Source organism: Streptomyces sp. SA15 (assembly GCF_002291145.1).
In the GTDB taxonomy this organism is placed as follows: Bacteria; Actinomycetota; Actinomycetes; order Streptomycetales; family Streptomycetaceae; genus Streptomyces.
Genome location: NZ_NTGE01000215.1, coordinates 57,672 through 101,081 on the forward strand (window position 1 = coordinate 57,672; position 43,410 = coordinate 101,081).

Sequence of the window (43,410 nt, forward strand, 5' to 3'; positions counted from 1 at the left end):
TCCACAGCCCGCGCCGGGCACCCGGGGAGCGTTCGCACACCACGGCGGACCACGACCGACGGAGGTGGACCCGTGCCCGGACGACAGGAGCTGCCGTCGACCCTGGAGCGCTCCGCCAAGGACGCCCAGCGCACCTGGATCAAGGCGCACGACTCGGCGGTGGAGCAGTACGGCGAGGGCGAGCGCGCCCACCGGGTGGCTTACGGCGCGCTGAAGCACAAGTACGAGAAGGTCGGCGACCACTGGGAGCGCAAGGAAGGCGGGCGCAAGGGCCCCTCGGACCCGCAGTCGGCCCGGCCCCGGGGCCGCGGCGGGCGCAGTGGCGAGGGCGTCGACGAGAGCGCCTCGAAGGAGCATCTGTACGACGTCGCGAAGCGCCTGGGTATCGACGGCCGGTCGCGGATGAGCAAGGCGGAGCTGCTCGACTCGATCCGCAAGGCCAACCGATCGAAGACGCGGGCGGCGCGCTGAGTCGGTTCACCGGCACAGCCACGGGTACTCGCGTGCCATGAATACCGCATGGATGGACATCGCCGCAGGCCGGGGCGCCCTCGGCGTCGGCCTGATCGTGGCGGGGGTGGTGGTCGTGGCGGTGCTGATCGGCGCCTTCTGGCTGGGCGTCCGGGTCAAGCGCCGGGAGCTGCCACCGCCATCCCCCGAGGAGCAGCCGCGGCCGCCGGACGGTGGTCCGGTCCGCGAGGTGCGGGAGAACCGGGAACCCCACGACGTGCCGCGCAGCGATCACCGTCTGACCCCGCACGAGCTGCCCGGCCACGGCAACGTCCCGACCCGGACCAGTCCGTCGAAGGAACGGCCCCGCTGGAACGAGGGCAGCAGCGGTTCGTTCGGCAGCGGCGGGCCGGGCGCCCGCTGAAACACCTCGCGACGGAGCCGTCGCCCAGAGCGAAGAGCGCACAGAGGAAGTGAGATCCATGGCCGACCCCGGTCGCGACACCCTGCCGCTGCCCGATTACGACCACCTGCCGATCGGCGGCCTGGAGAGCCGCATCCGGTCACTGAACACGGAGGAGGTCGAGGAGCTGCTGGCGTACGAGCGGACGCACGCCGACCGGCTCCCGGTGACCGAGCTGCTGACGGCACGCCTGGAGCAGCTGGAGGCGGGCGCCGAGCCGACGTCCGGCGACCCGGGCGCCCTGCGCCCCGAGCAGCAGGCCGAGGGCCGCACCGGCTCCCCGGTGTCCCCCGCGACCTCGCCGCAGCCCTCCAGCCCGCCCCCGCACGGTACGCCCGACCAGCGGGGCAAGCCGAAGGGTGATCGTACGTAACGGTTTCCGGCACGGCCGCTCGGGCACCCGTCGGCCGTGCTGTCGAGGAAGAGAAGGGCCCGTGACGCGGGGAAGCGCGCCGCCGACTGGACGGACGGACGGCTGCCCGTCAGTGAGGGCGGCGGCCTGCTACGGAAGGCCTTTCCCGACCACTGGTCGTTCCTGCTGGGCGAGATCGCCCTCTACAGTTTCGTCGTCCTGCTGCTGACGGGCGTGTGGCTGACGCTGTTCTTCCACCCGTCCATGACGCAGGTCGTCTACGACGGCTCCCACCGGCCGCTGGACGGCGTACGCATGTCGGAGGCCTACCGCTCGACGCTGCACATCAGCTTCGACATACGCGGCGGTCTGCTGATCCGCCAACTCCACCATTGGGCAGCGCTGGTGTTCCTCGCGGCGATCGGCGTACACCTGCTGCGGGTCTTCTTCACGGGCGCGTTCCGCCGCCCCCGTGAGGTCAACTGGATGATCGGCGTGACGCTGTTCCTGCTGGCGCTCGCCGAGGGCTTCGCCGGCTACTCCCTGCCGGACGACCTGCTCTCCGGCACGGGCCTGAGGATCGCGCAGGGCATCATGCTGTCGATCCCGGTGGTGGGGACGTACATCAGCATGTTCGCGTTCGGCGCCGAGTTCCCCGGGCACGACATGATCCCCCGGCTGTACTCCCTGCACATCCTGCTGATCCCCGGCCTGCTCCTCGCCCTCGTGACCGTCCATCTGATCCTGGTCTTCCACCTGAAGCACACGCACTGGGCCGGTCGCGGCCGCACCAACCGCAACGCCGTCGGCAAGCCCATGTTCCCTCAGTTCGTGGCGAGTTCGAGCGGCCTGTTCCTCATCGTCTTCGGTGTGCTGACGCTGCTCGCGGGTGTGGCGCAGATCAACCCGGTCTGGGCGTACGGCCCCTACCGCTCGGACGTCGTGTCGACGGGTTCCCAACCGGACTGGTACGTCGGCTTCCTGGAGGGCTCGCTCAGACTGGTGCCGCCCTGGGAGACGGCCGTCGCCGGGCACACGGTGATGTGGAACGTGCTGCTGCCCGCCGTGGTGCTCCCCCTCGCGCTCTTCGCGGTGCTGTACGCGTACCCGTTCCTGGAGCGGCGGTTCACCGGGGCCGCCGAGAACGACGAGGAGCACCACCTCTGCGACCGACCGCGCGACAGGCCCGTGCGCACGGGCCTCGGCGTCGCCGCCGTCTGCTTCTACGGAGTCCTGCTCGCTGCGGGCGGCAACGACATCCTCGCGCACACCTTCAAGGTCTCGCTGAACACGCTGACCTGGGTGTTCCGGATCGCCCTCGTGGTGCTGCCGCCGCTCGCCCTCCTGGTGACCAGGGCCGTGTGCCACGCGCTCCAGGAGGCCGACCGTGAGCGGCTGGCCGAGGGCGAGGAGACCGGCGAGGTGCGGCAGACGATCGCGGGCGGATACGTCGAGAGCCATGAGCCGCTCGACGAGGAACGGCGGTACGTGCTCAGGTCCTACGGCCACTCCTACGACGATGGGGTGGACGAACCACCGCCCCGCGAGGGCGAGTTGGAGCCCTGACCGTCGCGTCCCGCGTACTGGAAGACCATGCCGAACACCCCGTGCCCGAGGACGCCCAGACCGAGGAGGGCGAGCCACAGGCCGTAGACCACGCCGAGGGCGAGGAGGACGGAGCCCAGCGCGGTGGTGATCGGCCAGGGGCTGTGTGGTGAGAAGAAGTCCAACGGGCCTGCGGTGTCGACGACTTCGGCGTCCTTCCGGTCCTGGGCCCGCTTGCCGCGCCGGCGGTACTGGACGTGCAGGAAGAAGGCGACAAGCGCGGCCATCAGGAAGGCGAGGGTCAGGACCGCCGTGCCGGCGGGCTCCCGCGAGCGCCAGCCGTAGCCGAGGGCGGTGACCACGAAGAAGGTCGCCACGCCGGTGAACAGGCGGGCCTCGGTGCGCATCACGTCTCCTTCGGTACGTCCGGGTGGTGCAGGTCGAACGCCGGTGACTCGGATCGGATCCGGGGCAGCGCCGTGAAGTTGTGGCGCGGGGGCGGGCAGGTGGTGGCCCACTCCAGGGAGCGGCCGTAGCCCCAGGGGTCGTCGGTGTCGACTTGCCGGCCGTAGTGGGTGGTGTGCCACACGTTGTAGAGGAACGGCAGCGTGGACAGGCCGAGCAGGAACGCGCCGGTGCTGCTGATCGTGTTGAGGAGCGTGAAGCCGTCCGCGGCCAGGTAGTCGGCGTAGCGGCGGGGCATGCCCTCCTCGCCGAGCCAGTGCTGGACGAGGAAGGTGGTCTGGAAGCCGGTGAACAGCGTCCAGAAGTGGATCTTCCCGAGGCGTTCGTCGAGCGTCTTGCCGGTGAACTTCGGCCACCAGAAGTAGAAGCCGGCGAACATCGCGAACACCACCGTGCCGAACAGCACGTAGTGCAGGTGGGCGACGATGAAGTACGAGTCGGTGAGGTGGAAGTCCAGCGGCGGGGAGGCGATCAGGACGCCGCTCATGCCGCCGAGCAGGAACGTGACAAGGAAGCCGCACGCCCACAGCATGGGTGTCTCGAAGGACAGCGATCCCTTCACCATCGTGCCGATCCAGTTGAAGAACTTCACCCCGGTCGGCACGGCGATGAGGAAGGACATCAGGGAGAAGAACGGCAGCAGGACGGCACCGGTGGCGAACATGTGGTGGGCCCACACCACCGCGGACAACATCGTGATGGCGATGGTGGCGCCGACGAGACTGACGTAACCGAAGATCGGTTTGCGGCTGAACACCGGGATGATCTCGGAGACGATGCCGAAGAACGGCAGGGCGACGATGTAGACCTCGGGGTGCCCGAAGAACCAGAACAGGTGCTGCCACAGCAGCGGTCCTCCGCTCGCCGCGTCGTAGATGTGCGCGCCGAACTTCCGGTCCGCCTCCAGGGCGAGCAGGGCGGCGGTCAGCACGGGGAACGCGGGCAGCACGAGGATCGAGGTGAACAGCACGTTCCAGGTGAAGATCGGCATCCGGAACATGGTCATGCCGGGGGCGCGCAGGCACAGGATCGTGGTGATGAAGTTGACCGCGCCGAGCGTGGTGCTGACGCCGGTCACCACCAGGCCCATCACCCACAGGTCACCGCCCGCGCCGGGGCTGCGGACCGCGCTGTTGAGCGGGGCGTAGGCGAACCAGCCGAAGCCGGCCGCTCCCCCGGGCACGAGGAAGCCGGAGACCACCATCAGGCCGCCGAACAGGTACAGCCAGTACGACAGCGCGTTGAGTCTCGGGAACGCGACGTCCGGGGCGCCGATCTGCAACGGCATGACCGCGTTGGCGAAGCCCGCGAACAGCGGGGTGGCGAACAGCAGCATCATGACGGTGCCGTGGACGGTGAACAGCTGGTTGTACTGGTGGGGACTGAACAACTGCAGCCCCGGCCGGGCGAGTTCGGCTCGCATCAGCAGGGCGAGGATGCCGCCGAAGAGGAAGAAGGAGAAGGCGGTGGCCATGTAGAGGTTGCCGATGACCTTGTGGTCGGTGGTCGTCGCCCAGCGCAGCAGGGCCCGCCCCAGTCTCCTGCTCGTACGCGGCCGCGGCGGCGCCTGACGCGGCCGGTGCGTCCTGTCGTCCACCGCCATGCGTGGGCGGGTACCCGGGCACGAAGGGGTCACTCACCGAGGCGGACGGCCGACTCCAGCAGCAGGGCGTGGACGAAGGCCTGCGGGAGATTGCCGCGCAGTTGGCGCTGGGCGACATCGAACTCCTCCGCGTACAGGCCCGCTCCGCCGCAGGCACCCCGGTTGCGCTCGAACCAGCGGTACGCCTCCATATTCCGGCCCTGCTGGTGTTCGGCGAGCGCCATCACGAATCCGCACAGCAGGAAGGCGCCCTCGGCGTCCTCCAGCGGGCGGTCGTCGTGGCGGAAGCGGTAGATGAAGTAGTCCTGCGCCAGTTCGCGGCGGCAGGTGGCGAGGGTGGCGCCGGTGCGTACGTCACTGGCGGACAGCGCGCCGCGTACGGCTGGCAGCAGCAAGGCTGCGTCCACCGCCGGGTCGTCGGGGGTGCGCTGCCAGTGTCCGTCGGGGTGCACGCTGCTGCGCGCGGTGGCGCCGAGGATCATGTCGGCCAGGCGGGTGCAGGTCACCGCGACCGGGTGGCGGGGCACCGCGTCGGCCACGGCCCGCAGGCCGGCGACGCAGATGAGCCTGCTGTGGGTCCACAGCCGGGCGCTCAACTCCCAGATGCCGGCGTCCGGTTCCCGCCACCGTTCGCCGATCGCGCGCACGGCGAGGTCGACCGCCTGCCAGTCGTGGTCGTCGAGCCGGTCGAGGCGTGCGGCGGCGGCGAACAGCAGCAGGGCCTCGCCGAAGCAGTCGAGCTGGAACTGTTCGCTCACCCGGTTGCCCACGCGGTCGAAGCCGCCCGGGTAGCCGGGCAGTTCGAGGTCGCGCTGGTCGGGGACGGGGCTGCCGTGCACGGTGTAGGCGGGGGCCAGTCGGGGTCCGTCCGCGTGCAGCCGTGCGGCGACGAAGCGGACGGCGGCGTCCAGGAGGTCGTACGCGCCGGCGGCGGCCGCGGCCTGCCCGGCGAGGCTCTGGTCGCGGATCCACACGTACCGGTAGTCGTAGTTGCGGCCTTCCTCGGCGCGCTCGGGCAGGCTGGTGGTGGCGGACGCGACCATGCCCCCGCCGCGCGTGGTCAGCCCGCGCAGCACGGCGTAGGCCCGGCGTGCGCCCCCCACGGCGACGGTGTCCTCCAGCGCGGGCACGGCCTGCCGCCAGGCGGCCTCGGTGGCGGCCCAGGTCCGTTCGGCCCGCGGGAGGTCGGCGGGCAGCTCGGAGACGGCGCACTCCAGGACCAGATCGTGCCGCTCGCCAGGCTTGAGCGCGATGTCGGCCCGCAGGCCCTGTTCGCCGGCGACGGCGTGCGGGGCGCCCTGCCAGCGGAGGCGGTGATCGCCGGTACGCAGCTCCCACACGCCGTCGTCGCCGCGCCGGAGGGAGTCGATCGGATCGCCGCCGTATCCCCCGTGCGGGTCGAGGACGACGGAGAACCGGGCGGGCCCGTCCACGGCCCTCAGCTGCCGCAGCAGGACGAGGCGGCCGGGGTCGCCGGGGTAGGCGAGTGCCTCCCGGCACTCCACGATGCCGTCGTCGGTGACCCAGCGGCTGCGCCAGATCATCGTGCCCTCTTCGTAGTAGCCGCCGAAGACGTGGCGGCCTTCCGGGGTGACGGCGTAGACACCCGCGCCGCCGACGAGGGCGGCGAAGACCGCCGCGTCGTGCCAGGTGGGCGAGCAGAGCCAGCCGATCGCCCCGTCCGGCCCGATCAGCGCGCCGCGCTCCCCGTCGGCCAGCAACGCGTAGTCGTGCAGCGCGTGGGGCGGGAAGGCTGTGCGCATGGATGCCGACCTCCTGTCCGGCCCACCCGGCGTGCCGGCCGCGGTGACGGGCCTCAGGACGTACGAGTACCCAGAGATTGCGGACGATGGGCCTGGGTCCTGTGGGGGTACGGAGACGGTCGGCGCCCGGCACGGCGGCGCGGCCGAGCTCACCGACCGCGCCGCGCTCACCGTGCCCAACCTGTACACCGTCGTCTCCGCGGTCACCGCCGGCGCCGGCTACAGCGTGCTGCCGCGCTCCCTGTGCGAGGACCACCTCGCCACCGGCCGACTGGTCCTGCTGCACGACCCGGCCGAGCCCCCGCTCAACACCCTCTGCCTCGTCCAACGCCCGGGCGCCGACGCCAACCCCGACGTCATCCGCGTACGCGACACCCTGCGGCGCACGGCCCGCACTTGGTAGACCCGCGCCCTCCTGACCTTCAGTAACGCGTACTCCGTGCCGCCGCCCGCCGCCGACGCCCAGTGCTCTCGATTCCGGACTATGCGGAGGCCCCTGAATCTCGGGCGTCGAGCGCGTGGTGGCAGTGCTGTAGGGCTTCCAGCGCGGCTGAGGTTGGCCGAATCGCCGGTGCTTGTGGCGGGTGTGACTCAGGAGGTGTCGACCGCGGCTGTCACAGACCTGGCTGCTGCCCTGTCTCGTAGATGTGCGCCTCGACGCACCGGGGCCGGCGGGGCATCGCCGGTATCCGTCGGGAAGCGAATCAGCGAACGGAGACAGTGATGAAGATCGTGGTCGTCGGCGGTACAGGGCTCATCGGCTCGCAGGTGGTCGCGCTGGTGCGCGACAGTGGTCACGAGGTCGTGGCGGCCGCTCCCTCGACGGGCGTCGACACCCTCACCGGCCAGGGCCTGGCAGAGACTCTCGAGGGCGCGGACGTGGTCGTGGACGTGTCGAACTCCCCGTCCTTCGAGACCGAGGCGGCGCTGGACTTCTTCACCCGCTCGGCGCGGCATCTGATCGAGGCCGAGAGGGAGACAGGGGTCCGCCATCACGTCACGCTCTCCATCGTCGGCGTCGACCAGGTACCCGACTACGGTTACTACCGGGCCAAGGTCGCCCAGGAGGAAGCTGTGCGCGGCGGCGGCGTCCCCTACAGCATCGTGCGTGCCACCCAGTTCTTCGAGTTCATCGCTCCGGTGATGGACATGTCCACCCAAGGTGCCAAGGTGCGCCTGCCTTCCACGCGGCTGCGGCCGATCGCCTCCGCCGATGTCGCCGCCGCCGTCGCCGAGGCGGCTCAGGGGGAACCGTCGTACGGTGTGCGCAACATCGCGGGTCCCGAGGTCCACGGGCTCGACCGACTCGGTGAGATCACCCTGGCGGCGAAGCCGGACGGCCGCACCGTCGTCACCGACGAGGCCGCCGGCCTGTTCGCAGGCATGCCCGACGGGGTTCTCGTCGGCGACGACACCGCGCACATCGCTTCCACCCGCTACGAGGACTGGCTGAAGCAGAACTGACAGGTGGCGTTCCTGCGCCAGGAGCGCCACAGGTGCTACCAGCGCTACCAGTGCTACCAGTGCTACCAGTGCTACCAGTGCTACGAGCGGCCGGCGAGCCTGCGTGCCGACCGCTCGTACGCCCTCAGCTTGTCGGGCGCCAGAACCCAGTAGAGCCCGTCTATACCGTCCGGTCCCACGGTGACGCTCACCAAGGCAACCGTGACCCCGTCCTTGACGAGCAGCAGGCTGGGCCGGCCGTTGGCCTCGCCCACGCGGTACTCGGCCCCGGGGAAGTACTTCTTGGCGAAGGCGCTGATCCTGGCCACGCGCTCGGCCCCCACGACCTCCAGCCGTGCCACGCCGCGCATGCCGTTCCCGTCCGCGTAGGCGACGACGTCGGCCGAGAGCACGTTCTCGAGCGCGGCGACGTCACCGTGCTGCGCCGCCGCGACGAAGGCTTCGAGCAGCCGCCGGTGCTGCGCCGTGTCGACGGGATCACGGCGCTCGGCGGACAGCCGTTTGCGGGCCCGGCTGACGATCTGCCGCGTATTGGCCTGGCTCAGCCGGAGCATGCCCGCGATGTCGTCGTACGGATAGTCGAACGCCTCCCGCAGCACGTACGCCGCCCGCTCCACGGGATTCAGCTTCTCGAGGACCAGCAGCACGGCCAGCTCCAGCGCCTCGCCGCGCTCCGCGCCGACCTGCGGATCCACACTGGTGTCCACGGGCTCCGGCAGCCACGGCCCCACGTACGCCTCACGGCGAACCCGCGCCGACTGAGCGACGTTGATCGCCAGACGTGTGGTGATCTTCGCCAGGAACGCCCCGGGATCCAGCACCGCGCTCCGGTCGGCGCCCTGCCATCGCACCCACACGTCCTGCACCACGTCCTCGGCCTCGGACACGCTGCCCAGGATGCGGTAGGCGATACCGAACAGCCGTGGACGCAGCCGCTGGAACGCGTCTGCCGCTTCGTTCAGCGAGTCGTCGGTGAGCGGCTGTCGCTCGTCCATGATGCCGATGCCTCCGCAGGTCGACCGCCGTGCCCCGGACAGGCGTACCTCCCGGCGCGAGGACGGCCCGCTCGCTGGATCCTACGGCGGCCGCGCCGGGATAACCGGCATCAAGTCACTGTTCGCCGACCGGTTCCTGCCCGCTGTCCTGCCGAGAGCCGGCGCTGTCGCGACGAGCACGGCTCATGGACAGCAGCGTCGCGACGATCCCTCCGAAGCACAGCGCCACTCCGACGATGCAGATGATCAACTCGCCGAACATGGCCCCGGGGCGGGAACGCAGGACGACTCCTCGCCGTGATCCGCCGGCGAGGACCCGCGCGACCCGCACACGCCCGTCGGCGTCCGCACACGTGACCCACGCCCGGTCAGCATCGATACTTCCGAGAGCAGGCGTCCAGAACCAAACGATCCGCACGTCAGGCTCACCGGCCAGTCTTACCAGGAGGTACCCATGAAGATGCTGATCAACGTTCCCGAGACCGTCGTCGCGGACGCGCTGCGTGGTCTGGCGGCCGCTCATCCCGAGTTGACCGTCGACGTGGAGAACCGCGTGATCGTACGGCGGGACGCTCCCGTCGCCGGGAAGGTCGGCCTGATCTCCGGTGGCGGCTCGGGGCACGAGCCGCTGCACGGGGGGTTCGTGGGGCCCGGGATGCTCTCGGCGGCCTGCCCCGGCGAGGTGTTCACGTCACCCGTGCCCGACCAGATGGTGCGGGCGGCGGCCGCCGTGGACAGCGGGGCCGGTGTGCTGTTCATCGTGAAGAACTACACGGGTGACGTGCTCAACTTCGACATGGCGGCCGAACTCGCCGAGGACGAGGGCGTCCAGGTCGCCAAGGTGCTGGTCGACGACGACGTGGCGGTCACCGACAGCCTCTACACGGCCGGGCGGCGCGGCACGGGCGCGACGCTGTTCGTGGAGAAGATCGCGGGAGCCGCGGCCGAGGAGGGGCAGCCGCTGGAGCAGGTGCAGGCGGTGGCCCGGCAGGTGAATGAGAACGCGCGCAGCTTCGGCGTCGCGCTCAGCGCGTGCACCACCCCGGCCAAGGGCAGCCCCACCTTCGATCTGCCGCCCGGCGAGCTGGAGTTGGGCATCGGCATCCACGGCGAGCCCGGCCGGGAACGCCGGGCGATGATGACCTCGCGGGAGATCGCCGACTTCGCGGTCGGCGCGATCCTGGACGACATGACCCCGCGCAATCCCGTCCTCGTCCTGGTCAACGGCATGGGCGGCACACCCCTGTTGGAGCTGTACGGCTTCAACGCCGAGGTGCAGCGAGTGCTCGCCGAGCGCGGTGTCGCCGTCGCCCGCACCCTCGTCGGCAACTACGTCACCTCGCTCGACATGGCCGGCGCCTCGGTCACCCTGTGCCAGATCGACGAGGAGCTACTGCGCCTGTGGGACGCGCCGGTGAAGACGCCGGGATTGCGTTGGGGAATGTGAACGGGCGGGCAGCGATCACAACGTACCGACCACGCAAGGAGATCCAGTGCTCGACGCCGACTTCTTCCGCCGTTGGATGGCGGCGACCGCCGCGTCCGTCGACCGCGAGGCGGAACGCCTCACCGCCCTCGACTCGCCCATCGGGGACGCCGATCACGGCAGCAATCTGCAGCGCGGGTTCACCGCGGTGACCGCGACGCTGGAGAAGGAGGCGCCCGACACCCCCGGCACGGTCCTCACGCTCGCCGGGCGACAGCTCATCTCGACGGTCGGCGGTGCGTCGGGGCCGCTGTACGGGACGTTGCTGCGCCGCACGGGCAAGGCGCTCGGGGACGCCGACGAGGTCGGCGAGGAGCAGTTGGCCGAGGCGCTGCGCGCGGGGGTGGACGCGGTCATGACGCTCGGCGGTGCCGCGCCCGGCGACAAGACGATGATCGACGCCCTCGTACCGGCCGTCGAGGCGCTCGGCGACGGTTTCACCGCGGCCCGGGCCGCCGCGGAGGAAGGCGCGCTGGCGACCACGCCGTTGCAGGCCCGCAAGGGCCGGGCGAGTTATCTCGGGGAGCGCAGCATCGGACACCAGGATCCGGGTGCCACCTCGGCCGCCCTCCTGATCGCGGCGCTCGCGGAGGCGGCAGGTGAGTGACGGGAAGCTGGTCGGGATCGTACTGGTGTCGCACAGCGCGGAGGTCGCCGCGTCCGTGGCCGAACTGGCGAAAGGGCTCGCGGGCGGCGGTACCGAGGTGCCCGTCGCCCCGGCGGGCGGCACCGAGGGTGGCGGGCTCGGTACGAGCGCGGAACTGATCGCCGCCGCGGCCGCCTCCGTGGACCGGGGTGCGGGAGTCGCCGTGCTCACCGACCTCGGCAGCGCGGTGCTCACCGTCAAGGCGCTGCTCGCGGAGGGCGACGAACTCCCGGGCAACACACGCCTGGTGGACGCCCCGTTCGTCGAGGGCGCGGTGGCCGCGGTCGTCACGGCGGCGACGGGAGCCGACCTCACGGCGGTGGAGACGGCGGCCGCGGAGGCGTACACGTACCGGAAGATGTGACGCGCGGGCGTACGGCACACCCGTACTGGAAGGTGTGACACGGAGGACAAGGACGGCAGGCGTACGGCACACCCGTACCGGACGGAGCGACGCCGACCAGGACCGGCGGACGTCTCACCCGCCCCGGACGAACTCGCGCGCCAGCCGTTCCCCCCTCCGCACGGCGGCCGCGTGGTCCTCGATCGGCGTCACCCGGTTGTCCTTGAAGACGATGTACGTGACGCCGGAGTCCGTGCCGCCGCCGTGCGGGTCGGGGCGGATACCGAGGCGCTCGGCGGTGGCGTAGGACGCCTCGCCGATGATGTCGGGCGGGCCCACGTCGCCGACGACCGCGTACTGCACGCGGTCCCGGTGGATGACGGCCGCGACCGATCCGCCGCGGACGCCGCTCGCACGGTGGTCCCAGAGGGGGCTCACGGCGGGCACCACGATGTACGGCAGGCGTTCGGCGCTCAAGTGACGGCCGTCGGACTGCTGGTGGGCCGTCGTGCCGGAGAAGAACGGGTCGGTACGGCGGTTGCAGCGGCGGCCGGGCTGTCCGTCGCAGTCGATGTCCATGTCGGCCTTCCAGAACACGGCGTCCCGGGTGCCGCAGACCGGGATCGTCGCGGGCTTGCCGCGGTCGCTGCGGTACTTCCCGCGGGAGACGGGGTCACAGTCACGCACTTTCGCCAGCAGGTCGGCGGCTGGGACGTCACCTTCGTGCCGTATCGCCGCGCCCCCATGGGCCGGGGGCGCGGCGGCGGGGGCGGGCTGCGTCGCCGTCGGGGCCAGCAGGGCGGCACCTGCCGCCGCCAGCGTCAGGGGCTGGACACACACGATAAGGACCTCTCCTGGAGGGCACTGACGAACACTCAGCCCAATCTGACGCTATCGATCTCACGGCCACCGTTGAGGGGCCGGACGGCGCACGTCCCCGGCCTTCCGACGGGGGCCGGGGGCCTGAGCCCACCAAGGACTCAGGCCCTCCGGCCGCCCGCGCCGGCGCGGGATCAGCGACGACAGCGGCCCGCGCCCCTGACGTGAACTCCCCTGCTTTCAAGGAGAGTTCAGCCGTCAGAAGCTTCAGCATACGTAACCCCGGCGAGCGGCCTCCAACGACCGCCCCCTTGATGCGATCACACCAACAGGGCGATATTGGTCCGGACCATTGCCGTCTTGTCGTCCGGGAGGCAGCGTGCGACGCGTTCCCGTGCCCGCTCCCCTGCGCCGCTGTCTCGCCCTCTGCGGGGTGCTCACGCTGATCGCGTCCTGCGGATGGCGCGGGACCGGCGACGGCGAGAGCGGCCGACTGCCCGGGCCGCCTCCGGGCGTCACCGCCACCGCGGGAAGCGCGACCAGCGTGCACGTCATGTGGAACGCGGTGTCAGGGGACGGCCAGGACATCCGTGCCTACGAGGTGTATCGCGGCACCACGAAGATCGAGGACGTACCGGGTTCACGCCACATGGTGGACGTCACCGGGCTCAGGCCGTCCACCACGTACGACTTCACCGTGCGGGCTCGCGACACCGAGGGCCGCCTGGGCCCCCGCAGCCGGGAGGTCCGGGCGACGACTCCCGCGGCGGTGGCGGCGGACCGCTCGGCCCCGACGCGGCCGGGGAATCTGCGGGGCCGGGCGGCCGGAAGCCGGGCGGTCCAGCTGTCCTGGGCGGCCTCGAAGGACGACCGGGATGTGGTGTCGTACGACATCCACCAGGGCACCACGAAGATCCACAGTGTGGGCGGAAGCCAGACCGCGGCCGTGGTCATGGGGCTGCGGCCGGGCACCCGCTACGTCTTCACCGTCCGCGCCCGCGACGCGGCCGACAACGTCTCGCCCGCCGGCGGCCCCGTCCGCCTCACCACCGCGGGTACCGACGACGGCCGGGACACCGCCCCCACCGGCTTCCTCGCGACGACTCGCCGCTCCGGCGGGGCCTACCACCTCGACCTCGCCTGGGTGCCACCGCGCACCGACGGGGTGGTCACGGAGTACCAGGTGCACCTCGACGGCCGTCCGGCCACCTCGGTCGTGTTCGGCGGGACCGCTCCGCGTGACCGGGCGACGTACAGCTTCCATCTGGGACGGGATGCCCCGGTCACGCACCGGGTGCGGATCCGGGCGAAGCTGCCGGACGGGACCTGGGGCGGCCTGTCGGTGGAACGGACGGTGACGACGGGTGAGAGCGCGCGGCCGTGAGGGCGCGTTCCGTGAGGCGTGTCGCGCACCCACGGACGGCGGAATCCGTCACCCGACCGGGTGCGGTCGGCATGCGAGCCGGGCCGTGGACACGTTGGCTGCCCCTGTGGCAGCACGGGCGTTCCCCGATCCTCGGCGGCGCAAGGGATGTACCGCCAACCGTGCCGCCGGAGGGCAGTCCCATGCGCAATCCATCGCAACTCCTCCGCTCCGGCCTGACCGTGGCAGCCGCCACCGCGCTGCCGATCGTTCCGGCGGCCGGACCGGCCACCGCCCAGACGGGCATCTCAGTGAGCACCACCGGGTCCACCGTCTCGGTCACCACCAGCGCGTGCACCAGCGGCAACAACGGCTTCGGCAGGGCCTCCCTGCTCAGCAGCGGCCAGACCAGCTTCGCGCAGGGGCGCCAGGCCGACCTGGCCGGCACCAACGCCAGCCAGTCGGCGCTCTGGTCCAACGTGAGTCCCGGTACGTACACCGTGATCGTGATCTGCAACAGGGACGGGTCGACGGCGGGCAGGCAGTCGGTGATCGTCTCCCCGCCCACCACTCCCACGATCCGGGCCACGGCCACGGCCTCCCCGACGCGAGGTGTCATGGGCGGGGTGGGCGGTACCACGAAGGACTACGGCACGCTCACGCTGGCGGTCGGCGGGGGCCTGGTGGTCACGGGTGTCGCGGCCACGGTCTGGTTCCTGCGCCGCCGCTCGAAGCCCTACCGGCTCTGATCGGCGGGCAGTTCGGCGAACTCGTCCAGCGCGTGCGTGAGCCACCGTGTCCAGAAGGTCTCCAGGTCGATGCCCGCCCGCAGCACGAGGTGCCGCAGCCGGTCCTGCGGGCTGTCCTTGTCGGGCGGGAAGTCGCGCTCCTCGATCTCCTCGTACTCGGCCAGCTGCCGCCGGTGCAGCTCCAGATGGCGGCGCAGGTCGGCCTCGATGCCCTCGGTGCCGACCACGGCCGCCGCCCGCAGCCGCAGCAGCAGCACGTCGCGCAGCGGCTTGGGATCCTGGGAGGCCGCGCTCCAGCGGGCGAGTTCGGCACGCCCCGCGGGCAGGACCTCGTAGCTCTTCTTCTGCCCGCGCGCCGGCTGCTCGGACGCCAGGGTGCGGATGTAGCCCTCGGCCTCCAGCTTTCCCAGCTCGCGATAGATCTGCTGATGCGTCGCCGACCAGAAGTAGCCGATCGACCGGTCGAACCGGCGGGTCAGCTCCAGCCCCGACGACGGCTTCTCGAGCAGGGCGGTGAGGATCGCGTGCGGGAGTGACATGGAGTCAATCCTAGGGACCTGCTCTACGGCACTACAGAGCCGCCGCCAGCTCGGTGCCCTGCTTGATGGCCCGCTTGGCGTCCAGTTCGGCGGCGACGTCGGCACCCCCGATGAGGTGCGCGCTACGGCCCGCGGCGACCAGCTCGTCGTACAGGTCCCGACGCGGTTCCTGTCCCGTGCACAGCACGACGGTGTCGACCGGCAGGACCGTGCTGTCGTCGCCCACGGTGACGTGCAGTCCGGCGTCGTCGATACGGTCGTAGCGCACGCCCGGGACCATGGTGACGCTGCGGTGCCTGAGCTCGGTGCGGTGGATCCAGCCGGTGGTCTTGCCGAGGCCCGCGCCGACCTTGGTGGTCTTGCGCTGGAGCAGATGGACGGTGCGCGGCGGAGCGGGCCGCTCGGGGGCCGCGAGCCCTCCGGGCGTCTTGTATTCCATGTCGACACCCCACTGGCGGAAGTACGTCGCCGGATCCTCGCTCGCTTTGTCGCCGCCGTCGGTCAGGTACTCGGCGACGTCGAAGCCGATGCCGCCCGCGCCGAGGATGGCGACGCGGTCGCCGACGGGGGTGCCGTCGCGCAGGACGTCGAGGTAGCCGACGACGCTCGGGTGGTCGACTCCGGGGATGTCGGGGGTGCGCGGGGTGACGCCGGTGGCGACGACGACCTCGTCGTAGCCGGCGAGGTCGTCCACGGACACCCAGGTGTTCAGCCGTACGTCCACCCCGTGCGCGTCGAGCTGGTGACGGAAGTAGCGCAGTGTCTCGTCGAACTCCTGCTTACCGGGCACCTTGCGGGCGACGTTGAGCTGGCCGCCGATCTCGCTCGCGGCGTCGAAGAGGGTCACCTCGTGTCCGCGCTCGGCGGCCGACACCGCACAGGCGAGGCCGGCCGGTCCGGCACCGACGACCGCGACGCGCTTGCGCAGCCGGGTCGGGAACAGCACGAGCTCGGTCTCGTGGCAGGCGCGCGGATTGACCAGGCAGGAGGTGATCTGCCCGCTGAAGGTGTGGTCGAGGCAGGCCTGGTTGCAGCCGATGCAGGTGTTGATGGCCTCGGGGCGGCCGGCCGCGGCCTTGGCCACGAAGTCGGGGTCGGCGAGCATCGGGCGTGCCATGGACACCATGTCGGCGCAGCCTTCGGCGAGCAACTCCTCGGCCAGTTCCGGGGTGTTGATGCGGTTGGTGGTGACCAGCGGGACGGACACCGCGCCCATCAGCTTCTTCGTCACCCAGGTGTAGGCGCCGCGCGGCACGGAGGTGGCGATGGTGGGGATGCGTGCCTCGTGCCAGCCGATGCCGGTGTTGATGATGGTGGCTCCGGCGGCCTCGACGGCCCGGGCGAGCGTGATCACCTCGTCGAGGGTCGAGCCGCCCGGGACGAGGTCCAGCATGGACAGGCGGTAGACGATGATGAAGTCCTCGCCGACGGCCTCGCGCACGCGCCGGACGATCTCGACGGGGAAGCGCATGCGGTTCTCGTACGAGCCGCCCCAGCGGTCGGTGCGGTGGTTGGTCGGCGCGGCGACGAACTCGTTGATCAGGTAGCCCTCGGAGCCCATGAGCTCGACGCCGTCGTAGCCGGCCTGCCGGGCCAGGCGGGCCGCGCGGGCGTAGTCCTCGATCGTCCGCTCGACCTCGGCGTCGGCGAGCTCGCGGGGCGGGAAGGGGCTGATCGGCGCCTGGATCGGGCTCGGCGCGACCAGGTCCCGGTGGTAGGCGTACCGGCCGAAGTGCAGGATCTGCATCGCGATCCGGCCGCCCTCGCGGTGCACGGCCCGCGTGACGACCCGGTGCTGCTCGGCCTCCGCCTCGGTGGTGAGCTTCGCCCCGCCTTCGTACGGCCGTCCCTCCTCGTTGGGAGCGATGCCACCGGTGACGATCAGCCCCACTCCCCCGCGCGCCCGGGCCGCGTAGAACTCCGCCATGCGCTCGAAACCCCGCTCCGCCTCCTCCAGGCCGACGTGCATCGAGCCCATGAGGACGCGGTTGGGCAGCGTGATGAAGCCCAGGTCGAGCGGGCTCAGCAGGTGCGGGAAACGGCTCATCGGGGCCCTCCGTGCGCGGTGGTGTCGTGCCCCTTTGTTGTAGAGGACCGTGCCCGCCTATTGCAACTAGTTGCATAACCGGGGAGGGGTGATGCCCGCCACGTCAGCCGACGGGTCCCTCATCGGGCCGTCGGTGGTTGCTGGTCCCCGGCCGAACCGTCGGACCTTCCGGTGGGCCGGGTCGGGGAGTCTCGTCCGCGCTGAGGCTGCCCAGCAGGGAGAGCGCCTGTTCCGAAGGGCTGCCGGTGGCTGCCTTCCGGATAGAACTCCCGTGCGTCCGGGTCGAGGAAGACCAGCCGCGGCAGGTCCCCGCTGTGGGTGTGACCGGCGAACAGCGCGCGACCCAGGGCGTTGTGGGCCAGCACGGTCAGGCAGTGATCCAGGATCACCGCGGGCGTGCGGTGCCAACCCTCCATCATCCGCAGCAGGACAGAGCCGGCCCGCTCCGGCCGCGTACGAGCACGGGAGCCACCGGCGACGGGGCGCGCCAGCCGGTGCAGATGGTCGACCGCGTCGTCCTCCAGGCCCAGTGCCCGGGCCAGCGCGTCGACCACCTGTGCCGAGGGGTGCCGTTCCCGGCCCAGCTCCAGGCGCACGTAGTAGTCGGTGCCGACCCCTGCCAAAGCTCGCCGCGGCGATGTTCTGCCACATCGCGGCCGACCTGCACGTCCGCGGGGACGCCCTGCGCGGCGGGCTCGCCGTGCTGCTCGACGTCGACGAGCACACCGGCGGCTTCGGCGGCGCCCGCGCCTACCTCGCCGACCCGGCCGCGCACCGCCCGGCCGGGGTGATGATCGGCTACCCGGGGATGGACGAGGTCGTGGTCGGCGGGAGGGGGCTGTGGCGGGCGACGATCGCCGTACACGGGGCCTCGGGCCACTCGGGATCGAGCCGGCCGACGGTGGGGGCGGTGTCCCGCGCGGCCCGTCTCGTGGGTCTCCTCGACGCGGCCGAACTCCCGGGCCCGGAGGGCGAGTTCCCGTTGCCGCCGAAACTGTCGGTGACCTCCTGCCACGGCGGTCAGGGCTTCTCGGTGGTCCCCGACCTGTGCGAGCTGGGAATCGACGTCCGCACCACCCCGGCCTTCGACGCCCGGGCCGCCGAGGGCCTGGTCCGTGCGGCCGTGGCGGAGCTGGACGTCCGGTGGCCGGCCCCGCGGCCGACCGCGATCGTCCCGGTGGCAGCGTGGCCGCCGTTCCGTCTGGCCCGGGACGAGCAGCCCGCCGCCGCGCTCCTCGACGCCGCCGCGCGGGAGGGCCTGCCGGTGCGGGCGAAGACCGCGGGGCCGTCGAACATCGGCAACCTGCTGGCGGGCGAGGGCATCCCCGCCACCGCGGGTTTCGGCGTGCGGTACGAGGGACTGCACGGCCTGGACGAACGCGCCCGGCTCGCGGACCTGCCCGGCGTCCACGCCGTCTACCGGCGTGCGGTGCTCAGCCTCCTCGGCGCGGAGGGATAGCGCTCACCGGCTCTCCAGCCTCACGTGCAGTTCCTCCTCCTGGTCCCCGGAGGCCGTGGACAGGTCGTGCACGGCGAACAGGGAGTCCAGGGTGGCGCGGAAACGGTCGATCGCCCAGTATCCGCCCTGCACGTCGGCGATGACGGAGGAGGAGAGCCGGGCGGGCCGGGCGCCCTCGTGCGGGTCGGCGACGTCGAACGTGCCGAGCCACACAGTGGGGCGGGTTTCCGAGAGCTCCTCGGGTACGTCGTCGGCGCACCGGTCGGACGAGTAGCAGGCACACAGGGTGTCGAACACGATCCGGGCGTCGTCCTTGCTGCATCCGCTGATCTCCACGGAGACGGATTCCGGGTGCGGTCGCTCACCGTCCATCGTGATCGCTCCTCTCGTGGCCGCGACGCGGTACCACGGCCCGCTCCGGGATACCGCCCCGCATCCCCAGAAAACCACCACATGCCGCGGAGCACTACCGGCGGAGGTGCCCGTTCTGTTCCGCCTGTTCCGCGAACGGGTTACGCCAGTGGAGGATCGAACACGCCGAGCGGTGGCCACGGTCCGCCGTCAAGGCCACGGCCGGCCGCGATGGGGGTCGAACAACTCGGCGGCGATGCCGGTGAGGACCAGGCCCGTGGCGATGAGGAGGCCGGCGGCCAGGGCCACGCCGGTCGTCAGCGCGGTCACGGCGACGGCGAGCGTCCACCAGGCGCCGGTGCGCCGGTACTCGCGAGGGCGAGCGGGTCGACCGGCGCTCAGCGCACGGGCGAACCGGGGATCGTCGTGCTCGAGCCACGCTTCGAGACCGACCAGACGTTCGTCGTCGGACTGGGGCATGATTCCTCCGTGTCTCGCTGACAAGCCGGTCGGAGCGCGCCGGGCGTCGCCCATCGCCCTAGTCGGCGCGCTCGGCTCACTCACCGCGCTGTCCCCTCCTTCGTGCGCCCTCCGGCCTGCCCACCGCGGCCCTCTCGGCCGAACTCCGGCAGTCCCGTCTCCGTGACCGCGACGAGAGCGGGGCCCAGCGGTGCTACCGCTCGACCGCCTCCGCCGGCTGGGTGCTGGAGGCCGACGCCGACATGTCGCCGTCGTCCGTCCCGTACGGATCGGCGGCATCGGTCGCTTCCTGTCCCGAGCGGCCGCGCCGGGACGCCGCGCCCCGCGACAGCCTGGCGTGTGTGAAACGCAGGGCGCGGACGAGCAGGTGGGCGCGTCCGGCGGCGACGGGACCGAGGACGGCCAGCACGAGGACGTAGCCCGCGATGAACGGGGCCAGGCGTGCGTCGAGCCCCGCGCTGGTGGCCATGGCGGCGAGGATCAACGCGAACTCGCCGCGGGCCACGAGCGTCGTGGCGATGTCCGCTGCGGGCTCGGCGCCGTAGTGGTACAGGCGGGCGACGAGCAGGCCCGCGACCACGTTCATCACCAGGGTCACCGCTGCCGCGGCGGCGACCGGTCCGGCGACCGACGCGACGACTCCCGGGTCGATGGCGAGCCCGAAGGCGAAGAAGAAGATCGCGGCGAAGGCGTCGCGCAGCGGATGCACCAGCTCGCGGATGCGCGGCCCGGACGGCGTGCCGGCCAGGATCAGGCCCACCATGAACGCGCCGATGGCGTCGGCGACCCCGAGCACCTCGGAGACACCGGCGACGAGGACCGCCGCGCCGAGGAAGCTGATGACCAGCAGTTCGTCGTCGCGGACCTGGATGAGTCGGCCGACCCACCGGGTGCCGTACCGGGCCGCGGCGGCCAGCACCAGCAGGAAGGCGAATGCCTTGCCCGCCTGGAGGAGCACTTCTCCCATGCCCTGGGCACCGCTGAGGACCGGTTGCAGGGCCGCGAGGTACAGCGCGAGGAAGATGTCCTCCACCACGATCACGCCCAGGATCAGGCGGGTCTCGGGGCGGCCGATACGGCCCAGGTCGATGAGGATCTTGGTGACGATGGCGGACGAGGAGATGCCCAGGACACCGGCGAGCACCAGCGCCTCCCGCGTCCCCCAGTCCAGCGCGAACCCGAAGCCGAGGCCCGCGCCGACGTTCAGCAGCAGATAGGTCCCGCCCGCGGTCAGCAGGCGTTTGCCGCCGCTCCTGAGGTCGTCGAGATGGAACTCCAGGCCCAGGTAGAACAGCAACAGCACCAGCCCGAGCGCGGAGAGCATCTCGAAGTCGTGGGCGTCCTCGACCAGGACCAGGCCCGGCGTGTGCGGGCCGAGCAGGATGCCGGCGAGCATGAACAGCGGGATCGTGGGCAGTCCGATCCTGCCGCCGAGGCGGGCGAGGAACGCGGCGGCCAGGAAGGCGCCGCCCATGGCGAGCAGGGTGTCAGCATGTCCCACGGGTCACCTCCTTCGAACGCACGGGGCGCCGGACGGGCTTCACTTCACGGGGGTGGATACGGGTCCTCCTTCGTCCGAGGTCGTGCCGGGTGCCGTGGATCGTCGGGCGTCCCCGGGGGGCGCGAGATCTCGGCCTTCCCGCCACCGTCGCATCCCAGCGACGGGCGTCACCATCGGTGCCGGCACTCATTTCCGGTCCGGGCCGCCGGTCTCCGCCGACGGCCCCCCACCGCCTCGGCGGACCTCAACTCCGGGTGAAGCGGTACGTCTTGCTGTCCGTCAGGACGCAGATGCCCGGCGATACGACGATCATGCGCAGGGTGCCGCTACGGCGGTCGCAGTCGGTTGACGCCGGGCGTCGGGAAGACCAGCAGCCGGTTCATGGTGCCGTACTCGCCCGCCGGCATCCACTGTCCGCCGGGTGAGACGGCGACCCAGGAGTTGTTCAGTGCCTCGCCGGGGCTCAGCGTGTGGACGTACTCCGACCAGTTCCCGCCCGGCGACAGCAGGGCGGCGGTGAGGGAGGCGAGGGCGGCGAGGACGGTACGGCGACGCTGCCGGGCACGCAGGGGCAGGGAGGCGACTCCTCGGTGGGGGGTGGGCGTGGTCGGCGCACAGTCCGGCCCGAGCGAGTAGCCATGTGCAGACCAATAAGAGGGGACGTCGGCCGTCGGCTCGGCTACGGTCTCGGTGTGGCTTCGCCGGACGGCCGCCGCCGTATTGAGGGATGGTGGTAAAAGCCGACGGCGGCGTCGCGGTGACGGTTGAGCGCGGTAGAACAAGGGGAGTCGGCACGGGGGAACGGCGTGCCGCGAGGATGGGCGAAGGCGGTGCGTGGCATGAGAGCAGCCGGGATTCCCGGGCCCGAGGGCGAGGAGCCGGTGCGCGGGCCGGTGCGGCCCAGCGGGCTGCTCGATGTGCTCGGCGTGGCCTCGGTGGTCCTGGACACCGAGGGCCGCGTCGTGCTGTGGAGCCCGCAGGCGGAGGAGCTGTTCGGCTACACGGCGCAGGAGGCGCTCGGGCAGTACGCCGCCCGGATCATGGTCCACGAGCAGCACCTCGATCTGGTGGTCAAGCTGTTCGCCGACGTCATGGACACCGGCGAGGGCTGGGCCGGGGCCTTTCCCATCCGGCGCAAGGACGGCAGCACACGGCTCGTGGAGTTCCGCAACATGCGGCTGCTGGACGACCAGGGCGACGTCTACGCCCTGGGCCTCGCCGCGGACCAGTCGACCGTACGGCGGCTGGAGCGGGACGTGGCGCTGTCGACCCGGATCGTCGACCAGTCCCCGATCGGGCTGGCGGTGCTGGACACCGATCTGCGGTACGTCTCGGTCAACCCGGCGCTGGAGCGGCTCAACGGCATACCGGCCGAGGACCACCTCGGCCGGACCGTCCGCGAGATCCTGCCGCACATCGACGCCGAAGCCGTCGAGTCGGCGGCACGTCAGGTGCTGGAGACCGGCCGGGCGGTCGTCGACCGGCGGACCGTCGGCCGTACACCGGCCGATCCGGGCGAGGAACACGCCTGGTCGGTCTCGCTCTACCGGCTGGAGGACTCGCTCGGCACCGCGCTGGGCGTGGCCGTCTCGGTGGAGGACGTCACCGAGCAGCACCTGGCAGCCGTCGAGGCGGAAGCCGCGCGGCGGCGCCTGGCCCTGGTCGCCGACGCCTCCACCCGCATCGGCACGACCCTGGACCTGGACCGCACCGCCCGCGAGCTGGCCGAGGTGGCCGTGCCCGACCTCGCCGACGTCGCGGCCGTGGACCTGCTGGAGGCGGTGGTACAGGGCAGGCCCAGCACCCTCGGCCCCGCCGAGCCCGCGGTGTTCCGCGCGCTGGCCGTCGAGGCGGACCGCGCCCCGGACGCCCTGAGCGCGGCCGACCCGCCCGGGCAGGTCGCCCGGTACGCCTCCGACCGCCTGGTCACCGAGTGCGTCCGCACGGGCCGCCCCGTCCTGGTGGAGCGGGTCGAGAGCAAGGACCTGCCCCGCATCGCGCGTTCCGAGGAAGCGGCCGAGCTGCTGGCCCGGGCGGGCGTGCACTCCTATCTGGCCGTACCGCTGATCGCGCGCGGCGAGGTGCTCGGCGCCATGGACCTCAAACGCGCCCGCAATCCGCTGCCGTTCGGCGAGGACGACCTGCTGCTGGCGCGTGAACTGGCGTCCCGCGCTGCCGTGCAGATCGACAACGCCCGCTGGTACCAGAACGCCCGCGACACCGCCCTCACCCTGCAGCGCAGCCTGCTGCCCAGCCATCCGCCCGTGACCGGCGGACTGGAGGTCGCCTCCCGCTACCAGCCCGCGGGCGCCACCGCGGAGGTCGGCGGCGACTGGTTCGACGTGATCCCGCTGGGGGGCGGCAAGACCGCGCTCGTCGTGGGTGACGTGATGGGCAGCGGCATCACCGCCGCCGCGACCATGGGCCGGCTGCGTACCGCGACGACCACCCTCGCCTCCCTCGAACTCGACCCCGCCCGGCTCCTGGAACACCTCGACAAGATCACCGAGGGCCTGGACCACTCCATCGCCACCTGTGTGTACGCCGTCCACGACCCCGCGCTGCGACAGTGCAGGATCGCGAACGCGGGGCACCTGCCGCCGGCCCGGCTGCGCGCCGGGCGTCCCCCGGAGCTGCTCGACCTGCCCACCGGCGTGCCGCTGGGCGTGGGCGGCATCGCCTTCTCCACCACCACCGTCGATCTCGCCCCCGGCGACCGGCTGGTGTTCTACACCGACGGCCTCGTCGAGACCCGGCAGCATCCCCTCGACGAACGCCTCGACGCCCTCCTGACCCTCCTCGACGGCCCCGACCTCCCCCTGGAGGAGGTCTGCGACCTCCTGCTGCGCACCCTGCACCAGCCGGACAACTCCGACGACGTGGCGCTGCTCATCGCGCGGGTGCGGACGTCGGACGAGGACCCCAGCGGCGTGTGACACCCGTGCCGGGAGCGTGATTCTCACAGGAACCGATTACCTGTTCCTTACCGGCCGCGTCCCACAATCACAGCAGGACTTGGCGGCGCGGACGCCGGGTGCCGTGGCCGAGGGGAGCGAGTCGTGACGCACGATCCGGAGCAGGGACACACCGCCGGCGGCGAGCCGCCCGACCGGCACGCCGAGACGGGCGCGGACTGGGAGGTGCTCGCGGGTCCCGGCGGAGCGGAACCGGAGCGTACGACGGGCGCGGCCCTGCACGGGCTGTGGCAGCGGCGGTCCGCCCGGGCCCGCACGGTCATCGCTGCGACCGCGGTCGCCGTGCTGGCCCTCGGCGGCACGGTCGCCTACGCCGCCACCTCGGGGAATTCGGGCACCTCGGGTGACGAGGCCCTGCCCGCGGCCTCCGGCTCCGCGTCACCGTCACCGGACGGCCCCGAACGGCACGGCCGCGGGCCGTGGTTCCTCGGCGGTGACGCGGTGCACGGCGAGTCGACCGTGAAGGACCGTGAGACCGGCGACTGGCTCGTCCGGGTCTGGCAGCGGGGCACCGTGGAGAAGGTGGACGGCGACCAGATCACGGTCAAGAGCGAGGACGGGGCAACGTGGGCGTGGACCGTGGACTCGGACACCAAGGCCTTCCCCGACGACACGTCGGCGGCCGACGCCCTCAAGGAGGGCGAGACGGCCTACCTCGTCGGTACCCGCTCCGACGACGGCACCAGGACCGCCATGCGTGTCCTCTCGGGCACCTGGGAGGACAGGAAGGGCTCCGACGACTGGCGCGGCAAGTTCCCCGGCCATCCCGGTCACGGCTTCCGGGGCGGGCAGAAGCCGAGCCCTTCGGGCAGTGGCGCGGCGGCCTGACGTCGGGCTCGGTCAGGCCGAGGTGCCCACTGAGCCCCGCTCGTCCTGCCGGGCCCGCTCGTGCCGTGGGAGCAGCAGCGGCGTCGCGAGCATCAGCAGGCCGGCCAGGGCGATCGCGGTGCGGGTTCCGGTGAGAGCGGCCAGCAGTCCCCACAGGGCGGTCAGGGCCGCGGTGGTGAGTTTGCCGGTGACCGACCACGCGGACAGGGTGCGGGCCACGCGGTCGGTCGCGGTGTGTTCGAGCCGGTAGGTGGCGAGCACCGGGTTGTACACGCCCACGCACATGATCAGCCCGAACTCCACGGCCATGACGAGCACGAGCCCGGCGGCCCCGGGCCCGACGAAGGCCAGTCCGAGCGACCAGCACGCGCGCAGTGCCCCGGCGGTGAGCAGCACCCGGTGCTGCCCGTACCGTGCGACCAGGCGCCGGGCGAGGCGCGAGCCGATCAGGCCGCCCACGCAGGGGACCGCGAAGGCGAGGCCGTACTGCCAGGCGGCGAAGCCCAGGTGGCCGAGCATGAGGACGGCGAGCAGCGGCGAGGTCGCCATGATCAGGCCGTTGACCAGGACCGTGTTGAGGAACAGAGGGCGCAGGACGGGGCTCGTCAGGATGTACCGCCATCCTTCGAGCAGGGCGCCGGCGCGGAAGCCTTGCGGTGGGTCGGTGCGCACGGGCCGCGGCTCCTTGCCGCCGATCGCGCGGATCCCCACGGCCGACAGCAGGTAGCTGACGGCGTCGGCCACCACGGTCGTCACCGGGCCGAACAGCCCGATCGCGGCCCCGCCGACGGGCGGTCCGAGCACGGTGGCGGTCCATGTCGTGGCCTCCAGGCGGCCGTTCGCGACGAGCAGGTCCTCCCGCGGCACGAGCGCCTTGAGACAGGCACCGGAGGCCGCGATGAAGGTGATGTCGGCCGCCGCGACGACCACCGACACGATCAGGAGCTGGGCCAAGGTGAGCCCGCCGAGTGCGAACGCGGCGGGGACGCTCAGCAGGGCCGCGCACCGGATCAGGTCCATCGCGACCATCACCGGCCGCTTGCGGCGGAACTCCACCCACGGTCCGAGCGGCACCGCCACCGCCGCCCCCACCGCGAGCCCCGCGGCCGCCAGCGCCGCCACCTCGCTCGGCCCGGCGTGCAGAACGAGCACCGCGATCAGGGGGAACGCGTCGAACGCGAGCCGCGTACCGAACGTGCTGACCCCGTACGCCGCCCACAGCAGACCGAATGGCCGCCCCAGCGACCGCCTCACCGACACGCCCCGCCCCACCCCTCACCGCCACCCTCGAACAACCTGCCGTTGACCAGCGCCATCAAAGCGGGAAGCGGGTCGGCCGATCAAACAACCGCCGCGTCGGACAGCCACAACCGAACGTTGTACGTCCCCTAGGCTGACCGGCGTGGATCTCGATGCCGTACGCACCTTCGTCGCCGCCGCGGACGCGGGCAGGTTCCAGGAAGCCGCCGCCACCCTCTCGATCACCCAGCAGGCCGTCTCCAAGCGTGTCGCCGCCCTGGAGAAGGACCTCGGGGTACGGCTGTTCACCCGCACCGCGCGCGGAGCGCGGCTCACCATCGACGGGCAGGCGTTCCTGCCCCACGCGCGTGAACTCCTGCGGTCCGAGGAACGGGCGGCGGCCTCCGTACGGCCCGGGCGGCGTGCCCTGCGGGTCGATGTGATCGGCCGACGGCTCGCCCCGGCGGCACTGCTGGGCGACTTCCACCGCACGCACCCCGGAACCGAACTCGACGTCGTGACCCTCTTCGACGCCGACGCGGCCCTCACGGCCGTCCGGTCCGGCACGATCGACGCGTCCTTCCGGGCCGTCACCGTCCCCGCGCGGCAGCTGCCCGACGGCATCGTGACGGACCGGGTCTACGACGAGCCCCTACAGCTGGTCACCGGGCCGGCGCACGCCTTCGCCGACGCACGTACCCTGCGGCCCGAGCAGTTGGCCGGGCACCGGATCTGGATGCCGGGCCTGGTCGCCGGTACCGAGTGGGCCGTCTTCTACGACGACCTCGCCGCCGAGTTCGGGCTCACCATCGAGGCGACCGGTCCGGACTTCGGCACCGAGCCGCTCCTGGACACGATCGCCGACTCCCCGACACTGGCGACCTTCGTCGGCGAACGGACCCGCCTCGTCTGGCCCGCCGACGAGGACCTGCGGCGTATCCCCGTACAGGACCCGACACCGGTGTACCCGCACTCACTCATCTGGCGGGACGACAATCCGCATCCCGCGCTCACCGCACTCCGGGTGCATCTCGGGTCCGCCCGACCCGCCCCGGGGTCGTGGATGCCGAAGTGGGCGCGGTAGTTCCTCGGTGGGGGCGGCCGGCTCGGACAGGGCGGCCTGGCGCAGGTGCCCGGCAAGCGCGGCGGCGGACGCGGGCCGTTCCTTGACGCCCCAGGCCAGCAGAAGCCGGCGGCGCGCCCAGGCGTCCCGCAGTTCGCACACGTCGAGTGGCCGGCTCGGGTCGAGGGCGCGGCGCGGTACGACCGCGAGGCCGACACCGGCGGCCGCGAGGGCGACCAGGACGTTGAGGTCGGCGACCGTGGTGCGGTACCGCGCCACCGGGGCGTGGGGACCGAGGTGCCGCTCGATCCAGCGGCGCAGCGAGGAGTCGGCGTCGAGCCCGACGAGCGGGTGCTCGGCGGCCTCGCTGTAGGTCACCGCGGTCCGGTCGGCGAGAATCCCGCCTCGCTGACCGACCACGACGAGGGAGTCGTCGCCGAGGACCTCCATGTCGAGGCCGCAGTCGCGGGCCTCGTCGTCGACGACGACTCCGAGGTCCGCCTCGCCGTCGGCGAGCGTCCGCACGGTGTGCGGGGTACGGCTCTCGCGGACCGTGACGTCGACGTCCGGGTGCGCGCGGAGGAACGAGACCAGGGCCTGCGGCACGAGCCGGTGCATCGCGGAGCCGCCGCTCAGTAGGGTCAGCGGTGCGGTCGGGGACCGGGTGTAGCCGGCGACGGCACTGTCGAGCCGGGCCGTGCGGTCGAGGACCTCGCGGGCGTGCCGGGCCAGTGTCGTGCCCGCGGGGGTGGGCCGTACGCCCCGCCGGCCGCGGATCAGCAGGGTCACACCGGCGTGGTGCTCCAGTGCCCGCACCCGCGCGCTGGCCGAGGGCAGGCTCAGGTGCCTGCGTCGGGCGCCCGCGGTGATCGATCCCTCTGCCACGACGGCGAGGAAGAGCCGCAGATCGTCCAGGTCGTAGCGCACCCTCGTGAGCCTATGGCACAGCCTTGGGCTGGGTGCGTCGATGCCGCATTGTGAGCCCACCGGTCACGGGGCGATGCTCGGCGGGTGTCCGAGACGCTGCTCGTCCTGCTGGCCGGTGTCGCCGCCGGCGCGCTGAACGCGGTCGGGGGTGGCGGCACGTTCGTCGCGCTGCCCGCGCTGGTCGCGGTCGGCCAGTCCCCGGTGACGGCGAACGCGTCGTCGACCATCGCCCTCGTCCCCGGCTCGGTGGTCGGCGCCTGGGTCTACCGTCGCGAACTCGCCCCGGTCGGCACCACTTCCACGACGGCGCTGACCACGGCGAGTGTCATCGGGGGCGGCATGGGCGCCGGCCTGCTGCTGGCGCTGCCGTCGGAGGCGTTCGACGCGGCGGTGCCGTGGCTGCTGGCGTTCGCCACGGTGCTGCTGGCGTTCGGGCGCCGCGTCTCCGGTGCGCTGAGCAGCGCGCTGGACCGCCCGCTCGGGATGGGTTCCAGGACCGTACTGGCCGGCCAGTTCCTGCTCTCCGTGTACGGCGGATACTTCGGCGGTGCCGTAGGCATCATGATGCTGGCCCTGTGGAGCATCGGCCTCGGTCTCGACGCCGCGGCCGGCAATCCGATGCGGGTCGCCCAGGTCGCGGCCGTCTATCTCAGCGCGACCGCGCTGTTCCTCGTCGCCTCCGACGCCCTCAGCTCTCCGCTGGTGCTCACCACGATGCTGGCCGGCGCGGTGGCCGGCGGCTTCGGCGGCGCCCACCTCGCCCGCCGCCTCCCGGCCCGGCTGCTGCGCGGCGCCGTCCTGACGACCGCCGTGACCATGACGGTCCTGTACTTCCTTCGCGGGTGACTCGGCAGGGGCGCGGGGTGTTTCAGTCGGCCGGTCGGCGGTAGCCGGTGAGGGCTGCGGCTGTACCGACGAAGGCGAGGAAAGGGTAGGGCAGCGATGGGATACGACCTGATCGTCGTCGGTGCCGGTTCGGCGGGCGGGGTGCTGGCCGATCGTCTCTCCGCCGATCCCGACCGCTCGGTGCTGTTGCTGGAAGCGGGCCCGGACTTCGGTACGACGGCGCGGGAGCAGCCCGCCGAGATCGCCGATGCCGACGACCTCACCGAGACCTCCTACGACTGGGGGTACACCAGTGAGCCGGGTGCCGGCGGCAGGCGCGTCCCCCTGTTCGCGGGCCGGGTGGTCGGCGGCAGTTCGGCGACGAACAACGCGATGGCGCTGCGCGGCCAACCCGCCGACTACGACGCGTGGGCCGACCTCGGCAATCCCGGCCTCGGCTTCGCCGATGTGCTGCCGTACTTCCGCACCGTGGAACGAGACCTGGACTTCACCGACGACTGGCACGGCAGCGCGGGGCCGGTGCCGGTCAAGCGCCCCCGTCCCGCCGAACTGACGCCGGTGCAGCGGGCGTTCACGGACGCCTGCGTGGCCGCCGGGTACCCCGCGGTCGCCGACCACAACGCCCCCGGCGCGCACGGGGCCGGGCCGATGCCGTTCAACCAGGTCGGTGGGGTCCGCCAGTCCACCGCGCTGACCTACCTCGCGGCGGCGCGGCAGCGGCCCAACCTCACCGTCCGCGGCGGTGTGCTCGTCGAGAAGGTGGTGCTGAAGGGGACTCGTGCCGTCGGTGTGCGACTGGCCGAGCCGGCCGAGACCATCCACGCCGGCCTCGTCGTGCTGGCGGCCGGCGCGTACGGGTCGCCGCTGCTGTTGCTGCGCTCCGGCATCGGCCCGGCCGAGGAACTCCGTGAGGCCCGGATCGAGGCGCGGGTCGACCTGCCCGGCGTCGGGCGCGACCTGCGGGATCACCCGCTGCTGCGGCTGCCCTTCGCCGCCACCGTGCCGGAAGGAACACCCGCGTTGCAGACCATGCTCACCTGTGCGGGCAACGGTGAGGAGGCCGGCCCCGACCTGCAGATCTTTCCCGCGGGGCCGATGGCGGTCGACGGCGAATCGCTGTGCCACCTGCTCGTCGCGGTGATCGCCCCGCGCTCCCGCGGCACCCTGCGGCTCCGCGCCGACGGCCCGGACAACCGGCCCGCCATCGACCCTCGTCTGCTGGACCACCCCGACGATCTGAACCGCATGGTGGCCGGCATCCGGCTCGCACACGAGATCGCCGATACCGGGCCGCTGGCGGCACTGCTGACCCCAGGGCGGCCGGTCCGTGACGCCACGGACGCCGACCTCGCGGCCATGGCGCACGCGCAGACCGCCTCGTATCAGCATCCGGTCGGTACCTGCCGGATGGGACCCGAGCACGACCCGTCCGCCGTGACCGACACCCGGGGCGCCGTGCGTGGGGTCGACGGGCTGCACGTCGTGGACGCGTCGACCATGCCGGGCATTCCGCGGGCGAACACCAACCTGCCCACGCTGATGCTCGCCGAGCGGTTCGCCGCGGCGTGGTCCGCGTCATGAGAATTGACGGCGTCTCAAGTTCAGGAGCTGGTGCCGATCACGACGTTGGCGTACATCTCCTCGGACACCGCCAGGCGGGTCTCCAGGCCGCTGCGGTTGAAGGCGTCGACGGCCGTCGGCGCCTGGCGTTCGCTCGTCTCGACCAGCAGACAGCCGCCGGGGGCGAGCCACCGGGGCGCTTCGGCCGCGACCCGGCGCAGGACGTCCAGGCCGTCCGTGCCTCCGTCGAGCGCGACCAGCGGCTCGTGGTCGCGTGCCTCGGCGGGCAGGAGCCCGACTTCGCCGCTGGGGACGTACGGCACGTTCGCCGCGAGGACGTGGACACGGCCGCGCAGGTCACCGGGGAGGGCGTCGAACAGGTCGCCCTCGTGGACGTGGCCGCCGACGGCGGCGACGTTGCGGCGGGCGCAGCGCACCGCGGCCGGGTCGATGTCGGCGGCGTGCAACTCGATCCGGCCGAGCGAGGCGGCCAGCGCGGCCCCGACGGCGCCCGAGCCGCAGCACAGGTCCACCACGACGGACGCGTCGGGGACGTGGGCGAGGGCCTGTTCGACGAGGAACTCGGTACGGCGGCGGGGCACGAACACGCCGGGTTCCACGGCGATGCGCAGCCCGCGGAACTCGGCCCAGCCCAGGACGAGTTCGAGGGGCTGACCGGCGACCCTGCGGTCCACCAGGGTGGCCAGCTCGTCCGGGGTGCGCGCGGTGGCCAGGATCAACTCCGCCTCGTCCTCGGCGAAGACACAGCCGGAGGCACGGAGCGCGGCTACGACGGAGTCACGAGAAGACGCATGAGAAGGGGACGGCGACTGCGGGGAAAGTGGAGGCATGAAAGCCGAGAGCCTTTCGGAAGCCGAAGGGCGCTCCCGCGGTCACCTACGGCGGTGATCCGCGCCGGTTCGAGGAGAGAGCACCCGACCTGACAGTGCGGTAATGGGTCTCACCTCCTCGGTACTTCACGGCTGGGACCGCCCGCAGCCGGAAGGCCACACAGTACCCCAACGCGCCAAGTCGTCTTACGCGACCGGGAACCGCCGCGGTGCCCGCGCCGTTGCGAACACCGTCGTACGGCGCTGCCGGAAACCCAGGGACTCGTAGAGCCGGATGGCGTTGGTGTTGCCGGCGCCGGTGTGCAGGAAGGGGGTTTCGCCGCGCTCCCGGATGCCGTGGGAGACGGCGAGGATCAGCCGGGTCGCCAGGCCCTCGCCGCGGACGACGGGGTCGGTGCAGACCGCGCTGATCTCGGTCCAGCCCGGCGGGTGCAGCCGCTCCCCCGCCATGGCGACGAGGGCACCGTGCCGCCGTATGCCGAGGTAGGTGCCGAGCTCGATGGTGCGGGGCAGGAAGGGGCCGGGCCGGGTGCGGGCGACCAGGTCGAGCATCTCGGGCACGTCGGCGGGGCCGAGGCGGACCGCCTCCGGGTCCGGGGCCGGGATCACACCGTCGTCCACCATCTGCACGCCCTCGATCCTTTCCGTGACCTCCCAGTCGTCGGGGACCCGCCCCCGGAAGCCGAGCAGCGGGACCTCGGGGCCGGCGAGCGCCGCGACGTCGGCCCAGTCGTCGGTGTCGGGCTCGTCGGGCAGGGCCAGCCACGGCGTGACGTCGACGGGGTAGCGCAGCACCCGGCCGCGCCGCTCGGCGAAGTGGGCGTGCGGGCCGGTGAGGGCGGCCAGGGCGGGGTTGTCGAGGACGTGCGGTGCGTCGACGGTCCGCGGGGCCTCGGTGGTGTGCGGTGCCTCGGTGGTCATCGGGCGACCTCGATCACGACCTTGCCGCGGGCGTGGCCGTCCTCGACCGTGCGCAGGGCCTCGCCTGCCCGGTCGAGCGGGAACGTCCGGGTGACGTGGGGGTCGAGCTCGCCTTTGACCACGAGGTGGGCGACCGCCTCCAGGACCGCGGCGGTGCGCGCCCGGGCCACGCGGGCTCCGCCCAGCCGCTCCACCTCCTCGGGCGGGGCGCCGGCCGTGATCAGCTTCGTCCGGTCGGTGAGCAGCAGAGCCGCCTCGGCCAGTACCTCGCCGCCCACGAGGTCGTAGACCCCGTCGACGCCGTCCGGCGCGGCCGCCCGCACCCGCTCGGCCCAGCCCGGGCCGGACGGCACGTGCACGGCCCCGAGCGACTCGACGAAGTCCTTCTTTCCCTTGCTAGCGACGCCGACGACGCCCAGTCCGAAGGCCCGGGCGATCTGCACGGCCGCCGCGCCCACCCCGCCGCCCGCGCCGGTGACCAGCAGGGTCGCCCCCGAAGGCAGGTCGAGCTGGCGTATCCCGTCGTAGGCGGTCGCGGCGGCTACGGGCAGGGTCGCGGCGTCGGTGAAGTCCAACGCGGCGGGCTTGTGCGCGGTCACCGCGGCGGGCAGCAGTGCGTACTCGGCGTAGGCCCCGGCCACCGTATTGCCGAAGACCTCGTCCCCCGCGGCGAATCCCTCGACGCCGTCGCCGGTCGCCTCGACGATCCCGGCGACCTCGCTGCCGAAGACGGCCGGGAACACGCGCTCGCCGCTCCCGGGGCGGCGGTAGCCCGTGCGCAGCTTCCAGTCGATGGGGTTCACGCCCGCGGCACGCACCGCGACCAGGACCTGTCCGGGGCCCGGGACGGGCCGGTCCACCTCGACGAGGGCCTCGGTCTCCGGTCCGCCGTACCGCGTGAAGACATACGCCTTGGGCACTGCTCCCACTCTCCTTCGCTGCGCCGGGACACCGGTTTGTGCGCCGGGACACCAGTTCTAAAGGACCACCGGATGTGGCAACAGTCGGCAAGGAAGATCGGCGGTCCGCTATTCCCCGGACGCCGGAGAGTTCATACGGCCTTCAAGTTCTTACGGTCTTCACGATCCCGGGGCCGGCCCGCGCGCCGGGCGTGCCTGACATGCACGTACGGTTGACCGCGTAAGCAATCACCACCGTCGTCACGCTGGAACCGTATGAACGTCACCCGAGGCTTCACCGGGCGCGCCCGCATCGACAATCCGAGGCTGCCGCCCGGCCAGTACGACGCGGGCGACGACTGGCCCGTCCTGTCCGCGGAGGTCACCCCTGAACTGGCGCCCGCCGACTGGACCTTCCGCATCGACGGCCTGGTGGAGCAGCCGCACACCTGGGACTGGGAGGCGGCGCACGAGCTGCCGGCGTCGGCGTACGAGGGCGACATCCACTGCGTGACCAGCTGGTCGAAGTTCGGAGTGCGGTTCGGGGGCGTGTCGCTGGACGCGTTCCTCCATGTGGTGCGGCCACATGGGTCCGCCACCCACGCGGTCGCCTACTCGCACACCGGCTACACGACGAACCTGCCGCTCGCCGACCTCACCGGCGGACGGGCCTGGATCGCCTGGGAGTTCGACGGCAAGCCGCTTGCCGCCGAGCACGGCGGTCCGGCGCGGCTGCTGGTGCCGCACCTGTACTTCTGGAAGAGCGCCAAGTGGATCGCGGGCCTGCGGCTCCTCGACCACGACGAGCCGGGCTTCTGGGAGCAGAACGGCTACCACGCCCGCGGCAACCCCTGGGAGGAGCAGCGGTACTCCGGTGACTGAGACCTTCACTCCCGGGGCCTTCACTCCCCCGACGCGGTTCGCCGTGCCCGGGCGGATCGCCGTGAGCGACCGGGCCGCCTCGGTGTGGCAGACGGCCACGCTCACCGAGATCCGCCGCGAGACCCCGCACGCGTCCACGTTCCGGTTCGCGGTGCCCGCGTGGGCGGGTCATCTGCCCGGTCAGCACCTGATGCTGCGGCTGGTCGCCGCGGACGGCTATGTGGCGCAGCGCCACTATTCGATCGCGTCCGCGCCCGAGGACTCGGGGCACATCGAGCTGACCCTGGACCACGTCGAGGGCGGTGAGGTCTCGGGCTGGTTCCACACGGTGGCCAGGCCTGGTGACGAGGTCGAGGTGCGCGGCCCGTTGAGCGGCTTCTTCGCCTGGCCCGGCGACCGGCCCGCGCTGCTGATCGGCGCCGGTTCCGGGGTCGTACCGCTGATGTCGATGGTGCGGCACCACCGGATGCGCGGCCTGTCCGTGCCGCTGCGGATGCTGGTGTCGGCCCGCAGCCCGCGGGAGCTCGTCTACGCGCGGGAGGTGGGAGCGGAGACGACGGCCGTGTTCACGCGGAGCGCGCCGGAGGGTGTGCCGGTGGGACGTATGGCGGCCGGACATGTGACGCCGCTCCTGGCCGAGCAGCCTCCTGGTGGGTGGGAGGCCTATGTGTGCGGCTCCAACGCCTTCGCCGAGCACGCCTCGCGGCTGCTCGTCGAGGCCGGCCAGCCCGTGGACCGTATCCGGATCGAACGCTTCGGCTGACGGGCGGAACCGTCACCTCCTGGCCGGTTCGGCGGCCTCCGGCGTCCGTCCCCGTACCGCCCGGCGTTTCGGCGGGACCCGGCTGGGCACTCCTGTCCGGCGGTCACTTGTGGTGATCGTCGGTGAAGGAGGCCAGTGGGGGTACCCGTGTGGGAGCTCGCAGACGTGCGCGGTGCGGAGGTCGACATGCGAACCCGGGTGCGCGGCTGGCGCTGGCGGCGCAATCCGCTCAGGCGCCGGTCGGACGTCCTAGAGGCATGGATGGTCGTGGCCGTCGGTCTGCTGCTGTTCGTGGGCGCTCCCCTGGCGGGCGCGGTCGCGGGCTGGTGGGCCCATGGCGAGGCGCGGGCGGTCGCGGCGGAACAGCGTGCCGATCGCCATCGCGTCCGTGCCGAGGTCCTCGGCCGGACCCCCGACTCGCTGCCCTCGGTGCAGGGCGGCCGGGAGCACGCCTACCGCGCGACCGTGCGCTGGACCGATCCCGACAGCGGCCTGCGGACGGGCACGGCACGTGTCCCGGCGGGCACGCACCGGGGTGAGGTGATCGACGTGTGGTTCGACGGCAAGGGCCGGAGTGTGCTCCCGCCGCCGGACGAGAGCGCGGTCTGGCAGCACACGCTCACCCTCGGCTTGTGTGCCACCGGAGGCGCGGTCGCGGGGGTGCTCCTCGTCCGCTCCGTCGCGCGCGGTGCGCTCAACCACCGCCGGATGGCCGCCTGGGAACGGGAGTGGGCCCTGACCGAGCCGCAGTGGACCCGCCGCCGGGCATGACCGGCCCGGTCCCCGCCCGCCGGGACGAGGTGCCGTTCACACCCCCTGCTGCATCCGCCGCGCGATCCCCCCGTGCGTCCGCAGCGCGTCCGCCAGCCCGGCCAGGACCGGCTCGCCCCGGTCGACGAGGACGCGGCCGGCGACCACCGTCGTCCACGCGCGGGCGGGCCCGCAACGCAGCCACGCCTCCACCGGGTCGGTCCACGCACCGGCGAGCGCGACCTCGTGCAGGTCCCAGACGACGAGGTCGGCGCACGCCCCGGGCCGCAGATGCCCCAGCTCGTCCGCGCGGCCCAGACAGCGGGCCGAGCCGCGCGTCGCCAGGTCGAGGGCGTCCCGCGCGGTCATCGCGCCGGGCCCGCCCCGGTAGCGCCCGAGCAGCAGCGCCCCGCGGGTCTCCATCCACAGCGAGGCGTGGTCAGTGGAGGCGGAGCCGTCGCAGCCGATGCCGACGGGCATGCCCAGCTCGCGCATCTCGCGCACCCGGGCGGTGCCCCCGCCGATCAGCATGTTGGAGCTCGGGCAGTGCGCGACGCCGACGCCCGCGGCCGCGAGGCGGCGCAGCTCGTCCTCGCTGGGGTAGATGCAGTGGGCGACCCAGGTGCGGTCGCTCATCCAGCCCGTCTCCTCGAAGTACTCCACGGGCCGGCAGCCGTAGGTCTGAAGGCAGTAGGCGTCCTCGTCGCGGTCCTCGGCGAGGTGGGTGTGCAGCCGTACGTCGTACCGCTCGGCGAGTTCCGCGGTGGCCGTCATCAGCCCCTTCGTCACCGAGAACGGCGAGCAGGGCGCGAGCGCGACCCGTACCAGCGCGCCGGGTTCCGGGTCGTGGTGCGCCTTGATGACGCGCTCGCTGTCGGCGAGGACCTCGTCGTCGGTCTGCGTGACGCTCCGCGGCGGCAGCCCGCCGTCCTCCACGGAGCGGGTCATGGAGCCGCGGGTGGCGTGGAAGCGGAAGCCGATGTCGCGTGCGGCGCGGATCTCGGCGTCGACCAGGCGCGGGCGGGGGTGGACGTAGAGGTGGTCGGAGGAGGTGGTGCAGCCGCCCATCAGCAGCTCGGCCATGCCGACGTAGGCCGACACGTAGGCGGCCTCCTGGTCGAGTGCGGCCCACAGCGGGTACAGGGTGGTCAGCCAGTCGAAGAGCGAGCCGTTCACGGCGGGGGCGTAGGAGCGGGTGAGGTTCTGGTAGATGTGGTGGTGCGTGTTGACCAGGCCCGGGGTGACCAGGCGCCCGACGGCGGAGACGGTCGTTCGGGCCTCGGGTTCGCTGCCGGCCGGACCGACCGCGGTGACCCGACCTCCCGTGACGGCCACCCAGCCGCCCGGGATCTCCCGCTCGCCGTCCACGACGAGCAGTTCGGCGTCCCTGACCAGCAGTTCGACCGCGTTGACCGGCACCTCGGCGGCAGACGTCATGTCGTCATCGTAGGCGCGTACCGAGGCAAAGACCTGGCGAGTCGTCCGACCACCCACGTACGGTGTGATCATCCGCACGCCCTCTTCACAAAGGCGGTTCCAGATGGCCCTGTTCGACCTTCCCCTCGACGAGCTCCGCGAGTACCGCAGCGCGTCGACCGAGCCCGAGGACTTCGACGCGTTCTGGTCGAAGACGCTTCAGGAGGCCCGCGAGCACGATCTCGACGCGCGCTTCGAACTCGTCGACACGGGCCTGTCCACGGTGAAGGTCTACGACGTGACGTTCGCCGGGTTCGGTGGCCACCCGGTGAAGGGCTGGTTCACGATCCCCGCCGAGGTCTCCGCGCCGATTCCGGTGGTCGTGGAGTTCATCGGGTACGGCGGCGGGCGCGGGCTGCCGCACGAGCATCTGCTGTGGGCGTCGTCGGGCCGGGCGCACTTCGTGATGGACACGCGTGGCCAGGGCAGCGGCTGGGGCGGCGGTGGCGGAACCGCGGACCCGGTGGGCGGCGTGCCGGCCTACCCCGGTTTCATGACCCGGGGTATCGACGCCCCGGAGAACTACTACTACCGCCGGGTGTTCACGGACGGCGTGCGTGCGGTGGAGGCGGCCCGTTCCCACCCGCTGGCCGACCCCGCGCGCACGGTCGCCCTCGGGGGCAGCCAGGGCGGCGGCATCGCGATCGCGGTGGGCGGGCTGGTCCCGGACCTGGCGGCGGTCGCGCCGGACGTGCCGTTCCTGTGCGACTACCCGCGCGCGGTGACGGTGACGGACCGTCACCCGTACCGCGAGATCGCCCTCTACCTCAAGACGCACCGCGGCCGCGGCGAGGACGCGCTGCGTACGCTCTCCTACTTCGACGGCGTGCACTTCGCGGCCCGCGGCCGTGCCCCCGCCCTGTTCTCGGCGGCTCTGGAGGACCAGACCTGCCCGCCGTCCACCGTCTTCGCGGCGTTCAACGCCTGGGCGCACGACGAGAAAGCGATCGAGGTGTACGACTTCAACGACCACGAGGGCGGCGGCCCCTACCAGGAGGCGGCCAAGCTGCGCTGGCTGCGCTCCCACGCCTGAGGGACCGGGCATGGAGACGGGGGTGGCCGCGGAGCGGTTCGTCCGGGTCTGGGAGCGCGCCTGGGCCGCACATGACGTTCGGGCGCTGCTGGAGTTGTACGCCGAGGACTGCGTCCACCGCTCCATGCCGTTCCGTGAGCCGCACCGCGGCCGGGACGGGCTGGCCGAGTATCTGCGCTGGTCGTTCGCCGAGGAGCGGGTGACGGACGTGCGGTTCTCGGCTCCCGTCGTCGGCGCGGACGGGGTCGCGGTGGCTGAGTTCCGGGTGCTGGCCGAGGAGGGCGGCTCGGCGTCCACGCTCGCCGGCTGTGTCTTCGTGCGGTTCGACGACGCCGGCCTGGCCGTCGAGACCCGCGACTACTGGCATGTGGCCGAGGGGCACCGGGAGCCGACGGGATCACTGTTCTTCCACTGAGCCGCTTTGCCCCTACCCTTCCGCGCTGTCCGACCAGTCGGTATGTTCATGGCGCCCGGGTCGCCATGTCACCGCCCGGGGTTCCCGACGGACGACGGAGGGTCCATGTCCCAGCACGTACCAGCGGTCCACGGCCACTGCGATGAACGCTTCGCGGCGGTACGGACGGCGTTCGAGGAGAACTTCCGGGACCGCGGCGAACTGGGCGCCGCGGTCACCGTCACGGTCGACGGCGAGACCGTGGCTGACCTGTGGGGCGGCTGGGCCGACCCGGCGCGCACCCGCCCCTGGGAGCGCGACACGCTGGTCAACGTGTGGTCGACGTCGAAGGGCCCGGTGGCGCTGTGCGCGCACATCCTGGCGGACCGGGGGCTGCTCGACTTCGACGCGCCGGTGGCCGTGTACTGGCCGGAGTTCGCCGCGGCGGGCAAGGAGAAGGTGTCGTACGGCATCTGCTGTCCCACCGGTCCGGGCTGTCCGGCCTGCGGGAGCCACACACTCTCGCCCAGCTCTGCGACTGGGAGTTGACGACGAAGCGGCTGGCGGAGACAGAGCCCTGGTGGGAGCCGGGGACGCGATCCGGGTATCACGCGCTGACCTACGGCTTCCTGGTCGGGGAGGTCGTGCGGCGCGTCTCGGGACTGCTGCCGGGGGCGTTCCTGGAGCGGGAGGTGACCGGGCCGCTCGGGATCGACTTCCGCATCGGCCTGCCGGAGAAGGAGGCCGGGCGGGCGGCCGAACTGGTGCATCCGCCGGCCGCGTCGAGCAGCGAACAGGCGGCGATCTTCAGCCAGTTGGGGCCGGCGGCGCTGGCCGCCCTGGGCAATCCCGCGGTGGGTGCGGCGGAGGCCAACACGCCCGAGTGGAGAGCCGCGGAGATCCCCGCCGCGAACGGCCACGGCACCGCACGTGCCGTGGCCGCGCTCTACGGCGTCTTCGCGGGGCAGGGCTCCTACGACGGCCACCGCATCATCTCCCCCGAGGCGGCCGAGCGGGTCCGCGAGGGACAGGGCAGCTGCCGCGACCTGGTGCTCGGTGCCGGTTTCGAGGGCGAGACCGAAGTCGGGCTCGGTCTGTGGCTCAGCGGCCCGAACAACTCCTACGGGCCCAATCCGCGGGCTTTCGGACACGACGGCTTCGGCGGCTCGTGCGGTCTGGCCGACCCGGAGGCGCGGGTGTCGCTGGGCTACGTGATGAACCGTATGGGGCCTCACATCGCCGACGACCCGCGGAAGATGGCACTCGTGGACGCCCTGTACAGCGTGCTGTGACGGTTGGTCAGGGCGGGCGGTTGCACGGCACAGGCTCGGTCACGGCAGTCGGCGGGCCACGACCATCCGGACCCGCGGGCTGCCGTCCCGCCGCCGCCCGAACTCGGGCAGGGGGTGCAACTCCACCTGGAATCCGGCCCGTTCCAGCTCCCGCCGTACGTCCGGGAGCCGGAAGGCCCGGTAGTACATGACGAACGGCGGACGCCACACGGCGTTGCGCACCCTCATCACGGCGTCGAAGCCCAACAGCATCCAGTAGGCGCGGGACGCGGGGGGCGGCGGCGCGACGACGGGGAAGGCGAAGCGTCCGTCCGGCCGCAGCACGGAGTGGACCTGGGTGAACAGGCCCGGCAGTTCGCGCGGCAGGAAGTGTCCGAACGCCCCGAAGCTCACGACGAGGTCGAAGGCGGGGGCGAAGGGGAGCGCGCGGGCGTCCGCGCGCACCCAGGAGACGCGCGGCCTCGCGGACCGCACGCGCTCCCGCGCCACGGCGAGCATGCCGGCGCTGAAGTCGACCCCGGTCACCCCGTGTCGGCACACCCGGGTCAGCACCTCGGCCCCGGCACCGGTGCCGCAGCACAGGTCGAGTCCTTGGTCGAAGGTGCCGAGCCGGCCCAGCGCCGCGCCGACGGCGTCGAGCACCGAGTCGGGTGTGCGGAAGGGGGTGTGGTCGAACTTCGGGGCGAGCAGGTCGTATCCGCGCTCGACGGACGACAGCGCCTGAACGGCGAGTTCGCGCAGACTGGGACCCTCGGGGCTGAACATCGGGGTCAGCCTAGAGGAGCGCGCTGTGTGAGGACTGTGAGAACGCGCTCGCACCAGCGCAGGTTCTCCTTCTCGAAGGCGATTCCGCCCATGAGCGTGAGGTACGGGCCGATACGGTCGGCGTCCCGCAGGTACTCCTCCTCGGTCCGTCCGTCGAGGAGCCGTTCGCGCACGCGCTCGTAGCGTGCCAGCTTCCCGCGCGCCCAGGCCACGCGTTCCTCCACCAGCGCGCGGGTCGCCTCCGGGTCGGCGCCGTCCATGGCCTGGATCTTGATCAGGAGTTCGTCCCTGAGGGCGGTGGGCCGCCGGGTCGGTGCGACGGCGAAGGCACTCAGCTCCCGGCGGCCGGCCTCGGTGAGCGTGAACATGCGCTTGTCGGGCCGGCGCTCCTGCCGCACCACCCGGGCCTGGACCAGCCCGTCCTGGGCGAGGCGCTCCAGCTCCCGGTAGAGCTGCTGCGGCGTCGCCGGCCAGAAGTTCGCGAGCGACACGTCGAAGCCCTTGGACAGCTCGTAACCCGAGGCCTCCCCCTCCAGCAGGGCGGCCAGGACGGCGTACTTCAGGGACATATGGACACGCTAGCAGGAGGTGACTAATCTACTCCGCACCTACTCAACTAATTGACTATGGAGACTTCGATGCGCGCATTCCGTGAGGCGGTCGAGGCGCACGACCTCGACGCGGCCGAGGCGTTGCTGGCCGAGGACGTGGTCTTCACGAGTCCGGTCGTGTTCAAGCCGTACGCCGGAAAGGCCATCACCGCCGCGATCCTGCGGGGTGCGGCACGAGTCTTCGAGGACCTCCGCTACGTCCGTGAGCTGAGCGGCCCGGACGGCCGCGACCACGCGCTGGTCTTCACTGCCCGCGTGGGCGACCGCGAGGTCGACGGCTGCGACTTCCTCCACCTCGACGAGGACGGCCTGATCGACCGCTTCATGGTCATGGTCCGTCCGCTGTCGGGGGCGCAGGCCCTGGCGGCGGCGATGGGCGCGCAGTTCGAGCGGATCACCGAGGAGGCGGAGGCACGCCTCGCCTGAGCGGGCGCCGACCGCTCCCCGCGTCACACGGGCTGTCGGGGCAGGGCCTGCTCGGTCCAGATGATCTTTCCGTTCGGGGTGTAGCGGGTCCCCCAGCGGTCGGTGAGCTGGGCGACCAGGAAGAGTCCGCGCCCGCCCTCGTCCTCCGTGCGGGCACGGCGCAGCCGGGGCGAGGTGCTGCTGCCGTCGGAGACCTCGCAGATCAGGGCGCGGTCGCGGAGCAGGCGCAGCTGGAGCGGGCCGGCGGCGTGCCGGATGGCGTTGGTGACCAGTTCGCTGGCGACGAGTTCGGTGGTGAAGGCCATCTCGTCCAGGCCCCAGGCGGCCAGCTGGTCGGTGACCGCCGCGCGGGAGCGGGAGACCACCGCAGGGTCGCTGGGCAGCTCCCACTGGGCGACCCGTTCGGACCCCAGGGCGTGCGTGCGGGCGACGAGCAGGGCCACGTCGTCCCTCGGCCGGGTCGGCAGCAGCTCGTCGAGGACGGCCTCGCAGGTGTCCTCCGGTGCCCGGTCGGGGTGGGCCAGCACGGTACGCAGTTGGTCGAGGCCGGTGTCGAGGTCCCGGTGCCGGTCCTCGATCAGGCCGTCGGTGTAGAGCACGATCTGGCTGCCCTCGGCCAGCTCCAGCTCGACGGTCTCGAAGGGCATCCCGCCGAGCCCGAGCGGCAGCGCCGAGGGCAGGTCGACGAACTCCACGGCTGCGTCGGGGCCGACGATCGCGGGGAGGGGGTGCCCGGCGCGGGTGAGGGTGCAGCGCCGGGACACCGGATCGTAGACGGCGTACAGGCAGGTGGCTCCGACGATGCCGGAGTCCGCCTGGGTGTTCTCCACCGCCCAGCCCTCGCCCCGGTCGAGCCGTCCGACGAGGTCGTCGAGGTGGGTGAGCAGGTCGTCGGGTGGCAGGTCCAGGGAGCAGAAGTTGTGCACGGCGGTACGCAGCCGGCCCATGGTCGCCGCGGCGTGCAGCCCGTGGCCGACGACGTCACCGACGACCAGCGCGACCCGGGCGCCGGACAGCGGGATGACGTCGAACCAGTCGCCGCCCACGCCGGCCTGTGCGGGCAGATAGCGGTAGGCGACGTCGACGGCGTTCTGCTCGGGCAGGCCGCGGGGCAGCAGGCTGCGCTGGAGGGCGAGGGCGGTGTTGTGCTCACGGGTCCAGCGGCGGGCGTTGTCGATGCAGATGGCGGCGCGGCCGGCCAGTTCCTGGGCCAGCGAGAGGTCGTCCTCCTCGAAGGGGGCGGGCTTCTCGGAGCGGTAGAAGCTGACCACGCCGAGGGTCGCGCCGCGCGCCCGCAGCGGCACGGTGATCAGGGAGTGGATGCCTGCCGCGAGCACCCGTTCCAGCCGGGGCGGATCCTGGGCGAGCCAGCCGCCTGCCTCGACGAGTACGGGTTCGAGGACGGACTGCCGGCTCTCCAGGCTGCGGGCCTGCGGGGTGGACGGGACGTAGTCGACCGCGTCGCCGACGCCGTACAGGTGGGACTCCTCGTGCACGGCGCCCAGCGCGACCCGGCGCAGCACGGTGTCCGCTCCGAGCAGTCCGGGCTCCTCGCCGTGCAACACCGCGTCGGGGAGGTCCACGGCGGTGAAGTCGGCGAACCAGGGCACGGTCACCTCCGCCAGCTCCTCGGCCGTGCGGGTGACGTCCAGGGTGGTGCCGATGTGGACACTCGCTTCGTGCAGCAGCTCCAGCCGCCTGCGGGCCAGTACGGCGAGTCGGCCGACGCCGGGCTCACCGACGAGCAGCAGCCGGCCGTCGGCGCCGATGACGTCCCCGTCGGCCTCCGCGTCGGTGGACGAGGGCGCGGGCGGGATGGTCAAGGGCGGCGCGGCCACCGATGCCTGCGGAGCCGGCAGGGCCGACAGGAGTGCCGTGGCCGACGAGGCGGCCGGAGCCGGCCCGGACGGCGGCCGACAGCGCCACCGACGTTCTCCAGCCGCTGATCACAATCACCCGCGGTCTGCGCCGGCTGACATCGGCCGGGCGGCGCAATTGGGCCGACACCCCCAAGGACAGGCGCGCG

At 72.5% G+C, this 43,410-nt stretch carries 42 protein-coding genes and 5 pseudogenes; 25 read left to right on the top strand and 22 right to left on the bottom strand.

Annotated features, from left to right (window positions below):
- The first annotated feature begins 72 nt into the window (after positions 1 to 72).
- The 4 genes from CLM62_RS46220 to CLM62_RS46235 are packed head-to-tail and all read left to right on the top strand — an operon-like array spanning position 73 to position 2,831.
- The gene (locus CLM62_RS46220) at positions 73 to 471 is read left to right on the top strand and encodes a ChaB family protein (RefSeq protein ID WP_095755904.1); all 399 of its coding nucleotides are present in this window, start codon (positions 73 to 75) and stop codon (positions 469 to 471) included.
- A gap of 37 nt (positions 472 to 508) precedes the next feature.
- Positions 509 to 874 (top strand): DUF6479 family protein, encoded by a 366-nt coding sequence (locus CLM62_RS46225; protein ID WP_095755905.1) that lies wholly within the window; start codon positions 509 to 511, stop codon positions 872 to 874.
- Between the two features lie 58 nt (positions 875 to 932).
- Positions 933 to 1,286: a hypothetical protein gene (locus tag CLM62_RS46230; RefSeq protein WP_095755906.1), complete on the top strand. Its 354-nt coding sequence runs from the start codon at positions 933 to 935 to the stop codon at positions 1,284 to 1,286.
- 36 nt (positions 1,287 to 1,322) lie between these two features.
- Positions 1,323 to 2,831 carry a ubiquinol-cytochrome c reductase cytochrome b subunit gene (locus tag CLM62_RS46235; protein WP_095755907.1) on the top strand — a complete coding sequence of 503 codons (1,509 nt, stop codon included), beginning with the start codon at positions 1,323 to 1,325 and terminating at the stop codon, positions 2,829 to 2,831.
- On the opposite strand, the gene CLM62_RS46240 is transcribed toward CLM62_RS46235, so the two are convergent.
- From CLM62_RS46240 to CLM62_RS46250, 3 genes are read right to left on the bottom strand one after another with little or no spacing between them, the layout of a single operon-like run.
- Complete coding sequence (locus CLM62_RS46240) at positions 2,777 to 3,217, bottom strand: cytochrome c oxidase subunit 4 (RefSeq protein ID WP_095755908.1); 441 nt, start codon at positions 3,215 to 3,217, stop codon at positions 2,777 to 2,779. The two genes, CLM62_RS46235 and CLM62_RS46240, sit on opposite strands and share 55 nt — an antisense overlap.
- Positions 3,217 to 4,878, bottom strand: a complete 1,662-nt coding sequence (ctaD, locus tag CLM62_RS46245) for a cytochrome c oxidase subunit I (RefSeq protein WP_095755909.1) — start codon at positions 4,876 to 4,878, stop codon at positions 3,217 to 3,219. Before ctaD ends, CLM62_RS46240 begins: the two co-directional genes overlap by 1 nt.
- A 29-nt stretch (positions 4,879 to 4,907) precedes the next feature.
- The gene (locus CLM62_RS46250) at positions 4,908 to 6,641 is read right to left on the bottom strand and encodes a glycoside hydrolase family 15 protein (protein ID WP_095755910.1); all 1,734 of its coding nucleotides are present in this window, start codon (positions 6,639 to 6,641) and stop codon (positions 4,908 to 4,910) included.
- On the opposite strand from CLM62_RS46250, the gene CLM62_RS52855 reads away from it, so the two are divergent.
- The gene (locus CLM62_RS52855; RefSeq protein WP_095755911.1) at positions 6,640 to 7,044 is read left to right on the top strand and encodes a LysR substrate-binding domain-containing protein; all 405 of its coding nucleotides are present in this window, start codon (positions 6,640 to 6,642) and stop codon (positions 7,042 to 7,044) included. The genes CLM62_RS46250 and CLM62_RS52855 overlap by 2 nt on opposite strands.
- A gap of 320 nt (positions 7,045 to 7,364) precedes the next feature.
- Positions 7,365 to 8,105 (top strand): SDR family oxidoreductase, encoded by a 741-nt coding sequence (locus tag CLM62_RS46260; protein WP_095755912.1) that lies wholly within the window; start codon positions 7,365 to 7,367, stop codon positions 8,103 to 8,105.
- An 80-nt stretch (positions 8,106 to 8,185) separates the two neighbouring features.
- Here the strand turns inward: CLM62_RS46260 and sigJ are convergent, their stop codons facing one another.
- Complete coding sequence (sigJ, locus tag CLM62_RS46265; RefSeq protein ID WP_095755913.1) at positions 8,186 to 9,100, bottom strand: RNA polymerase sigma factor SigJ; 915 nt, start codon at positions 9,098 to 9,100, stop codon at positions 8,186 to 8,188.
- A gap of 115 nt (positions 9,101 to 9,215) precedes the next feature.
- The gene (locus CLM62_RS50560) at positions 9,216 to 9,362 is read right to left on the bottom strand and encodes a hypothetical protein (RefSeq protein ID WP_179382506.1); all 147 of its coding nucleotides are present in this window, start codon (positions 9,360 to 9,362) and stop codon (positions 9,216 to 9,218) included.
- 192 nt (positions 9,363 to 9,554) lie between these two features.
- Here CLM62_RS50560 and dhaK point away from each other — a divergent pair, with 192 nt between their 5' ends.
- The 3 genes from dhaK to CLM62_RS46280 are packed head-to-tail and all read left to right on the top strand — an operon-like array spanning position 9,555 to position 11,596.
- Positions 9,555 to 10,547, top strand: a complete 993-nt coding sequence (dhaK, locus tag CLM62_RS46270; RefSeq protein WP_095755914.1) for a dihydroxyacetone kinase subunit DhaK — start codon at positions 9,555 to 9,557, stop codon at positions 10,545 to 10,547.
- A 46-nt stretch (positions 10,548 to 10,593) separates the two neighbouring features.
- Entirely contained in the window at positions 10,594 to 11,193 is a 600-nt protein-coding gene (dhaL, locus tag CLM62_RS46275) for a dihydroxyacetone kinase subunit DhaL (RefSeq protein WP_095755915.1), read from the top strand.
- The gene (locus tag CLM62_RS46280; protein WP_095755916.1) at positions 11,186 to 11,596 is read left to right on the top strand and encodes a PTS-dependent dihydroxyacetone kinase phosphotransferase subunit DhaM; all 411 of its coding nucleotides are present in this window, start codon (positions 11,186 to 11,188) and stop codon (positions 11,594 to 11,596) included. Before dhaL ends, CLM62_RS46280 begins: the two co-directional genes overlap by 8 nt.
- A gap of 114 nt (positions 11,597 to 11,710) precedes the next feature.
- On the opposite strand, the gene CLM62_RS46285 is transcribed toward CLM62_RS46280, so the two are convergent.
- Entirely contained in the window at positions 11,711 to 12,415 is a 705-nt protein-coding gene (locus tag CLM62_RS46285; RefSeq protein ID WP_095755917.1) for a glycoside hydrolase family 75 protein, read from the bottom strand.
- Positions 12,416 to 12,773: 358 nt separating this feature from the next.
- Here CLM62_RS46285 and CLM62_RS46290 point away from each other — a divergent pair, with 358 nt between their 5' ends.
- Positions 12,774 to 13,778: a fibronectin type III domain-containing protein gene (locus CLM62_RS46290; RefSeq protein WP_095755918.1), complete on the top strand. Its 1,005-nt coding sequence runs from the start codon at positions 12,774 to 12,776 to the stop codon at positions 13,776 to 13,778.
- Positions 13,779 to 13,960: 182 nt separating this feature from the next.
- Complete coding sequence (locus CLM62_RS46295) at positions 13,961 to 14,506, top strand: hypothetical protein (protein ID WP_095755919.1); 546 nt, start codon at positions 13,961 to 13,963, stop codon at positions 14,504 to 14,506.
- Here CLM62_RS46295 and CLM62_RS46300 read toward each other — a convergent pair.
- The 3 genes from CLM62_RS46300 to CLM62_RS46310 form a co-directional block, all read right to left on the bottom strand.
- Positions 14,494 to 15,045, bottom strand: a complete 552-nt coding sequence (locus CLM62_RS46300; protein WP_095755920.1) for a PadR family transcriptional regulator — start codon at positions 15,043 to 15,045, stop codon at positions 14,494 to 14,496. The two genes, CLM62_RS46295 and CLM62_RS46300, sit on opposite strands and share 13 nt — an antisense overlap.
- A gap of 31 nt (positions 15,046 to 15,076) precedes the next feature.
- On the bottom strand, positions 15,077 to 17,092 hold the full coding sequence (locus tag CLM62_RS46305) for an NADPH-dependent 2,4-dienoyl-CoA reductase (RefSeq protein WP_095755921.1): 2,016 nt from the start codon (positions 17,090 to 17,092) through the stop codon (positions 15,077 to 15,079).
- A gap of 119 nt (positions 17,093 to 17,211) precedes the next feature.
- On the bottom strand, positions 17,212 to 17,715 hold the full coding sequence (locus tag CLM62_RS46310; RefSeq protein ID WP_257004490.1) for a helix-turn-helix transcriptional regulator: 504 nt from the start codon (positions 17,713 to 17,715) through the stop codon (positions 17,212 to 17,214).
- Here CLM62_RS46310 and CLM62_RS46315 point away from each other — a divergent pair.
- Positions 17,715 to 18,551, top strand: a pseudogene (locus CLM62_RS46315) (M20 family metallopeptidase); the annotation flags it as partial. The gene CLM62_RS46310 and the pseudogene CLM62_RS46315 overlap by 1 nt on opposite strands.
- Positions 18,552 to 18,554: 3 nt before the next feature.
- Here CLM62_RS46315 and CLM62_RS46320 read toward each other — a convergent pair.
- From CLM62_RS46320 to CLM62_RS46335, 4 genes and pseudogenes are all read right to left on the bottom strand, one after another.
- Positions 18,555 to 18,923, bottom strand: coding sequence for a hypothetical protein (locus tag CLM62_RS46320; RefSeq protein WP_095755922.1), 369 nt, complete (start codon positions 18,921 to 18,923; stop codon positions 18,555 to 18,557).
- A gap of 189 nt (positions 18,924 to 19,112) precedes the next feature.
- Positions 19,113 to 19,382: a DUF3040 domain-containing protein gene (locus CLM62_RS46325; protein WP_095755923.1), complete on the bottom strand. Its 270-nt coding sequence runs from the start codon at positions 19,380 to 19,382 to the stop codon at positions 19,113 to 19,115.
- Positions 19,383 to 19,575: 193 nt separating this feature from the next.
- Positions 19,576 to 20,883: a cation:proton antiporter gene (locus tag CLM62_RS46330; protein ID WP_095755924.1), complete on the bottom strand. Its 1,308-nt coding sequence runs from the start codon at positions 20,881 to 20,883 to the stop codon at positions 19,576 to 19,578.
- A 244-nt stretch (positions 20,884 to 21,127) separates the two neighbouring features.
- Positions 21,128 to 21,386 (bottom strand): annotated as a pseudogene (locus CLM62_RS46335) (hypothetical protein); the annotation flags it as partial.
- A gap of 336 nt (positions 21,387 to 21,722) precedes the next feature.
- Between CLM62_RS46335 and CLM62_RS46340 the strand changes: the two are divergent.
- Positions 21,723 to 23,819 carry a SpoIIE family protein phosphatase gene (locus tag CLM62_RS46340; protein WP_095755925.1) on the top strand — a complete coding sequence of 699 codons (2,097 nt, stop codon included), beginning with the start codon at positions 21,723 to 21,725 and terminating at the stop codon, positions 23,817 to 23,819.
- Positions 23,820 to 23,942: 123 nt separating this feature from the next.
- On the top strand, positions 23,943 to 24,686 hold the full coding sequence (locus CLM62_RS46345; protein WP_095755926.1) for a DUF5666 domain-containing protein: 744 nt from the start codon (positions 23,943 to 23,945) through the stop codon (positions 24,684 to 24,686).
- Between the two features lie 12 nt (positions 24,687 to 24,698).
- Here the strand turns inward: CLM62_RS46345 and CLM62_RS46350 are convergent, their stop codons facing one another.
- Positions 24,699 to 25,946 carry an MFS transporter gene (locus tag CLM62_RS46350; protein ID WP_095755927.1) on the bottom strand — a complete coding sequence of 416 codons (1,248 nt, stop codon included), beginning with the start codon at positions 25,944 to 25,946 and terminating at the stop codon, positions 24,699 to 24,701.
- Positions 25,947 to 26,088: 142 nt separating this feature from the next.
- Here CLM62_RS46350 and CLM62_RS46355 point away from each other — a divergent pair, with 142 nt between their 5' ends.
- Positions 26,089 to 27,009 (top strand): LysR family transcriptional regulator, encoded by a 921-nt coding sequence (locus CLM62_RS46355; protein WP_095755928.1) that lies wholly within the window; start codon positions 26,089 to 26,091, stop codon positions 27,007 to 27,009.
- Here the strand turns inward: CLM62_RS46355 and CLM62_RS46360 are convergent.
- A complete protein-coding gene (locus tag CLM62_RS46360) occupies positions 26,899 to 27,915 on the bottom strand; it encodes a LysR family transcriptional regulator (protein WP_095755929.1) in 1,017 nt (338 codons plus the stop codon). The genes CLM62_RS46355 and CLM62_RS46360 overlap by 111 nt on opposite strands.
- Before the next feature lie 84 nt (positions 27,916 to 27,999).
- Between CLM62_RS46360 and CLM62_RS46365 the strand changes: the two genes are divergently transcribed.
- A complete protein-coding gene (locus CLM62_RS46365; protein ID WP_095755930.1) occupies positions 28,000 to 28,761 on the top strand; it encodes a sulfite exporter TauE/SafE family protein in 762 nt (253 codons plus the stop codon).
- Between the two features lie 96 nt (positions 28,762 to 28,857).
- The gene (locus CLM62_RS46370; protein ID WP_095755931.1) at positions 28,858 to 30,342 is read left to right on the top strand and encodes a GMC family oxidoreductase; all 1,485 of its coding nucleotides are present in this window, start codon (positions 28,858 to 28,860) and stop codon (positions 30,340 to 30,342) included.
- A 20-nt stretch (positions 30,343 to 30,362) separates the two neighbouring features.
- Here the strand turns inward: CLM62_RS46370 and CLM62_RS46375 are convergent, their stop codons facing one another.
- From CLM62_RS46375 to CLM62_RS46385, 3 genes are all read right to left on the bottom strand, one after another.
- Positions 30,363 to 31,172 carry a putative protein N(5)-glutamine methyltransferase gene (locus CLM62_RS46375; RefSeq protein WP_095755932.1) on the bottom strand — a complete coding sequence of 270 codons (810 nt, stop codon included), beginning with the start codon at positions 31,170 to 31,172 and terminating at the stop codon, positions 30,363 to 30,365.
- Positions 31,173 to 31,358: 186 nt separating this feature from the next.
- The gene (locus CLM62_RS46380) at positions 31,359 to 32,093 is read right to left on the bottom strand and encodes a GNAT family N-acetyltransferase (RefSeq protein ID WP_095755933.1); all 735 of its coding nucleotides are present in this window, start codon (positions 32,091 to 32,093) and stop codon (positions 31,359 to 31,361) included.
- Positions 32,090 to 33,013, bottom strand: a complete 924-nt coding sequence (locus CLM62_RS46385; RefSeq protein ID WP_095755934.1) for an NADP-dependent oxidoreductase — start codon at positions 33,011 to 33,013, stop codon at positions 32,090 to 32,092. The genes CLM62_RS46380 and CLM62_RS46385 overlap by 4 nt, the downstream gene beginning before the upstream one ends.
- Positions 33,014 to 33,268: 255 nt before the next feature.
- Here CLM62_RS46385 and CLM62_RS46390 point away from each other — a divergent pair, with 255 nt between their 5' ends.
- The 3 genes from CLM62_RS46390 to CLM62_RS46400 all read left to right on the top strand — a co-directional run bounded on the left by CLM62_RS46390 (position 33,269) and on the right by CLM62_RS46400 (position 35,408).
- Positions 33,269 to 33,874, top strand: a complete 606-nt coding sequence (locus CLM62_RS46390; RefSeq protein ID WP_095755935.1) for a sulfite oxidase-like oxidoreductase — start codon at positions 33,269 to 33,271, stop codon at positions 33,872 to 33,874.
- Positions 33,867 to 34,637, top strand: a complete 771-nt coding sequence (locus CLM62_RS46395; RefSeq protein ID WP_095755936.1) for a ferredoxin reductase — start codon at positions 33,867 to 33,869, stop codon at positions 34,635 to 34,637. Before CLM62_RS46390 ends, CLM62_RS46395 begins: the two co-directional genes overlap by 8 nt.
- A gap of 186 nt (positions 34,638 to 34,823) precedes the next feature.
- A complete protein-coding gene (locus CLM62_RS46400) occupies positions 34,824 to 35,408 on the top strand; it encodes a hypothetical protein (protein ID WP_095755947.1) in 585 nt (194 codons plus the stop codon).
- A gap of 36 nt (positions 35,409 to 35,444) precedes the next feature.
- Here CLM62_RS46400 and CLM62_RS46405 read toward each other — a convergent pair whose 3' ends face one another.
- A complete protein-coding gene (locus CLM62_RS46405; protein ID WP_095755948.1) occupies positions 35,445 to 36,824 on the bottom strand; it encodes an 8-oxoguanine deaminase in 1,380 nt (459 codons plus the stop codon).
- A 103-nt stretch (positions 36,825 to 36,927) separates the two neighbouring features.
- Here CLM62_RS46405 and CLM62_RS46410 point away from each other — a divergent pair, with 103 nt between their 5' ends.
- The 3 genes and pseudogenes from CLM62_RS46410 (at position 36,928) to CLM62_RS46420 (ending at position 39,582) form a co-directional block, all read left to right on the top strand.
- On the top strand, positions 36,928 to 37,896 hold the full coding sequence (locus tag CLM62_RS46410; protein WP_095755937.1) for an acetylxylan esterase: 969 nt from the start codon (positions 36,928 to 36,930) through the stop codon (positions 37,894 to 37,896).
- 10 nt (positions 37,897 to 37,906) lie between these two features.
- Positions 37,907 to 38,311, top strand: coding sequence for a nuclear transport factor 2 family protein (locus CLM62_RS46415; RefSeq protein WP_095755938.1), 405 nt, complete (start codon positions 37,907 to 37,909; stop codon positions 38,309 to 38,311).
- Between the two features lie 105 nt (positions 38,312 to 38,416).
- Positions 38,417 to 39,582 (top strand): annotated as a pseudogene (locus tag CLM62_RS46420) (serine hydrolase domain-containing protein).
- 39 nt (positions 39,583 to 39,621) lie between these two features.
- Here the strand turns inward: CLM62_RS46420 and CLM62_RS46425 are convergent.
- The gene (locus CLM62_RS46425) at positions 39,622 to 40,347 is read right to left on the bottom strand and encodes a class I SAM-dependent methyltransferase (RefSeq protein WP_095755939.1); all 726 of its coding nucleotides are present in this window, start codon (positions 40,345 to 40,347) and stop codon (positions 39,622 to 39,624) included.
- 5 nt (positions 40,348 to 40,352) lie between these two features.
- On the bottom strand, positions 40,353 to 40,916 hold the full coding sequence (locus CLM62_RS46430; protein WP_095755940.1) for a PadR family transcriptional regulator: 564 nt from the start codon (positions 40,914 to 40,916) through the stop codon (positions 40,353 to 40,355).
- 69 nt (positions 40,917 to 40,985) lie between these two features.
- Between CLM62_RS46430 and CLM62_RS46435 the strand changes: the two genes are divergently transcribed.
- Positions 40,986 to 41,384, top strand: coding sequence for a nuclear transport factor 2 family protein (locus tag CLM62_RS46435; RefSeq protein ID WP_095755941.1), 399 nt, complete (start codon positions 40,986 to 40,988; stop codon positions 41,382 to 41,384).
- A 23-nt stretch (positions 41,385 to 41,407) separates the two neighbouring features.
- Here CLM62_RS46435 and CLM62_RS46440 read toward each other — a convergent pair.
- Positions 41,408 to 43,294, bottom strand: a pseudogene (locus tag CLM62_RS46440) (SpoIIE family protein phosphatase); the annotation flags it as partial.
- Between CLM62_RS46440 and CLM62_RS53385 the strand changes: the two are divergent.
- Positions 43,225 to 43,410 (top strand): annotated as a pseudogene (locus tag CLM62_RS53385) (hypothetical protein); the annotation flags it as partial. The pseudogenes CLM62_RS46440 and CLM62_RS53385 sit on opposite strands and share 70 nt — an antisense overlap.

Excerpts from the sequence above, each read along its gene's own strand:
- CLM62_RS46225 (WP_095755905.1), top strand. The coding sequence starts at position 509 with ATGAATACCGCATGGATGGACATCGCCGCAGGCCGGGGCGCCCTCGGC.
- CLM62_RS46230 (WP_095755906.1), top strand. The coding sequence starts at position 933 with ATGGCCGACCCCGGTCGCGACACCCTGCCGCTGCCCGATTACGACCAC.
- CLM62_RS46240 (WP_095755908.1), bottom strand. The coding sequence starts at position 3,217 with ATGCGCACCGAGGCCCGCCTGTTCACCGGCGTGGCGACCTTCTTCGTG.
- ctaD (WP_095755909.1), bottom strand. The coding sequence starts at position 4,878 with ATGGCGGTGGACGACAGGACGCACCGGCCGCGTCAGGCGCCGCCGCGG.
- CLM62_RS52855 (WP_095755911.1), top strand. The coding sequence starts at position 6,640 with ATGGATGCCGACCTCCTGTCCGGCCCACCCGGCGTGCCGGCCGCGGTG.
- CLM62_RS46250 (WP_095755910.1), bottom strand. The coding sequence starts at position 6,641 with ATGCGCACAGCCTTCCCGCCCCACGCGCTGCACGACTACGCGTTGCTG.
- CLM62_RS46260 (WP_095755912.1), top strand. The coding sequence starts at position 7,365 with ATGAAGATCGTGGTCGTCGGCGGTACAGGGCTCATCGGCTCGCAGGTG.
- sigJ (WP_095755913.1), bottom strand. The coding sequence starts at position 9,100 with ATGGACGAGCGACAGCCGCTCACCGACGACTCGCTGAACGAAGCGGCA.
- CLM62_RS50560 (WP_179382506.1), bottom strand. The coding sequence starts at position 9,362 with ATGTTCGGCGAGTTGATCATCTGCATCGTCGGAGTGGCGCTGTGCTTC.
- dhaK (WP_095755914.1), top strand. The coding sequence starts at position 9,555 with ATGAAGATGCTGATCAACGTTCCCGAGACCGTCGTCGCGGACGCGCTG.
- CLM62_RS46295 (WP_095755919.1), top strand. The coding sequence starts at position 13,961 with ATGCGCAATCCATCGCAACTCCTCCGCTCCGGCCTGACCGTGGCAGCC.
- CLM62_RS46300 (WP_095755920.1), bottom strand. The coding sequence starts at position 15,045 with ATGTCACTCCCGCACGCGATCCTCACCGCCCTGCTCGAGAAGCCGTCG.
- CLM62_RS46305 (WP_095755921.1), bottom strand. The coding sequence starts at position 17,092 with ATGAGCCGTTTCCCGCACCTGCTGAGCCCGCTCGACCTGGGCTTCATC.
- CLM62_RS46320 (WP_095755922.1), bottom strand. The coding sequence starts at position 18,923 with ATGGACGGTGAGCGACCGCACCCGGAATCCGTCTCCGTGGAGATCAGC.
- CLM62_RS46325 (WP_095755923.1), bottom strand. The coding sequence starts at position 19,382 with ATGCCCCAGTCCGACGACGAACGTCTGGTCGGTCTCGAAGCGTGGCTC.
- CLM62_RS46340 (WP_095755925.1), top strand. The coding sequence starts at position 21,723 with ATGAGAGCAGCCGGGATTCCCGGGCCCGAGGGCGAGGAGCCGGTGCGC.
- CLM62_RS46370 (WP_095755931.1), top strand. The coding sequence starts at position 28,858 with ATGGGATACGACCTGATCGTCGTCGGTGCCGGTTCGGCGGGCGGGGTG.
- CLM62_RS46375 (WP_095755932.1), bottom strand. The coding sequence starts at position 31,172 with ATGCCTCCACTTTCCCCGCAGTCGCCGTCCCCTTCTCATGCGTCTTCT.
- CLM62_RS46380 (WP_095755933.1), bottom strand. The coding sequence starts at position 32,093 with ATGACCACCGAGGCACCGCACACCACCGAGGCCCCGCGGACCGTCGAC.
- CLM62_RS46390 (WP_095755935.1), top strand. The coding sequence starts at position 33,269 with ATGAACGTCACCCGAGGCTTCACCGGGCGCGCCCGCATCGACAATCCG.
- CLM62_RS46400 (WP_095755947.1), top strand. The coding sequence starts at position 34,824 with ATGCGAACCCGGGTGCGCGGCTGGCGCTGGCGGCGCAATCCGCTCAGG.
- CLM62_RS46405 (WP_095755948.1), bottom strand. The coding sequence starts at position 36,824 with ATGACGTCTGCCGCCGAGGTGCCGGTCAACGCGGTCGAACTGCTGGTC.
- CLM62_RS46410 (WP_095755937.1), top strand. The coding sequence starts at position 36,928 with ATGGCCCTGTTCGACCTTCCCCTCGACGAGCTCCGCGAGTACCGCAGC.
- CLM62_RS46415 (WP_095755938.1), top strand. The coding sequence starts at position 37,907 with ATGGAGACGGGGGTGGCCGCGGAGCGGTTCGTCCGGGTCTGGGAGCGC.
- CLM62_RS46425 (WP_095755939.1), bottom strand. The coding sequence starts at position 40,347 with ATGTTCAGCCCCGAGGGTCCCAGTCTGCGCGAACTCGCCGTTCAGGCG.
- CLM62_RS46430 (WP_095755940.1), bottom strand. The coding sequence starts at position 40,916 with ATGTCCCTGAAGTACGCCGTCCTGGCCGCCCTGCTGGAGGGGGAGGCC.
- CLM62_RS46435 (WP_095755941.1), top strand. The coding sequence starts at position 40,986 with ATGCGCGCATTCCGTGAGGCGGTCGAGGCGCACGACCTCGACGCGGCC.